The 57,671-nt window shown below is 40.1% G+C and carries 41 protein-coding genes and 4 pseudogenes (1 of these 45 running past the window's edge); 15 read left to right on the plus strand and 30 right to left on the minus strand.

Features of this window, described 5'->3' with window-relative positions:
* The 6 genes and pseudogenes from V7L12_RS23980 to V7L12_RS24005 form a co-directional block, all read right to left on the minus strand.
* On the minus strand, positions 1–692 hold a 692-nt coding region (locus V7L12_RS23980; protein ID WP_335088129.1), incomplete at its 3' end, for an integrin alpha.
* A 1,113-nt stretch (positions 693–1,805) separates the two neighbouring features.
* Positions 1,806–5,453, minus strand: a complete 3,648-nt coding sequence (gene nifJ / locus V7L12_RS23985; RefSeq protein WP_335088130.1) for a pyruvate:ferredoxin (flavodoxin) oxidoreductase — start codon at positions 5,451–5,453, stop codon at positions 1,806–1,808.
* 511 nt (positions 5,454–5,964) lie between these two features.
* Complete coding sequence (locus tag V7L12_RS23990; RefSeq protein ID WP_335088132.1) at positions 5,965–6,426, minus strand: hypothetical protein; 462 nt, start codon at positions 6,424–6,426, stop codon at positions 5,965–5,967.
* A 28-nt stretch (positions 6,427–6,454) separates the two neighbouring features.
* Positions 6,455–6,604, minus strand: coding sequence for a hypothetical protein (locus V7L12_RS23995; RefSeq protein WP_335088134.1), 150 nt, complete (start codon positions 6,602–6,604; stop codon positions 6,455–6,457).
* 55 nt (positions 6,605–6,659) lie between these two features.
* Positions 6,660–6,914: pseudogene (locus tag V7L12_RS24000) on the minus strand (ABC transporter ATP-binding protein); the annotation flags it as partial.
* 7 nt (positions 6,915–6,921) lie between these two features.
* Positions 6,922–7,071 (minus strand): annotated as a pseudogene (locus tag V7L12_RS24005) (ABC transporter); the annotation flags it as partial.
* A 237-nt stretch (positions 7,072–7,308) separates the two neighbouring features.
* Between V7L12_RS24005 and V7L12_RS24010 the strand changes: the two are divergent.
* Complete coding sequence (locus V7L12_RS24010) at positions 7,309–8,466, plus strand: endo-1,4-beta-xylanase (RefSeq protein WP_335088136.1); 1,158 nt, start codon at positions 7,309–7,311, stop codon at positions 8,464–8,466.
* A 256-nt stretch (positions 8,467–8,722) separates the two neighbouring features.
* Here V7L12_RS24010 and V7L12_RS24015 read toward each other — a convergent pair whose 3' ends face one another.
* The 10 genes from V7L12_RS24015 to V7L12_RS24060 all read right to left on the minus strand — a co-directional run bounded on the left by V7L12_RS24015 (position 8,723) and on the right by V7L12_RS24060 (position 21,226).
* The gene (locus V7L12_RS24015) at positions 8,723–9,574 is read right to left on the minus strand and encodes a WecB/TagA/CpsF family glycosyltransferase (protein ID WP_335088138.1); all 852 of its coding nucleotides are present in this window, start codon (positions 9,572–9,574) and stop codon (positions 8,723–8,725) included.
* Between the two features lie 145 nt (positions 9,575–9,719).
* Positions 9,720–10,871 carry a glycosyltransferase family 4 protein gene (locus tag V7L12_RS24020; RefSeq protein ID WP_335088139.1) on the minus strand — a complete coding sequence of 384 codons (1,152 nt, stop codon included), beginning with the start codon at positions 10,869–10,871 and terminating at the stop codon, positions 9,720–9,722.
* 113 nt (positions 10,872–10,984) lie between these two features.
* Positions 10,985–11,872, minus strand: coding sequence for a glycosyltransferase family 2 protein (locus tag V7L12_RS24025; protein ID WP_335088141.1), 888 nt, complete (start codon positions 11,870–11,872; stop codon positions 10,985–10,987).
* Positions 11,873–12,000: 128 nt separating this feature from the next.
* Positions 12,001–13,017 (minus strand): hypothetical protein, encoded by a 1,017-nt coding sequence (locus tag V7L12_RS24030; protein ID WP_335088143.1) that lies wholly within the window; start codon positions 13,015–13,017, stop codon positions 12,001–12,003.
* Between the two features lie 24 nt (positions 13,018–13,041).
* Positions 13,042–14,313: a glycosyltransferase family 4 protein gene (locus V7L12_RS24035; RefSeq protein ID WP_335088145.1), complete on the minus strand. Its 1,272-nt coding sequence runs from the start codon at positions 14,311–14,313 to the stop codon at positions 13,042–13,044.
* 48 nt (positions 14,314–14,361) lie between these two features.
* Complete coding sequence (locus V7L12_RS24040) at positions 14,362–15,591, minus strand: O-antigen ligase family protein (protein WP_335088147.1); 1,230 nt, start codon at positions 15,589–15,591, stop codon at positions 14,362–14,364.
* Positions 15,592–15,609: 18 nt separating this feature from the next.
* A complete protein-coding gene (locus V7L12_RS24045; protein WP_335088149.1) occupies positions 15,610–16,536 on the minus strand; it encodes a glycosyltransferase family 2 protein in 927 nt (308 codons plus the stop codon).
* Positions 16,537–16,564: 28 nt separating this feature from the next.
* The gene (locus V7L12_RS24050) at positions 16,565–17,887 is read right to left on the minus strand and encodes a flippase (protein ID WP_335088150.1); all 1,323 of its coding nucleotides are present in this window, start codon (positions 17,885–17,887) and stop codon (positions 16,565–16,567) included.
* Between the two features lie 116 nt (positions 17,888–18,003).
* Entirely contained in the window at positions 18,004–18,957 is a 954-nt protein-coding gene (locus tag V7L12_RS24055) for a glycosyltransferase family 2 protein (protein ID WP_335088152.1), read from the minus strand.
* A gap of 70 nt (positions 18,958–19,027) precedes the next feature.
* Positions 19,028–21,226: a GumC family protein gene (locus V7L12_RS24060; RefSeq protein ID WP_335088153.1), complete on the minus strand. Its 2,199-nt coding sequence runs from the start codon at positions 21,224–21,226 to the stop codon at positions 19,028–19,030.
* 1,478 nt (positions 21,227–22,704) lie between these two features.
* On the opposite strand from V7L12_RS24060, the gene V7L12_RS24065 reads away from it, so the two are divergent.
* The 6 genes from V7L12_RS24065 (at position 22,705) to V7L12_RS24090 (ending at position 27,334) form a co-directional block, all read left to right on the plus strand.
* Positions 22,705–23,088 carry a hypothetical protein gene (locus V7L12_RS24065; protein WP_335088154.1) on the plus strand — a complete coding sequence of 128 codons (384 nt, stop codon included), beginning with the start codon at positions 22,705–22,707 and terminating at the stop codon, positions 23,086–23,088.
* Between the two features lie 72 nt (positions 23,089–23,160).
* Complete coding sequence (locus V7L12_RS24070; RefSeq protein ID WP_335088155.1) at positions 23,161–23,589, plus strand: bifunctional diaminohydroxyphosphoribosylaminopyrimidine deaminase/5-amino-6-(5-phosphoribosylamino)uracil reductase RibD; 429 nt, start codon at positions 23,161–23,163, stop codon at positions 23,587–23,589.
* A gap of 1,248 nt (positions 23,590–24,837) precedes the next feature.
* Positions 24,838–25,857: an RNA polymerase sigma factor, RpoD/SigA family gene (locus V7L12_RS24075; RefSeq protein ID WP_335088157.1), complete on the plus strand. Its 1,020-nt coding sequence runs from the start codon at positions 24,838–24,840 to the stop codon at positions 25,855–25,857.
* Positions 25,858–25,973: 116 nt separating this feature from the next.
* Positions 25,974–26,468 (plus strand): ureidoglycolate lyase, encoded by a 495-nt coding sequence (locus tag V7L12_RS24080; RefSeq protein ID WP_335088159.1) that lies wholly within the window; start codon positions 25,974–25,976, stop codon positions 26,466–26,468.
* A 218-nt stretch (positions 26,469–26,686) separates the two neighbouring features.
* Complete coding sequence (locus V7L12_RS24085) at positions 26,687–27,034, plus strand: translation initiation factor (protein WP_094349804.1); 348 nt, start codon at positions 26,687–26,689, stop codon at positions 27,032–27,034.
* A 141-nt stretch (positions 27,035–27,175) separates the two neighbouring features.
* The gene (locus tag V7L12_RS24090) at positions 27,176–27,334 is read left to right on the plus strand and encodes a YqaE/Pmp3 family membrane protein (protein ID WP_334863801.1); all 159 of its coding nucleotides are present in this window, start codon (positions 27,176–27,178) and stop codon (positions 27,332–27,334) included.
* Positions 27,335–27,605: 271 nt separating this feature from the next.
* Here the strand turns inward: V7L12_RS24090 and V7L12_RS24095 are convergent, their stop codons facing one another.
* The 4 genes from V7L12_RS24095 to lpdA all read right to left on the minus strand — a co-directional run bounded on the left by V7L12_RS24095 (position 27,606) and on the right by lpdA (position 31,303).
* Positions 27,606–28,268 carry a carbonic anhydrase gene (locus tag V7L12_RS24095; protein ID WP_335088162.1) on the minus strand — a complete coding sequence of 221 codons (663 nt, stop codon included), beginning with the start codon at positions 28,266–28,268 and terminating at the stop codon, positions 27,606–27,608.
* A gap of 116 nt (positions 28,269–28,384) precedes the next feature.
* The gene (locus V7L12_RS24100) at positions 28,385–28,636 is read right to left on the minus strand and encodes a DUF5340 domain-containing protein (RefSeq protein ID WP_104907996.1); all 252 of its coding nucleotides are present in this window, start codon (positions 28,634–28,636) and stop codon (positions 28,385–28,387) included.
* 242 nt (positions 28,637–28,878) lie between these two features.
* Positions 28,879–29,769, minus strand: coding sequence for an indole-3-glycerol phosphate synthase TrpC (trpC, locus tag V7L12_RS24105; RefSeq protein ID WP_335088164.1), 891 nt, complete (start codon positions 29,767–29,769; stop codon positions 28,879–28,881).
* A gap of 103 nt (positions 29,770–29,872) precedes the next feature.
* Positions 29,873–31,303: a dihydrolipoyl dehydrogenase gene (gene lpdA, locus V7L12_RS24110; RefSeq protein WP_335088166.1), complete on the minus strand. Its 1,431-nt coding sequence runs from the start codon at positions 31,301–31,303 to the stop codon at positions 29,873–29,875.
* 472 nt (positions 31,304–31,775) lie between these two features.
* Here lpdA and V7L12_RS24115 point away from each other — a divergent pair, with 472 nt between their 5' ends.
* Both V7L12_RS24115 and V7L12_RS24120 read left to right on the plus strand, forming a co-directional pair.
* Positions 31,776–33,551: an SWIM zinc finger family protein gene (locus V7L12_RS24115; protein WP_335088244.1), complete on the plus strand. Its 1,776-nt coding sequence runs from the start codon at positions 31,776–31,778 to the stop codon at positions 33,549–33,551.
* A gap of 470 nt (positions 33,552–34,021) precedes the next feature.
* The gene (locus tag V7L12_RS24120; protein WP_442947917.1) at positions 34,022–35,767 is read left to right on the plus strand and encodes a ShlB/FhaC/HecB family hemolysin secretion/activation protein; all 1,746 of its coding nucleotides are present in this window, start codon (positions 34,022–34,024) and stop codon (positions 35,765–35,767) included.
* Positions 35,768–36,202: 435 nt separating this feature from the next.
* Here V7L12_RS24120 and V7L12_RS24125 read toward each other — a convergent pair whose 3' ends face one another.
* The 3 genes from V7L12_RS24125 to V7L12_RS24135 form a co-directional block, all read right to left on the minus strand.
* A complete protein-coding gene (locus V7L12_RS24125; RefSeq protein ID WP_335088169.1) occupies positions 36,203–37,327 on the minus strand; it encodes a hybrid sensor histidine kinase/response regulator in 1,125 nt (374 codons plus the stop codon).
* A gap of 16 nt (positions 37,328–37,343) precedes the next feature.
* Positions 37,344–38,693 (minus strand): ATP-binding response regulator, encoded by a 1,350-nt coding sequence (locus V7L12_RS24130; RefSeq protein WP_335088171.1) that lies wholly within the window; start codon positions 38,691–38,693, stop codon positions 37,344–37,346.
* 811 nt (positions 38,694–39,504) lie between these two features.
* Positions 39,505–39,633: a hypothetical protein gene (locus tag V7L12_RS24135; RefSeq protein ID WP_335088173.1), complete on the minus strand. Its 129-nt coding sequence runs from the start codon at positions 39,631–39,633 to the stop codon at positions 39,505–39,507.
* Positions 39,634–39,961: 328 nt separating this feature from the next.
* Between V7L12_RS24135 and V7L12_RS24140 the strand changes: the two genes are divergently transcribed.
* Positions 39,962–40,684 (plus strand): response regulator transcription factor, encoded by a 723-nt coding sequence (locus V7L12_RS24140; protein ID WP_104908003.1) that lies wholly within the window; start codon positions 39,962–39,964, stop codon positions 40,682–40,684.
* Positions 40,685–40,764: 80 nt separating this feature from the next.
* Here the strand turns inward: V7L12_RS24140 and V7L12_RS24145 are convergent, their stop codons facing one another.
* The gene (locus V7L12_RS24145) at positions 40,765–42,129 is read right to left on the minus strand and encodes a lipid-A-disaccharide synthase-related protein (RefSeq protein WP_335088175.1); all 1,365 of its coding nucleotides are present in this window, start codon (positions 42,127–42,129) and stop codon (positions 40,765–40,767) included.
* Between the two features lie 140 nt (positions 42,130–42,269).
* Here V7L12_RS24145 and V7L12_RS24150 point away from each other — a divergent pair.
* The 3 genes and pseudogenes from V7L12_RS24150 (at position 42,270) to V7L12_RS24160 (ending at position 49,198) form a co-directional block, all read left to right on the plus strand.
* Positions 42,270–44,349 (plus strand): annotated as a pseudogene (locus V7L12_RS24150) (BamA/TamA family outer membrane protein).
* Positions 44,350–44,640: 291 nt separating this feature from the next.
* Positions 44,641–46,875 carry a hypothetical protein gene (locus V7L12_RS24155; RefSeq protein WP_335088176.1) on the plus strand — a complete coding sequence of 745 codons (2,235 nt, stop codon included), beginning with the start codon at positions 44,641–44,643 and terminating at the stop codon, positions 46,873–46,875.
* Positions 46,876–46,888: 13 nt separating this feature from the next.
* Positions 46,889–49,198, plus strand: coding sequence for a COG1470 family protein (locus tag V7L12_RS24160; protein WP_335088178.1), 2,310 nt, complete (start codon positions 46,889–46,891; stop codon positions 49,196–49,198).
* Positions 49,199–49,394: 196 nt separating this feature from the next.
* Here V7L12_RS24160 and V7L12_RS24165 read toward each other — a convergent pair whose 3' ends face one another.
* Positions 49,395–50,597, minus strand: a complete 1,203-nt coding sequence (locus V7L12_RS24165) for an FtsW/RodA/SpoVE family cell cycle protein (protein WP_334823163.1) — start codon at positions 50,595–50,597, stop codon at positions 49,395–49,397.
* A 334-nt stretch (positions 50,598–50,931) separates the two neighbouring features.
* On the opposite strand from V7L12_RS24165, the gene V7L12_RS24170 reads away from it, so the two are divergent.
* Entirely contained in the window at positions 50,932–51,279 is a 348-nt protein-coding gene (locus V7L12_RS24170; protein ID WP_335088180.1) for a hypothetical protein, read from the plus strand.
* Positions 51,280–51,359: 80 nt separating this feature from the next.
* On the opposite strand, the gene V7L12_RS24175 is transcribed toward V7L12_RS24170, so the two are convergent.
* From V7L12_RS24175 to V7L12_RS24190, 4 genes and pseudogenes are all read right to left on the minus strand, one after another.
* The gene (locus V7L12_RS24175) at positions 51,360–51,566 is read right to left on the minus strand and encodes a phycobilisome linker polypeptide (RefSeq protein ID WP_094349821.1); all 207 of its coding nucleotides are present in this window, start codon (positions 51,564–51,566) and stop codon (positions 51,360–51,362) included.
* Positions 51,567–51,788: 222 nt separating this feature from the next.
* On the minus strand, positions 51,789–52,277 hold the full coding sequence (gene apcB / locus V7L12_RS24180) for an allophycocyanin subunit beta (RefSeq protein ID WP_104908010.1): 489 nt from the start codon (positions 52,275–52,277) through the stop codon (positions 51,789–51,791).
* 65 nt (positions 52,278–52,342) lie between these two features.
* Complete coding sequence (gene apcA, locus V7L12_RS24185; protein ID WP_334823156.1) at positions 52,343–52,831, minus strand: allophycocyanin subunit alpha; 489 nt, start codon at positions 52,829–52,831, stop codon at positions 52,343–52,345.
* 397 nt (positions 52,832–53,228) lie between these two features.
* Positions 53,229–56,522: pseudogene (locus V7L12_RS24190) on the minus strand (phycobilisome rod-core linker polypeptide); the annotation flags it as partial.
* 550 nt (positions 56,523–57,072) lie between these two features.
* Here V7L12_RS24190 and V7L12_RS24195 point away from each other — a divergent pair.
* Entirely contained in the window at positions 57,073–57,291 is a 219-nt protein-coding gene (locus V7L12_RS24195; RefSeq protein ID WP_335088184.1) for a hypothetical protein, read from the plus strand.
* On the opposite strand, the gene V7L12_RS24200 is transcribed toward V7L12_RS24195, so the two are convergent.
* Positions 57,280–57,671: the 3' portion of a 2-phosphosulfolactate phosphatase gene (locus V7L12_RS24200; protein WP_335088186.1), read on the minus strand. 343 nt of this gene lie beyond the right edge of the window; 392 of the gene's 735 nt are visible here — the last part of the coding sequence; the start codon falls outside the window, past its right edge; the stop codon is at positions 57,280–57,282. The genes V7L12_RS24195 and V7L12_RS24200 overlap by 12 nt on opposite strands.

Below are 57,671 nucleotides of genomic sequence, written 5' to 3' on the forward strand. Positions count from 1 at the left end.
TAGTCACCTTCCTTGATGCCGTTGATAGCGAAGCCGTTAGCGCCGTTGAGGTTAGAGAGGTTGAGAGTGGCGCTCCATCCTGTGCTCTTGCCAAATACCACGTAGCTCTGCTCTGACCCGATACCGGAGCCATCAGGTGCCCCGATAATCAGGTCGTCGATGCCATCTGAGTTGACATCTCCGGCACTGCTGACAGAAAAGCCTGAGTAGTCATACGCCCCGATGCCGTTGATAGTGAAGCCGTTAGTGCCGTTGAGGTTAGAGAGGTTGAGAGTGGCGTTAAAGCCTGTGCTCTTGCCAAACACCACGTAGCTCTGCCCAGAATAGTCGTTGGGGGAGGGACCGGGTGCCCCAATAATCAGGTCGTCGATGCCATCTGAGTTGACATCTCCGGCACTGCTGACAGAGGAGCCTAAGTAGTCACCCGAGTTGATGCTGTTGATAGCGAAGCCGTTAGCGCCGTTGAGGTTAGAGACGTTGAGAGTGGCGCTCCATCCTGTGCTCTTGCCAAACACCACGTAGCTGTCGGAGGCATCGTCTGCCCCGATAATCAGGTCGTCGATGCCGTCTGAGTTAACATCTCCGGCACTGCTGACAGAGGAGCCTAATTGGTCAAGCTCCTTGATGCCGTTGATAGCGAAGCCGTTAGCGCCGTTGAGATCCGAAAGGTTAAAAATTGAATTTGCCATCATTTCTCCAGTGTTAGTTTTTATGAGTATTTGTCGTTAGTCATTAGCAAAGACACTTATACCGCAAGGCGTAATTCGTAATTTGTAGTTTGTAATTATGATTGCATAAAGATTTTAGACATTTCCAAGGGATCGCTTATTCCCGCTAATCTGTACTAAGAAGCTGAGTACCTAGCTGCTCAGTCAGAATTTTCACAAAAATCTTAATACAATTCGCTCTTTTAGCCTTTCTCCCACTGCCATTAGATTGGTAATCTCTTGTTGCGTTGTAGATTGGGCGATGTCTACGATGGGCTACGCCTACGCACCTGCTCTCTTTTAAAATTGATTTCTTCTAAAATTGATTTGCATATCTATTAATATTTCTTTGCTTACCCTCTGTGATACCTTTCTACTGCCACATCTGAGCGATAGCGATAATTGAATAATTTGTCAGCTTGTAATTTGTAATTAGAAAATTTAATCGCGAATTACAAGCAGTCTTTTGGTGTCAGGTAGTAACCTATTTGATTTTGTAAGCAAAAATTACTTTAATAACCGTTAAATCACTTAAATACTCTTATAACTATCTAAGCATTGTCAAGAGGCTGGGTATGATTCTGATAAAGTTAGAGTGAATTTTAGGAAGTGCTATATTAAGTTTTTGTGTCAGCGATAGTGTGTTCTTACGTCTAAGCAAGCTAGGCGCAGCCTCTTGTTGAGAAGCGTTAGTGAATCTTCTCTGCAACCCGCTCTCGCGTTCGAGCGTCACAGTCTGTCGTAGACATTGCACTCTTTTTTACAGATTGGGTTGAGAAATCAAACCCCACATTTGCGCGTTTGTTGACTAACACTGTGGTTCAATACAACTTAAATCACAGTGTTAGTAACTAAAATGGTGATTTTGTAACGAAAATTTCCATGTTTGTAACGAAAATAACAATTCTACTAACCAAAATGGTTTTTTTATCACAAAATTTATAATGTTTGTAACGAAAATAACAATTCTACTAACCAAAATGGTTTGTTGTAACGAAAATTCTGATGTTTGTAACAAAAAAAATGGGTTTTTATAACGAAAATTGCGACTTGAGTTAGTTAAGTCGCAATTTTTATAACTAAAATTAGGGTTAATGTTCAGAGAATGTCGCGTTTTGCCAAATATTGGTACATTTGCCAACGTGTATTTACTTCAGCTTGGGCTTGTTCTAATAAATGCTTGGCAACGTCGGGTTTGCTCTTAGTAAGCATCTTGAAGCGATTTTCTTGATACATGGAATCTTCTACAGATTGCTTCGGCGATCGCATATCCAGTTGCAATGGATTTTTACCCTGATTAAGCAACTCTGGATTATGCCGATACAGCAACCAACGTCCTGATTCTACCAGAGTTTTCTGATGATTCATCCCTGTGGTCATGTTGATGCCGTGGGCTATGCAATGGCTGTAAGCAATAATTAGTGATGGGCCATCATAAGCTTCTGCTTCCAGAAATGCTTTCAGGGTATGTTCATCTCTAGCACCAAGGGCTACACTCGCTACGTAGACATTTCCGTAGGTCATGGCAATCATCCCTAAGTCTTTCTTTGGTGCTGGCTTACCACTAGCGGCATATTTAGCAACTGCGGCTCGTGGTGTAGCTTTGGAAGATTGACCGCCTGTATTAGAATACACTTCTGTATCCATCACCAAGATGTTGACATTCCGACCACTAGCAATTACATGATCGATACCGCCAAAGTCAATATCATAAGCCCAACCGTCACCACCAACAATCCAGACGCTTTTTCTCACTAAGTAATTTGCAAGGGATTTGAGATTTTGGATTTTGGATTTGAGACTTCGGCTACGCTCAGTCGAACGATTAGGATCGAAAGTGACAATTTCATCTAACCTTTGCTGCAACAGTTCTATCCTTTCGCGCTGTTCCCAAATGTCAGCCTCAGATTTTTGTTCAGCTTTCAGGATTGAGTAGACAAGGTTTTCATCTATTTCACTCCCCAATTCTTGCAATAGTTCCGCCGCAAACTCAGCTTGTTTGTCGAGGGAAAGGCGGAAGCCAAAACCGAATTCGGCGTTATCTTCAAATAGATTATTAGACCACGCGGGGCCGCGTCCTTGGGCGTTGGTTGTCCAAGGTGTTGTGGGGAGATTCCCACCATATATTGAAGAACAACCTGTAGCATTGGCGATGACGGCGCGATCGCCAAACAATTGTGTTAATAATTTTAAGTAAGGTGTTTCACCACAACCTGCACAAGCACCAGAGAATTCAAATAATGGTTCTTGCAGTTGTTGTTGGCGAATCTGATTTAATTTTAGCGATCGCCTGTCAGGATTGGGCAAACTCAAAAAGAAATCCCAGTTTTTTCGCTCTTGCTCTTGCAATGGCAACTGCTGTGCCATGTTAATCGCTTTCAGCGATGGCTCAGATTTATTTTTAGCAGGGCAAATATTTACACAAATCGTGCATCCCGTGCAATCTTCAGGGGCAACTTGAATGGTAAATTGTTGATTGGCAAAGTCTTTATCTTTTGCACCAGTTGACTTGAAGGTTGCTGGTGCATTTACTAACTCATCTGCTTGATAAGCCTTTGCACGGATGGCACTGTGGGGACAAACCATCACACACTTACCACATTGTATGCAGACATCCGGCTCCCACACAGGTATCTCTTCGGCAACGTTACGTTTTTCCCACTTGGCAGTACCTACGGGAAAAGTGCCATCAACTGGTAGTGTGCTAACAGGTAAATCATCACCTTCCCAAATCATGATTTTGCCCAGAACTTCTCGCACAAATTCAGGCGCACTATCAAGCAATCTTGGATTGTTGATTGTTGATTGTTGATTGTTGATTGTTTGTGGTACATCTACCTTATGCAAGTTGTCTAAGGTGTTGTCTACAGCTTGCAAATTCATGCGGACAACTTCTGCACCTTTTTTACCATAAGTCTTGTCAATCGCTTGTTTGATTTTAGCGATCGCTTCTTCTTGTGGCAAGACACCCGCTAAAGCAAAGAAGCATACCTGCATAATCGTGTTAATTCTGCCACCCATGCCACTTTCGCGAGCAACCTGGCTAGCATTGATTACATATAACTTCAAATGCTTGGCGATAATTTGCTGCTGCACCTTCAACGGCAGATATTCCCAGATGGTATCTGCATTGTATGGACTGTTAAGCAGTAAAGTCGCTCCAGGAATAGCAGCCTTCAAAATATCTATGCGTTCTAGAAATCCCCAGTGATGACAACCAATAAAGTTAGCTTGGTCAATTAGGTAAGTGGAGCGAATTGGCTCTTTACCAAAGCGTAGGTGAGAGACAGTCATCGAGCCAGATTTCTTGGAATCGTAGACAAAGTAGCCTTGGGCGTAATTGTCAGTTTCTTCACCAATAATCTTGATGGAGTTTTTGTTAGCGCCAACAGTGCCATCAGCACCCAACCCATAGAACATTGCCCTGACAACATTATCCGATTCTGTAGAGAAATTAGGGTCAAAGCTTAGAGAAGTGTAAGTAACATCGTCATTAATACCGATAGTAAAATGCTTCTTCAGCTGGCTTTGCACGAGATTATCGAAGATACCTTTCACCATCGCCGGAGTAAATTCTTTGGAAGAAAGACCGTAACGACCACCAATAATTTTAGGGTATGAGAAAGTATTTTCTCCCCCTGCTTCCCCTGCTTCCCCTGCCTCCCATGCTTCCCCTGCTCTCTTATCTCCCCACGCTTCATGAATAGCAGCCACCACATCTAAATACAAAGGCTCACCGGCGCTACCTGCTTCTTTGGTGCGGTCAAGAACTGCGATCGCTTTTACACTAGTTGGTAATACTGCAACAAACCTTTGAACATCAAAGGGGCGGTAAAGTCGCACTTTCACTACACCAAGTTTTTCACCACGGGCGTTCAGGTAATCTACTGTTTCATGGACGGTTTCACAACCTGAACCCATAAGAACGATAACGCGATCGGCATCGTTAGCGCCGTAATATTCATAGATTTTATAATGCCTTCCCGTGCGTTCGCCAAATTCATCCATGATCCGCTGGACAATTTCTGGACAGGCGTTGTAGTAAAGGTTAGCGCCTTCACGTCCTTGGAAGTAGACATCGGGGTTTTGGGCAGTACCGCGCAATACTGGATGATCTGGGGTGAGGGCACGGCTGCGGTGGGCGAGTATTAAGTTATCGTGGATGAGCGATCGTAAATCATCATCTGAGAGCAATTTGACTTTCTGCACTTCATGGGAGGTGCGGAAGCCGTCAAAGAAATGCATAAAGGAGACTCGCGCCTCTAGGGTAGCAGCATGGGCGATGAGAGCAAAATCTTGACTTTCCTGCACTGAAGCGGAACACAGCAGGGCGAAACCAGTCGCCCGAGCTGCCATTACGTCGCTATGGTCGCCAAAAATTGATAAAGCATGAGTAGCCAAGGAACGGGCGGCAACGTGAACCACAGCGCTAGTCAACTCACCAGCAATTTTGTAGAAGTTGGGTATCATCAACAATAATCCCTGAGATGCCGTAAAGGTGGTACTCAGGGAACCTGTTTGCAAAGCCCCATGTACAGCACCAGCCGCTCCACCTTCGCTCTGCATCTGCACGACGCTAGGAATAGTACCCCAAAGGTTGGGACGACCTTCGGCTGACCAAGCATCTGCCCATTCACCCATCGCTGAAGAGGGGGTGATGGGATAAATGGCAATCACTTCATTTAATTTGTAAGCAACACGGGCGACAGCCTCATTCCCGTCGATGGTTGCAAAGGTTTTGTTCATAATATGATTTTTGTCCCCGCCTCTAAGCTGCATGATCAGAACACGTGAATATAAGAATCAGAAATAGCCAGTACTAGAAAGTGAGTGTATTATCTGCATTAAAGATTTCTCGGTAGGATTTACTCCGTGTTTAAAGGATAGCTTTAGGCTCTTAAATTAACTTTCCATCAATACTGCATCTATTAATATCTCATCTGCAATACTGCATCTATTAATATGCATTAATAATGTACTCAATAACCAAAGTCTTTATTTGATAACACTTTAAAACAATTTATTCTTTTTTCTGGGGTATAGGGTCGGGAACAATACTGCTCGGTTAAGAAAATTTGTAGGTTGGTTGAAGGTCATGAAACCCAACAAAGCCCTAAAAATGTTGCGTCTAAGTTACTCAATCAACTTACACTGAAGTTGTTTTTAAGCAAAACCTACGCAGGATTGGGACTATTTTGTACAATGGTCAAATATCACTTTCAATCGCATAGGAACAGAAATCAGATAGCAATAAAAATTACATCGCTAATCGCCGATTTCCATACCATTGACTCAAATCATCTTCAATCGCCTCAAGAATCGCGATCGCCTCAGTTATTGATTTTGCATCGGCAGCTAAAAGTGTAAACGCTCGCTCAACCCGTTGTTGATAGTCCTCCGGGCAAATAGCAAACCTATTAGCAAGTGCCATCGCCCCCTTTTCGTTCAACAGGTAATCTTCATTGAGCGCGAATAAAACCTGATTCATACACGCCACACTACGGAAACAACAACCTGCTCCGTAAACAACATCATCGCGTGCAATCGCCTTTTTTGCGACCAATAGCGAGAAACTTATTTCCCTGGCGAAAGTATCAATAGTTGCCTGTTTTAGCCCAACTGGATAAAGCTCTGTTTTTACCTTCAAAGCTTCTAAGACACCATCAGGGTCGTAAAGTGCCTGACAAAGAGCAATTTCACCCATATAAATAGAGGACACAAAGCCATGAGGGTGTCCTGGTTGATAATCAATAGTTAATGCGTCCTATATGGCAATCATCAATGACACGATTGACCTTCGCCAAATCGCGATAGAGGAAATCTACACCTACACCTTCTACTACAAGCCAACCGCCGCCGTTAATCCATTTTCCCCATTCATCAATCGCAGTAATCAAATTTACCCGATGGTTATCATCAAGCTCACAGGCAAGACGAACTCAAAAATTGATATTAATTGCTGACTGTGACAACATCTACACTATCAGTTTTCAGTTGACTATGTTCCATATAAATGATGCGATCGGCAATATCGAGGATGCGGTTGTCGTGAGTAACTAGCGAAATCGTACAGCCTTGTTCTTAAGCTACCTTCTGCATTATTTCTAAGACATCGCGCCCAGATTTTTTGTCGAGTGCAGCAGTGGGTTCATCTGCTAAGACAATCTTAGGATGGCTGACTAAAGCATGAGCCATAGCTACCCGTTGTCCACAATCGCACTTTTTCCGTATCGGTATCTGGTTTAAGCTTAATTAATCCAACTTCGATGCAATCGGGTTTACGTTCTGGGAATAACTGGAGAAAAGTAGAGTCACTGGCGATCGCATTACCATCGGCAGCAAAGGAAGCACGATCTGTAAACATCAGAATTTCGCCACTATCCGGTGCTGATGTAGACAGAATTAACTATTTATTATCGAATGAATCGTTATATATTAGGGTAGTATATGAAAGCACAGTTAATTGATGTAAATCAAACATGCGTTATGATTTAACAATTTTTATCTTATGTAATGACTGTGTGAATTATTACGAAACCTCAAAAAGTATCAAAATTTATTTTGTAATATAATCTTATATGTTTTTTATTAAATACAATTTATGCCTTATCGGAGAAATTTTTTAAGAAGAGCAGGATATACAACCCTTTCTGCCTTATTAACTATGGGGTTTTTACAAAAGGATAACCAAAAAGAAGATCAAGGCACGAATGCTATTGCAGGAAATTATACAAGTAAAAATTTAAATTCTCCTCTTCGGCAATTAGCTACCGCCAAAGGAAAGCGTTATGGCGCAGCAATTTCTAGTGAATTTTTGCAAACAGAGAAAGATTACGCTAACCTGATGGCTCGTGAATGTTCCATTGTGACACCGAATGGTGAATTAAAATGGGACGCTACTGAACCACAGCCAGGATTATTTACCTTTGAGTCAGCAGATGCGATCGCTGATTTCTGCCAAAAATATAATATAGAACTGCACGGGCATACCCTTTTCTGGCACATGGGAAAACCAGACTGGGTTCCTTATCCTCCCACACCTAAGATGATCGAACGCCATGTTAACGGAGTCATGGGGCATTATCGCAATAGTCCCGTTTTAAAGTCTTGGGATATTGCCAATGAAATTATCGCTGATAGTGAAAATGAAACTGATAACACTACTTATGGTTTGCGTAAAGGGGTAAAACCAGAATTGATTAGAGACTTGTTTTTAATTGCCGCTTCAGTTGATAGCAGCAAGAAATTTTACCTAAACGATTTTGGCATCGAAGGCACCACATGGAAATCAGAACGTTTCTTAAGAATGGTCGAATATCTGAAGAATAGTGGCGTTAAAATTGACGGGGCAGGTATCCAGTCACATCTATGGTTTTCTACTGCCTATGGTTTTGACGAGAAAGGATTTAATTCCGTTTTAAAACGGCTTAACGATCTTGAAGTTAAACCAATAATCACGGAATTAGATATTATCATTGATACCCCATTACCCAATAGTATCAAAAGCCTAGACCAAATGGTAGCCGACAGTTACAAGCGATATCTTGACCTGTGCTTTGGAGCTAAAGTCGATACTGTGATTACATGGGGACTTACCGACCGTCATACCTGGATACGTCATCCCGAGTGGATGCCAAGAAAAACCTTTAGAAACAATCCAAGTCTCTGGAAATTTCTGCGTCCGCTTCCCTTCGATGAGAACCTGCAATCTAAACCAGCCCGCAATGCTATAGCCCAGGCTTTTCAGGAATCAACTTAATACTCCACCCAGGCGTAAATATAGCATTTCCTCAGCAACTGAGGTACACCCAAATCTTGTTTACCAAGCTTAGTAACTTTGAAAATGTACCTCATTATGCCGGGAACTGCTATAGGACTTTTAAGTATTATTCTAAGCGAAATAGATGGAGATATTTTTCGCTATTCACGATTATGAAAGTTGAATAAGACTTACTGACTAATTAATCATTAAACCTTAGTACAACATTTCATAAATTCGTGACGAATTGAGCAACCTACTGGTAAGGCTTTGAGAAACTCGATAACGCTACGAACTTGTGAAATTTCGTACTTAGAAATACCAGCAGGTTATTTTTTTTTTGTTTACTTGAGATACTCCAAATTTCTCGTAAAAATAATGTGCCAACAAACCAAGGCTCAAATAAGTAACGTCTCCAAAGCCTTTTCGGTTCAGATAACAAGCGATACAACCATTCTAACCCCACCTTTCCCATCCAGCGAGGAGGAGTAGGTATTGCTCCTGCTATATAGTCCAAACAGGCTCCACTAGTCAAAATGGTGTTGGTATGAAGATGTTCAAGATTTTCATAAATCCAATACTCTTGGCGTGGCATACCCATTCCCACCATTAATATATGGGGTTTGTAAGTATTAATTGCAGCTACAGTGGCAAGATTTTCTTGACTATCTTTATCTATATCAATATAGCCATGAGCGCAAGCAATCTGTAAACCAGGAAATTTCTGGCATAAAATATTTGCTGCTTTTTCAGCAACTCCTGGCTTTGAACCTAAATAGAATACACGCCAACCTTTAGTAGCAGCTTCTGCCATCAGAGGCCATACCCAGTCAGCATAGGTTACTCTTTGTTCACGTTTAATTGGAAAACCCAACAGCTTTCCAATAAACACTAAAGGCATACTATCAATATGGGTATATTCTGCCTTGGAATAAAAAGCTTGCATTTTCAGATCGTTATGGAAGAGATAAAGACTATGTAAGTTGTGATTAGCAATAATCCATTTTTCATCCCGATCAATAGATTCTTCAATCAAGAAATTTAAGTCAAGGATAGAGAGTGCATCCACTTGAGCGCCAAAAATTTTATAAGAAAATCTCTTTTTCATATTTTATTTTTCTTTTGATAAATATGAGATGTTATCTCAATGTAAAGGTGAGTATTGTAAAATTAATTAGCAATATTTCAATACGGAAATACTGAAATATTGAAATAGCTAAGTTTTTTAGTTAAAAATTATTATCTAAATATAACTAAAAAGCACTTTTTTTTATGAGGATTTCCGCGATATTGTGTGCTCGTGCATTCCAGGAATACTTTTCTGTAATTAAAGTATGTGCTGTATCTACAAGTGATTGATATTTATCAATATTTGAAGCAGCATCAAGTATTGTGTTAGCGACTTCTTCGCAAGAGTATCCTGTTACTAACAGATGTTCTAAGTGGCGAAATTCTTCTAAACCTCGCAAGCCTTCTGGTGTTGATACAACTAATTTTCTACTAGCGAAATAATCTAATGCTTTATTACGAGCGCCACCTGCTACTGCTTGTTTTGAAAATGGCAATAAAGCAATATCTGCATATTTCAAATGGGCAACAAAATCTTCTCTTTTAGGTAAAAAGCCTATAAAAGAAATGTTAGAAGGTATTGGTTCTGAAATATCACTACTATCCCTACCAATCACAACAAAATGTACTTTTTCTTGATGACTTTCAAGGAATTTAGCAACCTCAATAGCCATTGATACAGACATATCATTAGTTGGAAATTGAAATGTTTTTGGAGCAATAATAACCACTATTTTAGCTGGTCTGAATGCTTGATAGGGGTCTTGATCTGGAAAAACTTCAGTATTAAGTAAGTCTTCAGTCACTCCATTCCCGATAGAATAAATTTGCTGTGGAGTTTTTCCATACCATTGGGAAATTAGTTTAGGAATTGATTCACCTGCTGCAATAATAGGACTACCAGAGAATATTAAAATTCCCTGAGCAATATATGTCTTAATACATTGTGCAAACTCTTTGAAAGGATTGGCAACTGAAAACAAGCGCATCCAGTATTCATAAGGCGAAAATGTATGAAAATCTAAGACAAGAGAGGAACTACTGTGTTTTCTAAGCTTTAGTGAAACTAAAGCAGCCAATCCAGGTAGTGTTTCTTGAGCATACACAATATCTGGACAAAACTCGTCGATACACTTTTCTATGGATTGAATATATGACTTCAAGCTTCTTGATCCAATAGAAAGAGAAGGTGCATAATTAACAGATGAACAATCTAAACCTAGCTGAAAAACATCAAAATGTTTAGTAAGATATTGTCCTAGATAAAAAGGTCTAGTAAATGCACCAAATGGCTGACTAGAATCGAGGGTTGAGACAATCAGTAAGCGTTTACCCATAAAATGATTGCTGATTATTATTTTAGAGTTTGAAACTACATTTGTCAAATTCTTAACAGAGTTATAACTTATCTAAATATCATCCACTCATGACTCTCGTACAAGTATTAAACTTATGAGTGAGTTTGATTGATATCCTCAGAAAATGTGGGGGAGGTTGCCAAATTTTTGTAACCAATAACTGCTCTGATATAAGGTAAGAACCAGTAAAGTATCCAGAATGGTCCAGAGTGTCTGCTACAAAATATAGTCCATGATTTTAATGGAAATCCTTTAATTTGTAGTACTTTTTTTAAGCGTTCCAATAGATTTAAATTGGTATCTGCCCAACTATTACGGATAGAGTTTTTGGTACAAGTACCAATATACCCAGGAGCCACCCATATTTTACAACCCAATTTACGCGCTCTCAGAGCATAATCTAAATCTCCTAAACTATGAACAAAAGCTGTATCAATATTGCCAACTTTGGCGGTAACACTTTTAGGAATTAGCACGCAGTTACCATACATAGCATCGCATTTTTGGATAACGGAACTTGGTTCTAAAAATTCAAACTTATTAGAATACCACTTTTTAGATTTTACTGCTCCTCCATAGGTTGCTTTTCCTGTAATTAAGTCTTTAGTTGAACCAACTACAATTGAGTCTGGATAACCAAGTTCCGTCAAATTTTGATGAACCTGCAATAGTCTACTCACAGCATTGGCTTCCAGAAATGTGTCATCATTCAACCATAGATAATAATCATATTGATATTTTATTGCCTCACTAAAAGCGAGATGCATTCCTCCGACCCAAAATAAATTGCCATTACCCTGAAGAATTTGTACTTCTGGATATTCTGCTTTAACAGCCTCTGTAGTACCATCAGAACTCCCATCATCAGTTAAATAAACATCACAATGATTTTTTTGCTGATATAAAGCATTTAAACAGGCAAGAGTTGTATTGCGTCTGTTATAACATGTCATAATTACAGCTAGATTTGCTTTTCTCATCTCATTTACCTCGATATAATATGTACAAAAATGATTAATTAAAACAATAAACTTATACGCAATTTTGACAGATTTTATTTATAATCTAAATTATCAAATTTTTGCTTTCCATATATTGTTATATCAGTTTAAAACTTAACCCTCTTTTCTATCCAACCACTGAAATTAATATCTAAATAAAAGCTTTTTAGTTTTTGTTCCATTCTTCTGACTCCCAACAGATATCGATGCAAAACTGATACACGAGGCATATTAAGTCTGACAACCTCTTCACACAACCATTGATATTTATCTGAATTGCTATTAATTTTTTTCAATCTTTTTATTTGTCCATTCCAATCGTTATAAAAAAATAAGTTGAAATAATGGATGGATATAATATCATCCCAATGTTTAATTTGTATTTCTTTTGATAAACGGTTATGTAAAGGTAATGGATAACTATAATTAGGAGGAAGATGTTCAACGTTTTCTTCCAAGGCACATAAAGTTACAGATAAAACAGACTGCTCAACAAAATAAATACCCTGGGGAGGAGTAATATCCAAGCGCATTACTTTTTCAAAGTTCTCTTTCCAAGTTGTAAATATACCCGCACTCCTTCTTACAGCAACCAAACCAGAATTCCAGTAGGCTCTGATTCTTTTATTGCCAATTGGTGTGTCAACAAATACCTCACGCTTTACTCCCAGTACTTCATATAGTTTTTGCCAATACCATTCTTGAGGATCTTGCAGACCTGTAGAACCAATTCCTTGACCATACTCAGGACGCATCCGTACGTTACAATCTACTGGCAATAAAAATTCTTTTGGTTCAGAAAAAAAGCATTTGTCACTGTCTAAAAAAACCAATATTTCTGCATCGACATTTTGTTCTGCATAGGCACAAACTAGGGGTTTATTAGCTAAATAATATTCCTGAAATTCTTGATTTATCGGGATTTGTTGATGAGTCACCTGCAATGCTTCAAAGGCTTGTTGGGTTTGCTTTAATATCGGTTCACCTACTCTAGGATGAAAACTATATATAGGTGTATTTTTCAATTCGCCGCAGAACTTACGAATACTTTCTGCAAGCATCAAAGATTGGCCTTCTAAACGGCCAGGTTCTGTACAAATTATAAAAGCTATAGGTATTGACATATTATGAAGTATTGATTTACTAAGTTAATTACTCAATGAAGATTTCTTTGCTATCATCAATATTTCCTGAAACAAGGCTGAATAACGACGTGCTTGAAGTTCTAGAGTGAATTCTTGCTCAGCTTTCTCACGAGCATAAAATGACAGTTTTTGCAACCTCTGTTCATTTTCAAGAACCCAGGTAATTCCTTTGCCAAAATCTTCAACTTCATAAGGTTTAGCCAAATAGCCGTTCTGCTGATGATCAACAATATCTTTTAAACCAGTAGAATTAAACGCCACAACTGGAGTACCACAAGCGAATGATTCCGAAGCTGTCTGTCCAAAAGATTCTTGAAGAGAGGGTACAAGCATCACATCAGCTGCCGAGTAAACAGTTGCTAAAGATATAGCATCATATAAGTGTCCCAAATAATGGGTTTTGAAGCCCAAATCAGGTGGATTTTCGGGTTGAGATGCTCCAAAAATCACAACTTCCAAGTTATCCTTCCAGCCAGATTTACTCAATTCTTGTAAAGCTGGTTGTAACAAATGAAATCCTTTATTTCTATCACTTGTTGCTTCTATCGCTCCAAAGAGTATTAGCTTTTTATCTTGAGGTAGATTGAGTGCTTGTCGTGCAAAATGTTGATTAATTGGTCGATATTTTTTAGTATCTAGTCCGTGGGGAATTATCTCAATTCGCAAATTCTGGAATAAAGAACTGGAACGAGCGCACTCTGCTAACCAAGAACTTGGTGAAACCAGAGTTAAATTTAAATTTTTCCAAGCTTTTACTTTGCGCTGCCATACCCAACGGGATAAATCCCATTCATTGCTACTGTTGAGTTGAGGACAAGCCCCGCAGAATACTTTGTAGCGATCGCATTCTCCAGTAACATGACACCCTCCAGTAAACCCCCACATATCATGGAGAGTCCAAACTAGAGGATACTTCAGTTTAGCAAAGGTTTCTATTTGCATAAAACCTCCGCTAATCCAATGCAGATTGATTATATCTGGATTAATCTGAGCAACTTTAGGAATGACTCTATCTGGCAGCCATTGAGTAAAAAATGGAGTATTTTTCTTTTGACGATAAAGCTTTAATGGCAAACTTTCAACTGTCAACTTTGCCTTAGCGATGCCTTGAAACAGTCTAATTTTAGGTGCAACTACTGTTTTATCATTACTAGATTTTTCCTGAACTAACATTTGTGACTGTAGTCCTATATCCTGTAAACCTGTGTGTAAACGATATGCAGCCCTCGCTGCACCGCCACTAATATCATGGGTACTAATATGTAAAATTTTCATTTTTATTCACTTAATAATCACTAAAACTATTTCTGACTGTCATAAAAACTAATTGACTAAAATATTTTTATAATTTCGTTGATATTCAACAGTCAAAGATAATGACGTGGTGACATACATTAACCAATTCCAGCTAGGAGTTAATAATCTGGCTTCTGAAAAATTAACTATGACTATGATAAGTAGCATCTGCATTGGCCAATAATCTTCCGGTTTTTTAGCGACAGAAATAACTCGAGTCAATGCCATTACAAAAAACCGGACAAACCCTGCTGCAAAAGTCAAAAAACCTAAGAATCCCAATTCTAACAATAATTCTAAAAACCCATTATGGGCATTACTTGCCCAATCATAAGTAGCTCTTAATTTAGATGCAGCATTACTAGTCCAAAATCCCGAAAATCCATAACCTAACCAAGGTCTTTCCAAAATCTTGGAAATCACTAGCTCCCAGAGGTCAGAACGTCCATTGAAGGTAAGGTCTTTACCAGAAGTACCAACTACAGTTTCGGCATTATTGAGAAGTAATATTGAAGAAATCATCAGGAACATCAAAGTTGAAGTAATCATAATAAATTGTAATTTATAATTAGTTTTCTTCAGGGATCTGTAGAAAGGTAAAAGTAATATCATTGTCAACAAAATCGTTAAAGATGTAGTTGAACGTGAGAAGATAATTAGACATATAGAGATCCCACATAATACCCACATCAACCAGCGATATCGATGGCCACTAAGAGCAAGGTGCAAAAAAACTCCTGCACTCCAAGCCATCATGTAACCTAATTCATTTTTATGACCATAAATTCCACTCCACATACCTAGTAATTCAGGTGATTCGTGAATATAACCTGGTACGAATGCAGAAAATAGCATAGATAATGATGCAGCTACGCCAAGTGCCCAAGCTATCAGCTTAATTTGTTCCTTAAGCGGATAACGCATTGCTAAATAGATGGCAAGAAAATATATTCGGATTAGACCTCTTAGATAAGTAAGACTAGAACTTAGGTCTTCTGACCATAAAAGAGAAAATATAACTATTGCTAGTAAAAAAAACTGTAATGGACTTCTAGTGATTACAAAAATAAAACCTTTCCAATATAAAATTAGGAAATGAAATAAGATTAAATATGAAACTATATTGAACAAAGTATCTAGCTTATCGCCTCCAAGCGTAGACATGGAAACTTCTTGTGCGGGGTGTATTGTTAATGCACCTACAGCAATCAGTAATAGCAAGATAGTTAATATTTTCTCTGTTAATTTTACTTTCATTTTTGAGATTTGATTTATCTATTTTTTTATTATTGAGTAATTCAATCTTTTCTTCACTTCTTCTTTAAAAATATCGAATGCAGTTGCTTTATAGACTGTTTTCTGTGTAAAATTATCTGCTTCTACATTCCTAACAATAAATGGTGGATGCTTTAAAGGAAATTCCATTGCCTGCATGGACATATTGATGAAGGAAAATCCTTGATTTGAAGTGAAATGAGTTGCGTCTGCACCAACACCAACATTAGAGATTAAATTGACATTGGGAATAATACTTAAGCTTCCCTGCATCCAACAAGCAAATGTCCATTGGTAATCCCAGGTTATACCTGTAGGATTGTCATAAACAGACTGAAATATTCGTTGCCAAGAATTTACTGCTTTTTGGTCTATAAGAATGTCATGTAAAAGGTTTTCTGCTTGCACCTCTTTCCAGAGTTTAATAGTCAAATCATAATGTTGCCAAGCACGCCTCCAACTTGCCCAACCCCAGCAGTGGTTGTAGCGAGAAAAATAGTAACTGTAATTTGTACGTTTTTGTCCAAGTTGAAGATTTTGAGCAGAGATTGTGGCGATTCTGGTATCATCTCTATATTTTTCCAGCAATTCTTGACTAAATCTAAAAAAAGTTGGGTGAGGGATACAATCATCTTCTAAAATAATTGTCTCCTCAACATTATTAAAGACCCAATCTAAACCACTTGATACCCGTTGTGCACAACCTAAGTTGTTCTCAGAATAATTCTTTATTACTTCACAATTCCAATCAACTCTCTCAATAATTGCCCTAGTTAATTTGCATTTTTCTGCCTCACCTTCGCGGTCAGTGCGGGGTCCATCTGCAATTACAAAAAGTTTTGTTGGCTGGGCTTGGCGAATAGCTTCAAAAACTTTCTCTGTTGTTTGTGGACGTTTAAAAATAATAAAAGTTACGGGTGTTTGCATAAAAATAATAAAAATTAAATAATAACGTTCAGTATTTGTAAAAATGAATAAGTGAGCGCACCTGAATTTTAAAGAGTTTTTGTGTTCTTGAATCAAATGCGTTGCATATAAAAGCAGCAGCAGCTTGAGATATTATTGTTGCGATCGCAGCTCCAAGTCCTGCATATTTAGGAATAAGCAATAAATTGAGAATAATGTTTAGTATTGCCCCAAATAAAGTCTTACCTAAAGAAACGTGGTTTAAACCTTCAGCAATAAACCAAGGTGATGTTGCAAGACCCATAAATACAAATAAAGAAGTCCAAATATGAACTGCTAATATTGCTCCTGCCTCTGCATATCCACTTCCAAACATCACTATAATTATCTTGTCAGATAAAAAGGACATTGGAAGAGCAATTGCTAAAGATATACATGTCATTAGACTGAGTAATTGTCCTATTCGCTGATAGTAAAGACTTTCTGATTTTTCCTTTGCTGCATAAATTGCCGGAGCAACAGACGAAACAATAGCGCCTGGAATAAAATACCAAATTTCAGAAATACGCACAGCAGCAGAATAAACTCCAACCTCACTATCTCCAATCATTTGACCTAACATTACCTGATCTATTCTCATAAAAATCATGATGGCGAACCCCGAAAAAATTAGAGGTAAACTCTCTTTCAAAAGAGTTTTGGCAGTTGCAACACTCCAGCGCCATAACCATAATGAAGACCCTTTGACTTGGTAAACAATCAGTAAGCCAATTGCACTCATTGCAAATTCTGCTAATGTTACCAAAGCAAAAGCTAGTAATGGTGCTTTTGTTAAAATTAGTGCGATTTTGATGACAGTATTTAGTAGAAACGCTGTGTTTTTAGCTATTACAGTGTATTTTGACTGTACCTGTGATTGAAACCACAGTTCAATAGTATCAGATGCCCTAAAAATTCCTACTACTCCTAAAATTGTAACTAGCCATATCTTTAGTGCTTCATGCTCACCTAAGAAAAACATTGTGCTAACTGCCAATAAAACAGAAGCAATTCCACCCAAAAATTTTAGCCAAAAAGTAGTTCCTAAAATTTCCTCTTTGTTTGATGATTGACGAACAAGATGGCGAACTACTACGTCGTCTAGTCCGAGAATAAAAATTGGGCTAAATAAGGCAACAAAAGCTAAAGCATAGTTAAATAGACCATACTGTTGTACTCCTAAATAACGTGCTACCCATACTCCTACAACTAAGCTTGCACCCATGCGTAGAATGCGGTCAGCAAATAACCAACCTGTATTAGCAATAATTGCACGCAGCCCAGAACGAGATTTAAATTTCGATAAGTTTATAAGTTTTAATTTACTTAACATTATTTTTATGAATTAATCATCTGACATTCTTTATACCTATCAATCTTGCTCGTGCAAATTTTTCATTTTATCAAATACAAAACAAAGTTTATTCAGTAACTCACATTATTTATCACCTATAAAGGTTTTAATTTCCCACTAATCAAGATTTTCAAAAAATAGCTAAGTATGAAAATAATGCCCTTGATTTTCCAATAAAAACTATGCTCGAATAAAAATATTATTTTCAAATAAGTAACAAAATCTTGATATTTTGGGCATGGTATTGTTTGTAGCTCATTGATAGATGTGAAAGCTAAGAATAATGGGGAGCTAAAATTGTTTTTTTGCAGAATGTAATTAAAGAGAGAATTGCGTTTCCAGAATCTTTTATATTCATAGTTTTGGTCTACATCTAAAAACTTCTTATTATGATACTGATTATTTTCATGTATTCTATACATCACTAAAGGTTTAGACATATAATACTTTTTAGCCCCCACCAAAGAAGCTCCCCATACCAAACAGTCATCAGCCCTTACACGCCAATCTTCTATATTTGGAATAGGTAAGAATTTTCTGACTATCTCTCTACGTATTGATAATGTTGAAGTTATGGAACCAATCCATTCCCCATTATATAAAGTTCTAATTACTGAATAACCCAAATCTAAATCAACTGTATCGTCTTGAAATGTCCCTTGTACTGCTCCAAATTTTTTATACGCACAAAATATAAAATCACATTCACTGCGTCTATTATAAAAATTTAAGGCATTTTCTAAATACTGAGGTTCATAAATATCATCAGCATCTAAAAAAAATATAATGTCACCTGTAGCAGCTAAAAAACCTTCATTAAAAGATGATAATTGTCCTTGATTTTTTTCTTTCAAGATAGATTTAACATTAGTTTCTTGAGTAAATTTATTGATAACTTCCGCAGAATTATCTGTGGATGCGTCATCAACAATGATAATCTCATCAAATTTAACTGTCTGATTTAAAACGCTATTAATTGCCTCACAGAGAAATTCAGCATAATTGTAATTATTAATTAAGCAGGAAGTTTTAATTTTAGTTTTATTCATTATTCCTATAGTCAAAAAATTTGGTTTAAATGGTTGTAGTGATAGTAGCTTTCACAATTTATAAAAGAACTTAACGCTCTTTGCGAAATTTAGTTAAGCTGCTAGATACCAAATCTTGTTCAATTTGTCGTTTTTTAGTGTCATAAAAATAATTATTAGGTTCATTTTTAGCATTCACACCATTGATGACTATCCCTAATACCTTCTGACCTGACTGAGTTAAAAACTCTTTAGCTGCATTTGCACTGTTCAAGTCAACCACTCCAGGACGAACGACTAATAAGATACCGTCAGTCAAGGTGCTTAAAACAGCAGCATCTGCTATTCCTGACAATGGAGGAGTATCAAAAATTACAAGATCGTACTCTCTCCCAAAGTTACTAATTAATGTTGCCATGCGTTGAGAATCTAGCATTGCCACTGGATTGGGAGGCAAAACTCCAGAAGTAAGAACTTCTAGATTAGGCATTACTTCCTGAACAACTGTATCTAAAGAAGCTTGGTTATTTATGACATTACTTAGTCCAATTGTATTTGTTAGCCCCCAGATATGATGCTGTATGGGATGACGCATATCTGCATCCACCAATAACACCCTACGCCCCGCCTGAGCCATAGTCACAGCTAAATTTGCAGATACGTCAGACTTTCCTTCTTTGGCAACGGAACTTGTAATTACAATGCTTTTGAGCGGTTTATCAGAACAGAGGAACTTTAAGTTCACTTGTAGTATTTGATATGCATTACCAACAGGGAAGTAAGGAATATCTCTGCCAATAATTTTGGGAATAGCTCTATCCAGTCCTGCTATAGAAGAATGATCTTTACCATTTCTACCTTGTGTAGGAATTACTCCCAAAACACTGTATCTCAAGACATCTTTGGCTTCTTTGACGGTCTTCACCGAGCGGTCTATCAAGTCTAGAGTAAAGGCAACAATGATACCTAAGAAGAAACCAACTCCTGCTCCACCAACAATAAACAGCATTTTCCGAGGCCCTTCTGCTTTATCAGGGATTAAAGCATAGGAAATGACACGAGCATTAGGAATTTTTTGGTTCTGTGCAATATCAATCTCTTGGCGTTTCTTTAAGAGTGTTTCATAAGTCGTTTGAGCTGCTTGCAGTTTCCGTTCTAGCTCTCGTTGACTCTGTTCTAACCTTGGCAAATTATTTGCTCGTTTGATGTAGGCATTTTGCTGTTGTTTGAGTCTGGCGATTTGTCTCTCCAGACCAACGCGTTCTGCCTGAGCACGAGTAATATCTGCAATTAGGCTTTGTCGCAGTTGTCCAACCTGTAAACTTCCCTGTGTTATCTGCGCTTTACCTGCTACTTGTCCTGTCCGCTCTTTTAGCAAGTTGTTAAGAGCTGCGACTTTTTCTTCTAAGCTAGTAATTGTAGGGTGTTCAGGTGAAAAACGGGTACGCTCTAGTGCAAGTTGGCTTTCTGTTTCTTGAAGTTGGGCTAGCACTTTCTGAACTCCAGGTGCTTGACTCAATTCAGATTCGATTACACCTTGCCGTGAATCTACCTGAGCTTCACTGCTTAACTGTTCTAGACGACCCTTCACATCATCTAGTTGAGCTAAAGCTTGAGAAATTTGGTTTCCTAACTTAGAAATTGTATCAACTGCTGCGGCTGCTTCTTGTTCCAGGACAACAACTTTATTCGTTTCTTTAAATAGCCGCAGTTTTGATTCGGCTCTTCTGACAACTTCCTCAGCTTTAGGTACTTCCGTTACGAGAACCTGTTTGGCTGTCCGCGCTTCATTCTGATTAGCTTTGATATTTAAATCGATATAACTGTCAATAACTTTATTGACGATTTTGGCAGCTAGTTCTGGATCGCCACCTTTATAAGAAAGTTGTACAACATCAGTGCCTTTAATTCCTTCTATTTTTAGTTGTTTTGCCAAGTCGGGAATCGAGAGCAGTTTGCCTTGACTATCTTTAAGGTTGAGGGAATTAATCGTTTTTTCAATTACTGGATTTGATCCAATAACTCTCACTTGAGTTTCCAAGGGATTGTCGTTAACATTCAAAGCTTCTAGGCGTCCTATATCATCCGATAAGCCCGTGAGTGAGGAAGAGCGATTTGTTTTAATCATCAAACTACCTTCTGCCTTGTATGAAGGTTTTAGTGAAAATGCATACAAGCATCCAAGGCTAACAGATATGGCGAAAATTCCAACTAGAGGTAGCCAACGCCGTTGAAGAACTTCTAAGTATTTCTGAATATTTACTTCTTCAAAGTTTGGTAAAGATTCCATCGTGATAATATTATGTAAAGTTTTATAAAAAAGACTATTTACTTACAGCAGATTCTTCTCAGAATTTTGGACTACAGTACTACAGTACTCTACTTTGCAATATTAATATTTGCGTTGATCGTTAGCTAATACCTTGTTGCTGAGGTTCTTCAATATCTGAGGTTAACTAATAGTTTTGGAAATCGCAACTTTAACTTAGATTGATATTATACTGACAGCAAAAACAGGATAACTCACAATTTTATCCTTGATTTAGTTGCTTTCCATTTTTGGGGCTTAATTTTGGTTAATTTCGTTTTGTGTTACTACTAATGCAAGTATTGATTTGTAAACTAACAATCACTATCATATTATGTGACAACACTGAATTCGAGAACTTTACAAAAAATTTATATAAAAGACTAATATGTTCGCTGTCGGTTTGATGATTTTAAAACGACGAAAGGAGTTAATTGCTTCAGGGTAAGGAATAGAACAATAATTGTGCCAGCCTATAAGCTATAAGCAATGGAAGCACTTCAGAGATAGACTTTGTACAATGAAAAGAGAGACCTATAAAGACTCGATGGATGTTTACTTAAGCTGCTTCCAAACTTTTAGTAACAATTAATTCTGACTCTGAAAATGGTCAATTTTAGTAATAATACGGAACTGGCAATCATAAAATTGTATGATTTTAGTATTGAGTCTGTAATAACTCGCAATCAGTTTAATTTGCCCAGTCTGGTGAAAGACTTTTTTATGTGGCTTGAGGTATGAAAATTACAACGTGCTTGTCCTTGGGTTTTTTATATGCCAGTATTTTAGATTTACCCGTAAATTTTCAATCACCTTAGTTGTATTCTCTAATCGAGGCAAAATACCCCTTTCAATATCTATGTAAAAATATGTTATTTATTGTCTTATGCATGTAACTCTATAGTAACACGTGTTAAAGATAAACGGCTAGTAAGTAAATTGGCATACTAAAACTAAACCTATGTCAAGAAAGATAAACTAGGCTAAAACCCTCTTTCCTGCTCCCTCCTGTCCGATTGTTACAACAAATTTTTGCGCTGACCTACTTAGTACAGGTAAGTAAGTCGGCGCAAATAATTAGAAGACAAGTAGTAAGACAAAATTAATTTACACAAAATTGAAGCTGAAGCCCTATCCAGCTTCAATTTAATGTAGCCTAAGAGGAGAGTATCAAATGCCAACGTGATTAGAACAAGAAATTAGTCTACATCAGACTAGTACATGACAGCAGAAATCCAGCTACTATCTTAATTAACTAGACAAGTAGCTCAAGCTACTTGTTCAAGGTAGGCAAACTTCCGCCAGATTTTACTAGATTTCACCACATTTTAATGAAGTTTAGCTATATTTATTACTACCTGTGTTAATCTAAAGTACTTAAGCTAGGCTGCTATTTATTGGTTTCTGTATCTAGGCAATTGTAATTATTAAACTGACATTAAATGTTGAGAGATTGAATTATGAAATCCTCTTCTATTTTCTTAGTTATTATGATTAGGGCACTCACTCTCAGTCAGAGTGCCTATGCTAACCAAGAGAATGTTCGCATGACAATAAGCGATCGCGAGCAGGCTAGAGTTTTATTGACAGAACCAGCCACGATTAACACGACATGGACTAATTTTATCGGACAGACTAATAATCCAAAACCAACTGCTGAATCAATTTCGCTAATGCAGGAGCGAGGATGCCAAAAAATTAACCCGCTTGAATTCATCAATAACCCAAGCGCTTTTTTTAAGCAATGTCAGGAGCAAACCAAGACTCAAAGTACTGAACCAATTGAGTATCTCAAGGTTCCTAAGCTGGATTCTGGTATCAGTGTGACCGTTACTAAATTTTGATATAGGAACTTTTTTAACAATAGAGAGCTAATTCTTGGTAGTGTGATTTATCTAGATAATTTACGCTCAAACATGGATGAAATATTTATGCTGGCTGCTTTAGCTCAAAGCAGAAAAGCTTTGCCGGAATGTTTGCCGAACCCACCAGTAGGTTGTGCGATCGTAGATGGACAAGAGATAGTAGCTCAAGGATACACGCGGGCACCAGGAAAACACCATGCTGAAGCTGATGCACTTAAACAGATTCAAGGCAAAGCTTTCAACTTCTTGAAAATGTATGTAACTCTTGAACCTTGTTCTTTTCATGGACGCACACCTGCATGTGCTTTAGTGATCGCTGAAGATCGTCGGATACGTGAAATATATGTATCTATACTTGATCCAGACCCCCGCAATAATGGTAAAAGATTAGACATTCTTAGAAAAGCACGAAAGATAGTTAATGTCGGGTTATGCGCCAATGAGGTGAATGCTTTTCTTAACCAATATCTACTAAGGTGATGGTTGAAGAGTTAGATTAAAACTTTAATATAGTACGATTTTTCCAAAAATATTTGCAATAAGCCAATCATCTGTATAAATTCACAACTATGCTGTTGTGTCAACTTAAAGTTGAAACTAGTAAGCAAGAAAGCTGTGAGATGTTGCTTAATTAGGAGTTTTAGACTATTTTCGACTTATCCAAAAAGTGGGGATGTTGTTCTTCAAGCTATGGTGCATAACAATCAACTAAGCACCCTTACACAAAAATCTTTTCGCTTTAAGAGGATATTAGGGCGATCGCGGGTGTTGCTGTCTTGCCAAGTATTATCCTTGATGTTAGTGTTACCACTGTTAGTACTTTTAGTCCACAAAATGTCTCTTGGAGTAATCAAATTGATAATACAGCATCCAGTGCAGATGTCTGCGTGCAATTATGACACAAGTGCAATTGTCACAGATATCTGCGTCTTCTTGGTCATTCTAAATCCCAGGAAAGAGATATGAGTAAGAATGAATGTAGAGATGTAGCAGTGCTGCGTCTGTGCAAGTGTTCTGGATACCGCATAATTAATTTCACCAGACGCCTAATTACTAAGTATTTGACCATCTTCTTAAAGAAAGCTGTTATATAAAGAGAGGGAGCAGGAGAAGTTCTTTCTTTCATGTTTAACGAGCGCCCGCTATGTACCTGGCTTGATATGATTAGATTGTCTACAAAAAAATGAGGTGAAAAATGGAGATTTTATATTTAATGAGTTTTTATTTAATGAGATGACATCTAATGAAATCGTTGCTCAGTATTTTTTACTTTTTCCAGTAACCGCATTGGATAACTAGACTCAATTTAATTGTTAATTGTATTTTATAACATGCAAAAATCAATGATAAAAGAATGTAATTACTTCAAAGGATATGCGAATGATACTTTAGATAATTGATTTGTGACTAGTGATGATGTTATTATTAAGGGGTGGGTTGATTTTGGGTTTATTATCTCCAAGAATTAACTTGTAATGTATCATAGACCAGAATTCATCAGTGTTGCAAATTGATTAGACCTCTTGCATAAATTACAAATTAAGAACCCCCCACCGCCAAAGCGTAGCTTTGTATCCCCTCCTCGCAAGCGGGAAGGAAATTAAGGGATGGGGGGTATTAAGCATTTTTGCAAGATATCTATTCGATTAGCAGTGTGAAATGGCTGTGGGTCTGAATATCTAGACTTGATACCAATAAATTGATGAGGTTACAGAGGAGCAAATAACCATGAGCAACTTAACATCTCCACATACCGAAGTTCAAAAAACGAAGAAAAAAAGTTTAGCCGCAGATAAAAAGCCTCGAGCTACAGATGATATTGTGCGTAGTTATCTGCAAGAGATCGGGCGTGTAGATTTGTTGACTCGCGAACAAGAGGTTATTTTTGCCCAACAAGTGCAGCAGATGATGAATTTATTAGCTGCTAAGGAAGAATTGGCTGTGAAATTAAACCATGAACCCACACTTCAAGAATGGGCAGAGCGAGTGGAGTTAAGTGTGGAGGTGCTAGAGCAACAGCTAAATTTAGGACACCTGTCCAAGCAGAAAATGATTCAGGCTAATCTCCGGTTAGTAGTAGCTGTGGCAAAGAAATACCAGCACCGGAACTTAGAATTTATGGATTTAATTCAAGAAGGTACTTTAGGTTTAGAACGAGGAGTGGATAAATTTGATCCCGCTCTTGGTTACAAGTTTTCTACCTATGCTTACTGGTGGATTCGTCAAGGAATTACACGGGCGATCGCTCAACAAGGACGTACAATTCGTTTACCTATCCACGTCTTTGAGAAACTAAACAAAATTAAACGGGTGCAGCGAGAATTATCTCAACAGTTGGGTCGCGTTCCTACTACTGCTGAAATTGCCACTGCCTTATCTTTGACACCTAGCCAAGTTCGAGAGTGTTTGTACTTAGCCCGTCAACCCTTCTCTCTAGAGGCGCGAGTTGGTGAACAACAAGATACAGAATTGCAGGACATATTGGAGGATGATGGGCCTTCGCCTGAAGATTATGCCGTTGAAGAATCTCTCCACCAAGACTTACAAGACTTATTGGCAAAGCTGTCTCCCCAGCAGCGAGAAATATTAACCCTGCGCTTTGGTCTAACGGATGGGTATGAACTTTCCTTAGCACAGATTGGCGATCGCATGGGTATTAGTCGAGAACGGGTGCGTCAGATAGAACAAAAAGCTCTCAGTCTCCTCCGACGCCAAAAGGAACAAGTACGTAGTTATCTAGCTAGCTAAGGTTATTTTTTCATAATTTTAAGACATTGAAACTTAGGAAATCACCATAATGGCTGTATAAAATTCAGTCATTCTGGGGGAAAATAAACCTAAGTAATCTCTCTTAATGATTTGATATGAGTACACCAAAGACAGTGCAACAATTGCAGGTACAATGGGTGACTTCTGAAAACTTTCGGCGTTATGGACAGGTGATTTTTGCAAGTCTTGATGGCAAAACTTATGATGGTGAAGATGCCCAGTTAAACCTGCAAAACGGGATTCCACGATTTTATATTATGCGGTTGGAGAAGATAGGGCGAAAGTTCCACAAAATTACTCGCCATGTGCAATGCACTCAATGTCTGGGTTCTTTGGAAGGGAAGGATTGGTTAATTGCAGTTTGTCCTCCTCAGAATGATGTGAATGAACCAGCATTAGAAGAGATTGCTGCTTTCTGCATTCCGGGGAATTGTTTTATCAAGCTACATGAGGGTACTTGGCACGCTGGGCCCCATTTTGACCATGAAGCTGTGGATTTTTATAATTTGGAACTAGCTGATACAAATATGGTGGATCATTTCACCCATGATTTTCTCAAGAGTCATCAATTAGAGTTTGAGATGGTTTAGGTGAGATTATGTTTAATTATAGATATAGACAACCCACTTTTGTAAATCAGTTTAACCATTTGAATCTATATTTTCACATAAGCAAGGATTAGTTCAAGTATTACGTCAGTTTGGTTATGATCTATAGATGTCTAATGTTAGCCTAGAAATTGATATTCCAGCAGAATGGTTGCGTAGAAGTTTCCACTGCCTTTGAAATTTTCTTAAACATTCATTTTATGTCTTCTTCCAATTCTCAATCTTCTGACAAAAGCTTTGTCTACCGCGAATTCGGCAACGACAACTCCGCCGCCACAGAAAGACCAATTCCAGAACTGCCCCCACAACAACAAAATCTGAAAGTACAAGCTTCCCGCAAAGGACGCAAAGGTAAAACTGTCACAGTCGTTAGCGGTTTTCAAGCGAAACCGGAAACCTTAGCAGATTTGGTGAAGCAGTTGAAAACCCAGTGTGGGACAGGTGGGACACTTAAAGACAACGAAATTGAAATTCAGGGCGAACACAAACAGAAAATTGTCGAGATTTTGACCAAGCTAGGTTACAAAGCCAAAATTAGCGGTGGCTAATCTTAAGTGCGGTTTACCGTATCTTAACCGCTATCTAGATTAAGAGAGGGAATGTTATCTTTGAGAGGTACAAATATGCTTGAACAGTGGTAAATTAGTTTGCCAACAAGCTGTATTTTCTGAGATGAATAGGAGGTTTAAATGGATTTAGTTCGGATTCTGTGTGCCATTTTCCTGCCGCCTTTGGGAGTTTTTTTACAAGTAGGTTTTGGTATAGACTTTTGGATTAATATACTTTTGACGCTGTTTGGTTACATTCCTGGAATTATTCATGCAATATGGATAATTGCTAAGAAATAATTGTTTGTATAAGTAGGTTAAGCGTACCAATATCTGTGTTAGTGATTCTTATAGAGGCAATTAATGAATTGCCTCTATAAAAAGTTCATGAAATTAACTATTTTGTATTTATAACTTTAATTAAACAAAAATCTTTATGAATATTACTTTATTTTTTAAATATACATAGACATTGCCCAATCAAACCTGATATCTAAATAAAAGTTGTAAAAATAATATTTATCAAGTCATTAATGTAAGCTTTTGTGTGCCGGAAAATACCGAATAACCTCTAAGTTTTTAACATGGCATAGAGTTTAAACTCTAGAAGCAAGGGGCAGATATGCAATTGCCATTGCACAGTTGAAACGTTCAAATCTTTGATTAACCCAGTGCGTATATCTAGTACCCAGCCATGAACCATAGGCGCTTTTCGCTCATAGAGTACCTGACGCATGATGGGAGTTTGGTAAAGATTTTTTACTTGCGCCACAACATTGATTTCCGCCAAGCGATTCAGACGTTCTTCTCTTGTTGGCAAGGCATTGATTTCTTCTTGTTTGTCTAAATACAGTTCCCGAATCGGATTTACCCAGTTATCAAGAATTCCGATAGTTCTCCCTTCCAAAGCTGTCTTAATTCCTCCGCAATCGTAGTGACCACAAACGATAATGTGTTCCACTTTTAGGTGTAAAATTGCGTATTCTAAAATAGCTAAAAAGTTTATATCCGTTAGAGAAACTTGATTGGCAATATTACGATGTACAAATAACTCTCCTGGTTCTGTACGGGTAAACTTTGTTAATGCTAGACGACTATCAGAACACCCGATGTATAGAAAAGGTGGTGTTTGTCCACTAGATAATTCTTGAAAGTAAGTTGGATCTATAGCTAGCTTTTCGGCAACCCAAGCCTGATTATTTCTGAGGAGTTCATCAATGCTGTTGTATTTCATCTTTCGTCAAATTCGAGAGAGAATCTCATCAATATTTTATTTTAACCGATCTACAGTTTTGTTTAAATCAAGATGAACTCTCTCAAAACTAAAATATTATAAAGATGAGAATTTTTTCAATCGGGGGCAACAACTTTGCTACCGTTATGATGGTTGATTGACCAACGGTGATCGATAGTTACAGAGGAAAACTCGCAAATTTCTTCTAGTCGCTTTTGCTGTACAGCAGCTTTACGGAGAGTAATAATTAGCTGATTCACCTGATGCCGTAAATCTGGGTTATCATTTACTGCTAACATAGTTTGTCTTTCTAAGAGTTGAAGTATAAGTTCGTAGTGAATAGGCGAAGGTAGAGGAATTTGCTCCATGAAGTTAAATTTTGATTTCATATTTGGGATTTTGTATTAGTCACAGTTTGTTCTTGTGAATAAATTGTTACATACTAAATAACTAGTTACTTATGGTTTTGATTTGATTAGCAATGAAGATTTGGCAAAGATATTGATGATATTTGATGGCAAAGTGCTGCGTGTGTACGCATAGTGTGCCCAATTGTTCAACTCTTTTGTGCAGTTGCCCTGCACATTTTAGGGCAGGTGGGGTGTTTCTTTCAAAAATTACTCGGTAATATACGGGCGATCGCAGCGCCTGGATCTGGTTGTTTTACCAAAGATTCTCCAATCAATACAGCAGATGCACCTGCTGTCAACACCAAACTCAAATCCTCTGGGTTGTGTAGTCCTGATTCGCTGACAACTAGGATGTTTTTCTCCTGCAATTGGCTACCCCTTGCAGCCAAAAGTTGGCAAGTAGTTTGCAGATCAACAGAGAAATCTTCCAAATTGCGATTATTAATTCCTATCAAGGAGACTCCATCTAAGGCTAACACACGGTCAAGTTCTGCCAAGCTATGGACTTCAATTAAGGCTGCCATTTTCAGGTTGTTAGCAATTTTGAGAAAGTATTGCAAATCTTGATCGCCCAGGATAGCTGCAATCAACAAAATAGCATCTGCACCCTGAACCCGCGCTAAGTACATCTGGTAAGGATAGATGACAAACTCTTTACACAGTAGAGGTAAATCTACAGCAGCCCGAACTTTGGCTAAATTGTCAAAACTACCTTGAAAGAACTTGACATCTGTTAGTACAGAAAGACAACTAGCTTTGGCTTGCTGATAAGACAGGGCGATCGCTACTGGGTCAAAATCTGCTCGTAAAACGCCTTTACTCGGTGAAGCTTTTTTAACTTCGGCAATCAATGCTGGCTTTGTCTTACCTTGACGCAAAGCGGCAACAAAATCACGGGTTGGTGGCGCAGAGAGTGCCTGATGTTGCAATTCCCGTAAAGGCAGCCTTTCACGCATTTGGTCAACTTCTACTTCTTTCTGCCAGACAATTTCTTCCAAAATGTTGTTTGGCGCTGCATCAGGTACGGCAGCCTGATAACGTAATATGGACACGGAAATAGCTGGGTTAGGTGAACGGCGACGGATTTGCATAACTAGTCATTAGTCATTAATCATTGGTCATTGGTCATTAGTCATTGATCGGTGTCATTTGTCCTTGTTTTTCCGCAAAGGACAAATGACAAAGAACAAATGACTAAATTGCGATCGCTCGTTTATAAGCTTCGTCCAAGACTTCCGAAAGTGTCGGGTGGGCGTGAACTAGGTGTGCGAGACTTTGGACAGATTGACGGTTTGCGATCGCTGCTGACGCTTCATGAATTAAGTCTGAGGCGTGCAGTCCGAAAATGTGGACTCCTAAGACTTCTCCGGTGTCTTTGCGATATATCACCTTGGCAATACCGTCAGCTTCATTTTCTGCCAACGCTTTGGAATTTCCTTTGAAGTAACTCCTACTGGTGGCGATTTCAAACCCTTCGGTTTGTCCCAACTCCTTAGCTACTGTTTCAGTTAAGCCTACATAACTGACTTCTGGATGGGTAAATGCCGCTGCGGGGATGCTGCGATAGTCTGCTATTCTTTCCCTCCCAACTATATTTTCTACCGCGATGATGCCTTGAGCAGAAGCCGCATGTGCCAACATTATCTTCCCATTAGCGTCGCCAATTGCCCACAAATGCGGCACGACTTCACCTGCTGATAGCACTGCCATGCGATCGTCTACTGGGATAAAATTGCGCCGATCGAGTTCCACACCCACTGACTCTAAACCAAGATTTTTGGTCGCCGGGATGCGTCCCGTAGCCACCAAGCAAGCATCTACTTCGATGACATCTACATCTTCCTTGGTTTTGAAATCTGCTAACTCAATCACCACAGGTGAACCGGGAATGACTTTTTTGGCGTATATCCCGACTTTCGTTTCAATATCACGGGGAGTAATTAGCACCCGTTCGGCAAGTTTGGCAATATCGCGGTCAAATCCTGGCATTAACTGATCTAGGGCTTCAATCAAGGTGATTTCACAACCCAAAGCTGAGTAAATGTCAGAAAATTCCAAGCCGATGTAACCACTGCCAATAATTGCTACCCACTCTGGTAACGACTCTAATTTGACACCTTGATCGCTGGTAAAGACAGTTTTGCCGTCTACTTCAATTCCTGGAGGCACAAAAGGAATTGAACCTGGCGAAAGGATGATGTCTTTGGCTGTAATGGTTTTTTCACCACCGTCTCCGGTAAAAGAGACTTTTTGCGTCCCGGCGATTTTTCCCCAACCCCTGATGATATCGACTTTTAGACGTTTGAGGCTGTTGGTTAAGTCGCCTTGAATTTTGGAGACGAGATCATTAGCATGATTAGCGATCGCTTGGCGATCAAATTCCACGCTACCAATTTGAATTCCCAGTGACTTGAGGTGGTGGGCATTGCGTAACTCCCGCACACGTCCAGATGCTGCCAGCAGCGCTTTAGAAGGAATACAGCCCCGATTAACACAGGTTCCTCCCATATCAGCAGCTTCAATAATTGCTGTTTTCAAACCACAACTTACGGCGTGTAAGGCTGCGCCATGTCCGCCTACACCAGCGCCGATAATTACTAAATCGTAATCATATCCTTGACTCACGTTAGTTTCCCCGTGTGCTTCGCCTATTTATTCTCAACTTGACTCGACAATCAGCGCAACCCTTTTAACAGTTATCAGTTATCAGTTTTATCGCTGAACTTTAAATCCCTCACCTTACATTACCCTGACTGTTTAGTGTTAACTGTTCACTGATTTCAGGTTTGGGTATTGCTAACTCAAATTATGATTCACTCACTTCTGGCGAAAATATGGATATTTTCATTATATGGGTTGGTTTTCCCAGAAAAGCGACAAAAAATTAAGTGAGTATTTACAGGGTAATGAAGCTGATTTCAGTTCTGAGCTAGTTAATAAATAGAAATTGCAGTCTCATCTAGACTCCCCATTACCCCTTATCCCCAGAGGGGGCCCCACCTTCCCAACTCTCTACACCTTTTTCTTTACAGCGCGTTAGCGTAACACTAAGCTGGATTTAGGATTGATCCAGAAGATTTACGCAGGCGATCGCTCGATGTCTATTCCCCAAATTAGTGAATTTACTATCCGCCGTCATGCCAACGCCAAATCTTTCCAGCGGGGCGAGGCATATTATAACGCTGGTGCTGTTAATGCCGTTATCCAACGTGGTCATCTGCTTCAGGCAGATGTTGTAGGCACCGAAGCTAGACCTTATCATGTCAACCTGAATTTCGATAGCAGTGGCTTAACCTCAGTAAAATGTACCTGTGCCTACGACTATGAAGGGTGGTGCAAACACATTGTAGCGACGATGCTCGTTTGTGCGCGTAACTCAGAAAATATTGAGCAGCGCCCCACCCTTGAAGAACTACTAAATCGCCTGGATTATATCGAAACTCAAAGGCTGCTGCAAGAGTTGGTAGCAGAATACCCCCCCCTAATTGAGGCGATTGACCGTCATGTAAGTTGGATGACGAATCCTGCTGACAACCAAACAACCATAAAATTCGTGCGCCGCAATACTCTTGATCCGGCTCCGTTTCGGCGGCAAGTACGGCAGATTCTCAAGGATACTGTGCGCTACTTTGAGGAGGGATACGAAGAAGACCCGATTGGCGAAGATTTGCTGAGTGTAGTGCAAACTGCGGTTGATTTTAGCGAACGGGGAGAAGGTGAAAATGCGATCGCTATTTTGTCAGCGATTACCTCTACCTGTGCGGAAAATTGGGATGATGTTGCCGAATACGGCGCTGAAAACGATGAAATTGTCGGTGAATTAAATAATGCTTGGTGTGAAGCAATTCTAATCGCCGAACTTACTCCAGAAGAAAAAGTTGATATTCAAATAAATTTAGAAGCATGGCAGGATGAGTGGAATGCTGATTTTGGTTTAGTTATGGAGGCTTTACGCCAAGGTTGGGATTATCCGCCGCTGGTACAAGTTCTCCAAGGTAACATTACTGAAAGAGGAGCTTGGGAAGAAGATGTACCAGATTATGCTGATGATTTGGCATTAATTCGTCTGAAAATTCTCGAACGTCAAGAACGTTATCAAGAATACCTATATTTAGCAGAAGCGGAAGGGCAAACTCAGCAATATCTGACAATGTTGGGGCGTTTAGGCAGGGTGGAAGAAGCAATTGATGCTGCTCAAACCCAGATGAACTCAATGGAAGAAGCCTTTGCCCTAGCGAAAACACTCAGCGTTGGGGGGGCATTACAGCAAGCACTAGATATAGCCCAGAGTGGATTAAATTTACCGGGTAATTGTCAGTACGAATTGGGAATTTGGACAAGTGATTTAGCTCTTGAGTTGGGTAATAGTGAAGCTGCCTTATTAGCAATCAAGGCGGCTTTTCAAGTGAAGCCCTCCTTTGTGGACTACCAAAGGATGGCAGAATTGGCTGGGGAAAACTGGGGAAGTGTCAAAACAGACCTGCTGAGAATTGTCCGTACTTATAGTGGTTGGGGAACAGAATCAGCCAAGGTGGATATATTCTTGCATGAGGGGCTAATTGATGATGCAATTGCGATCGCTAGTGAACTAAGTTCTGAGCGTTCAGAGTTAATTCACCGAGTTATGGATGCTGCTATCCCTCATAATCCTAGTTGGGTGATTGCTAATGCTCGTCGCCGTGCCGAAAAGATTATGGATGCAGGTAAAGCCGAATACTACTACTACGCGGTTGAATGGTTGAAAAAGGCGCGTAATGCCTACTTGGAATCTGGAAAGAAAGCTGACTGGTTAAACTATCGGGAAAACTTGATGCAAACCCACGCTCGTAAACGTAAATTGATCGGAATGTTTAAGGAAAGCGGTATGGAGTGAAGAATGAGATATAGGACTGAAAATGACGTAGGCACAATACCCTTGTCTTAACAAAGACGCTACGCTAACGGGAAACCTTCGACTACATGAATTTTACCTACCAAGGATTTTGGGCAACGCATAATTGATTTCACAAGATACAAGAGTTTGCAAGTAACTGAGGTATAAAATGCAGGACTCACGCATCAGATATAAAGAGTTCCTACCTCCTGCCTCAAAATGCGTAGCTTTGTACTTCATGCAAAAGAAAACTGCTGTATCTCATTGATACTTTTAAGTCTGCAATAACCAGATGATTTAGCTTTTAAATTGAGATTTGCTCAAGATATCAACTTTAGCGACAAAAGATGAAGTAAGATTCACATCTGAAGCAGTCCCCTTATAATCCCATAGTTACTGACAAAAAATAGTCCAGTGCGATGATTGATAAATACCCTCAAAATCTTATAGTGTCCTGCTTACCGCTGAGTATGCTTCTATTACTCAGCAGTACATTTTTAAGTCCACTGAAAGCTCAGGCTGTTGATACTACACAATTACCAACTAGTAATTTCATCCTATCACAACGAATTCCACCACCACAGGATATCCAACCACCCACACCTTCACCACTTCCCTCACCTGAAGTGCCACAGCCACTCCCCCCACCAGCAGAACTATTTTCACCGTCTGCTCCAACTCCTATACCTGATGAATCACTCCCTAGCAACTTTCCTCAAACTATTGTTGTTGAACGGTTTGAAGTTGTTGGTAGCACAGTTTTCAGTGCCCAAGAATTAGCCAAAGCCACTGCTGAATTTACCAAACGACCGATCTCACTGACCGAAGTTTATCAAGCACGTTCTAAAATCACTGATTTATATGTCAAAAATGGTTACATTACTTCTGGTGCCTATATTCCACCTCAAACAATCCAATCCGGTGTTCTCAAAATTCAGGTGGTCGAAGGTAAATTAGAAGATATCCAGGTAACTGGTACTCGGCGGCTGAATCCGAATTATGTCCGTAGCCGACTAGCAATCGCGACATCACCGCCTCTCAATCGTCAGCGTCTATTAGAAGCCCTGCAACTTTTACAACTTAATCCTTTGATTCAAAACGTGACTGCTGAACTCTCAGCAGGATCGCGGACGGGTACGAGTCTTTTGGAAGTTAAAGTCAGTGAGGCAAAAACCTTTAGCGGCCAAATAGTTCTTGATAATGGGCGATCGCCCAGTGTTGGCAGTTTTCGACGCGGATTACGATTGAATGAAGCCAACTTACTCGGATTGGGAGATAATCTGAATCTAGGCTACACGAACACTGATGGTAGCAACTCCTTTGACGCGAGCTACACATTGCCTCTCAATCCCCGCAATGGAACTCTTAGCTTAAACTATGGTGTTACGTCGAGTAATGTTATTGAGCCTCCTTTCGACTTTCTAGATATCGAATCGGCTTCTCGCTACTACGAACTGACATTCCGCCAGCCAATAATCCAAACTCCTACACGAGAATTCACTCTTGGGTTAACAGCTTCCCGACGCGAAAGTGATATCTCGTCGAGACTACAGAGAGAATTTGGGGTTCCCGCCTCTGAACTTTCACCTGGTGCTGATGATGAGGGACGCACTAGGGTATCGGCGTTGCGATTTTTTCAAGAATGGACGAGTCGTAACAGTCGTGAAGTCATCGCCCTACGCTCTCAATTCAGTTTGGGCATAGATGTGTTGGATGCCACAGTTAATCAAGATGCTCCCGATAGCCGTTTTTTTGCTTGGCAAGGGCAAGCACAGTGGGCACGCCTTTTAGCTCCTGAAACCTTACTATTACTTCGTTTAAATACGCAACTTGCATCTAGAACACTTTTACCTATAGAGCAATTTGGCTTAGGTGGGCAGGATAGCATTCGCGGCTACCGTCAAGATTATCTGCTGACGGATAATGGTACTTTTGTTTCTGCGGAAGTTCAAGTACCAATTCTGCGCTTACCCCAGATAGATAGTACGTTACAGGTTGTCCCGTTTGTAGATTTTGGTGTTGGGTGGAATAGTTCTGGTAGAGAGAATCCTGACCCTAATACTCTAGCTGCTGTTGGTCTGGGGTTGCGTTGGTCACAGGGCGATCGCTTCACCGTTCGTCTTGACTGGGGTATTCCTTTAGTATCTGTTAACTCAAATGAGAGAACATTACAAGAAAACGGTCTGTATTTTAGTTTACTCTATAATCCTTTTTAACCGCTGTCCATGTCCACCCTATTAAGAGTTGAGGGTGGACATGGACAGTAGTCAATGATCAAAAAACGATGATTATCTAAGTTTTTATAAAAAAGACCCTGGGTTATGATTCCAGGGTGCATACACGTTTTTTAGGCATTAATAGGTTGAATAATAACTTTGTAAAATAGTTATTTCTACTATCTATAGAATGATACAAAAATAGATTTAGTTATCTCAGTCTATCAATACATCTGTCGTTGGGAGTATACAAATATTAGAATAGCCAAATTATCCGGCAATATTCTGATTGAATTAACCTTTAAATGGTACTGTAATTAATCCATATAATTTAAGCTAATTTAATTTTTGTTGGGGGCATAAAAACACATCAAAAATTAAATGTAATATTCTTGAGAGATATCCGCAAAATAATCGGTGGTGAAGGAGAATAACTTAAGTGCTTTTAGGTAGTTGCACAGTAAATAAACTACCTTTACCTAGTTCAGAAGCGACCTTGATAGTTCCTGCGTGCCCTTCTACAATGCGATGGGATAGATGTAGTCCTAAGCCACTACCTGAGCGTTTATTTCTGCCTTGGCGAAATCGCTCGAAAATTGTTGCCTGATCTTCTGGCGCAATCCCATATCCTGTATCTTGTACCTCAATTATTACCGAATCTGGATCTCCTGGATTAGATGATGTTTCATAAATGCGGATTGTTATGCCTCCTGTATCTGTAAATTTGATGGCGTTTGCAATCAGGTTGTTTAACACTCGCCGTAATTCTAAACGATCGCCCATGATCATACCAGCGTTTTCACCCAGTGGATCTAATTCACGGGTATCAATTTCCAGACTCAAGCCTTTTTCACTAGTTAGAGGACTTAGTTCGCTGACTACTTCTTGAGATATCTCACATAAATCGCATTCCTCCCAATTCAACGTTTTTTTACCTGCTTCGAAGCGATAGACTTCTAACAGGGTGTTCACCATTTCCGTCAAATTTTGGTTACTGCGAATCATTACTGCGATCGCCTGTTTCATTTCCGGCGAAATTTTGCAGAATGTTTCCATTTCAAACAAATTCAACATGCGATCGGCGGCTACTAGGGGAGTTCGCAAGTCATGAGTCAGACGGGAAACAAAATCTTCCCGTTGGCGGGCCATTTTTTGTTGTTCGTCCAGACTGTGCTTGAGACGTAATAGCGATCGCACTCTTGCCAGTAGTTCATCAGTATCAAATGGTTTACGAATAAAATCGTCAGCACCAGCATCCAAACCTTCGACAACGCTGGATTGGTGAAAGGCAGTAATCAACAGAATTGGAATATAAGAGATTGCAGGGTTCTTCCGAACCCGACGTGTGACTTCATAGCCATCTATCCCTGGCATCATTACATCTAACAGAATCAGATCGGGTGGAGATTGCTCAATTTGCCGTAAAGCCTTTATTCCATCTGAAGCCAAATCAATTTCATACCCCTCACTTTCTAAAATTGCTTGAACCAAAATGAGATTATCTTGAGTATCGTCAACTGCTAAGATACGATAAATTTTATTATTTTCAACTACAGACATTATTTATAAATTTTTATCAGTTTTTTTGGAAGTAATTTTTAAATTTAGGATATTCTATTGGTGCTTTCCTGGCTTGAGAAGATGACTGATGAGGATTTTTAGCAGGGCAAAACAAATTGTCGTTATCTAACTGTGAAGTTGGAGCATTGGCTGCTACAGTCGGTAATGTAATTTGACGTGGCAATTCAATTTTAAACTTTGAACCAACCTCCAATTTACTCTCAAGAAATATTTTACCGCCCATCATTCGCACTAGCGTATCTACAATTGCCAAACCCAGACCTGTACCTGGATATTTGCGAGTGATAGTTTGATCGACTTGCCTAAATGCTTCAAAAATATGTTTAAAATCTCTGGGGGCTATGCCAATACCTGTATCTTGAACGATAATTACTACTCGATTTGCCGATAGTTCCTTAACCTCAACCCAGATTTCACCAGACTCTGTGAATTTAATGGCGTTGGAAAGCAGGTTAATCAAAATCTGTTTGACACGAACCGGATCGTTAAATACCAAAGAATTTTGTAAATCAGTTTGTACTAACAATGAAAGATTTTTAGCCTCAGCTAGGGAACGCATTTCACTGACAACAAGATTGATTACCTTTGATACATCAAATATTTCTGCCTTTAAATCTAATCCTCCTCCCTCCAGCTTGGAAAAGTCGAGAACTTCATTGAGTAGCATCAGTAAATGCTTCCCATTATTAAAAATGCGCTCAACCATATCTGCTTGCTGGTGCGTTAGTTGACCGAACTTAGGACGCAGCAGTATTTGCGAAAAACCAATAATCGCATTCATCGGCGTTCTAAGTTCATGGGAAATAGTTGCCAAAAAAAGTGATTTTAGACGTGATGCCTCCAATAGCTTGAAGTTTTGCATTTGAATCTGTTGCTGTTGTCTCTCCAATTCTTGGTTCTGACAAATGAGTTGTTCATGAGTTTCTCTGAGCTGCTGGTTTGCCAAATCTACCTGCATTTCCGCCCGATAAATCCGAATCACATTTCGCAAAACCTGCGACAAAGTTTCTGGGGATATTCTAGACTTAGAGAGATAGTCTGTAGCACCAGCTTTTAATAATTGGAGAGTAATTTGTTCATCTCCTTGACCAGTTAAGACTACTAAAGGAACTTTAATTTCCGAAGAACGTAGCTGTTGAATCAAGGTTAGTGCATCCCGATCTGGTAAGCAATAGTCGAGGAAAACACAATCGTAAGCAGTAATGCTTAAGACAGAGAACGCATCATTACCATTGCCTACTTCAGACAGTTCCATCTGAACACCTGCTGTAGTTAGAGCAGAACGGATTGCTATCCGCTCTACTTCGTCATCGTCTACAACCAAAATTTTCAGCGTCTCTTCCATCGGTTTTTAATTTCGCCGCCAAACATAGGTTGAATGTATAGTATTTATCTTTTTCAGATTATCCAACTAAAGAATATAAGATTTTCGGATATCTAAAACCTGTAATTTGATTGATTAAGATATTTTGCATAATATCCACAATGCCTGCTTGACATTCATCACATCAACTTCGTTATCCTCCATTATTAGTATGTTGCTCGCTCTTTCTGGTCTTTCCTTGGGTTGAATTCAGTCTGTTGTATCTCCAATCTGGTTAATTTACCAGACTCTGATAACTAAACTTCTAGCAAATGACCAATGTCCGGCAAAAAATTAGTAATTAACAAGCAGATACAGCTGATATAAAGTAAAATAAAATACTTTAACAAGCTTAAAACAATTGTAGATGAGTGAACAAGCCACCGTCGTCAGTCATTGGTGAGAGTTGCATCCCATTATCGTGTACCATAAGCTTGAACAGTTTTACCTATCAGGTTAGTTAGACCAGGTAAATAAAAAAGTAATATCTATAGCTATTTGTGAATCTGAAGTAATCCTACCTCCTGAAATTTCAACAATTTTCTTAGCGATCGCCACATCTGTGTTAGTATTTATCCAGGTAAATCGAACTTATAGATGTTCGAAAAAGTACCAAACCTTAATGCCGAAGAAAGGTTCCTGACAAAATTTAGGCAAAAATTCAAAACCTAAAAAGGGAGAAGTTCGCACAGAGGGTTGGTATTATATCCTGTGAGAAGTCAGACGAACAAGTTCGCTACCAAGAACTACGAATTACTTTGCTGTTGGTGATTCCACCAAATTTTAACGCTACCTAATTCCCTTCCATGAGGATCTCTATTGGCTCTATCAATCGGATGAATCCCAAGGTTTGATTAAAAATCGCTCGAAACCATCGTTCACTTTTTCGTAAAGCAACTTTCACCCGCTGTAATTGTTTCATTTTCGTAAGCTTTTTTTTAAGTTTGATCCAAAATAATACTAATTAACGAATGGAAAATGGCAACTCAAAGCTGAATTATCAACAAAGAGCAGCAATTTGGCATTCGTTTCAATATTTCATACTTTTTGTGTAAGTATCTATATATCTCCAGCTAGATTTGTCCTCTATCTAAATATAAAAATTTGGGATACTTGTTATTTCTATCGGTGGATGCAGACAGGTTAAAATATCATCTATCTTTAGTTTGGGAAAATAAGAGATATAAGAGATAATAGTTACAAAAGGCGATACTTTGAAAGATGCAAACAGCGCAAGAGTGAGTGTAGCGATGAATGAAATTAGTATTATTTTAATTGAAGATCATGACTTAACGCGAATGGGGCTACGAGCAGCATTACAGTCTCATAGTGCATTGAAAGTAATTGGGGAAGCCGCAAATGCTACCCAAGGATTAAAACTTTTAGAAACGGCAAAGCCAGATGTAGCGGTAGTAGATATCGGCTTGCCTGACATGGATGGCATCGAACTCACTCGTAAATTTAAACGCTCCCAGGCTGAAAATGGGCAATCTACTACAAAGATTCTCATCTTGACAATGGATCATACAGAGGATGCTGTACTTGCAGCCTTCGCAGCTGGCGCTGATTCTTATTATATGAAAGAAACCAGCATCAGTAAATTAACTGAGGCAATTCAAGCAACTCACGGCGGTAACTCTTGGATTGATCCGGCAATTGCCAACGTGGTATTGCGGAAGATGCGCCAAGGTATTCCAGGAGAAAGTCAAGGTTCTGACAAGCCGAAGACTGTAAAAATTGAGGCACTGGCAACAGAATACGAGCAAGTTTTGGAAACATACCCTCTGACTCAACGGGAACTGGAAATCCTAGAGTTAATTGTAGCTGGGTGTAGTAATGGGCAAATTGCCGAGAAACTCTATATTACAGTTGGTACTGTAAAAACCCATGTTCGTAATATTCTAAATAAACTATGTGCTGATGACCGTACTCAAGCTGCTGTGAGGGCCTTACGTTCTGGGTTGGTAGCGTGAGGGACTAGGGACAAGGGAGATGAGGGGGACAAGGGGATAAGGAGAATAACCTGCCACAATGCCCCATACTCACTGCCCCATTATCCAAATTTTTCCCGCAAGCAATTAGCAATACGTAGTGCGGCTCCCGGTTTGCCCATGCGTCGCCCACCATTTTCAGCAATAATTTGCAAATTATCAGGGTTTTTAAATAGGGATTGTACAACCTTCGCTACTTCTGCTGGTTGATCGATTAAAATCAAAGACGATCCGAGAAGACGACTTTGAGATTCAGCAAAGCCAGGGTTGTATTGTGGTCCATTACCGGGAATCGCGATCGCAGGTTTGCCTAAACCGATAAACTGTTCTGTGGCTGTACCTGCCATTGCGATCGCTAAATCTCCCAAATGCAAGCAATCATTATAGGCTTGTTGTGTCAATAGCAGATAAGCATTTCTTTGTTTAAATGTCAAAACATTTGAATCGCGAAGTTTGATAGGAGATGCTGATTCAGCGCGCCAGCCTTGGGATTGCACACTTTGGGATAAAATATTAGAGTCTAAACCAGGAGCGATCGCACCTAAAAACACTACTTTGTTAGAACTATAAAAGATTGAATCTCGCTGTTGAAAACTTGCCATCAATGCAGATACGGCAATCATAATTGTTTCCCAGTTCGTGTATGCTTCTGGCGGACGAGAACCAGGAAGAAGAGTCACTACAAAAGGTCGAACTGTCTCTTGCTGTTGGATATTCTGACTATAAAATTGTTGGCGTGAAAACGTCGGTTCTAGACCATCCATCATGGGATTACCCAAAGAAAAAGCTGGAATTGGCCATTGTTTTAATATTTCCGCCGTTAGCGCATCTCTAAGGAACACTGCCTGACAACGGCGACGACTCATTAACCAACGTTCCCAAGGATGGTAAACTGAACCAGAAAAGTTTTCCCAAGCTGGGTGTTTAGATTTTCGTGGTAATAATCCAGCTTCATCTCGCACATAATATTCAGATTTTGCCGTACCGACAAAAGCATAGTTAGCGCCACTGAATGTTGCAAACAATAGCGGGACAATATCTCCCACTGCTAAAATTGCTCTTTTATTACCTAGTTTTTTTTGAGAACTTACCCAACGGCGGATAGCTTTAATTTGGCTGAGGGTAAGTTGCAATAAACCACCGCGTACATCCCGCGCCAATTGGCGGCCATCCATATAGATAAAGCCGCCAGAAGGCATAGTCAGGACTGAACCGATAAAGGGGATATCCAACTGTTCATAAGCACGTCCTTCACCCACCAGAGGTAAAGCAAATATCTCTGGTGGGTTTGGTTGTCGTTGGAGTTCTTGCAAAATCCGAACTGCAATCATATCTTCCCCATGACCATTACTTAATACAAGTAACTGCAAAGGAGAAGTTGCAGATTGGGAGTTAGAAGCTAGGGATGACCGAGATAGATTACTCATAAGAAACAAAATATCAAAATTAACTGTCTGTTTGGGTAAGAGGTATAAATAGGGAAATCGACGAGGAAGCTGGAAGTTAGTATTATCCCTATTCGCTAGCGTCTCTACAACTAACTCCCAGTTAATTAGGTTAAATATTTATGCGAGTTTCTGCTACTGCAATTTTTACTTTAGCTACTTTAGCTACTGGCAATTTTACTCAGCAAGCAACGGCTGCACCTGCTAAAACCGTTACTCCAACTGCAAAAGCTGGTAACTTGGTGGTGCCGATAATTGAAGACACTCCCGCACGAGTAGAGACAATTGCTTCCCCAGAAACTATAGTTGCACAACAATTTTCCCAAAATCCCGTCGCCGTGCAAACAGGTGCGAACAAAAATTCCTCAGTAGTCTTAAAATCAACAGACAAAGGAAATTCATCAGTAACGCTTCCTCCCACTCCCTCTTTTTCCCCTTCATCCCCCAAAACTTCTGCGACTGAAGGCGATTTGGTAGTCAGAGCTACAGATGTACAGGTGGTGGGAGCCAATCAAGAATTACAGCAAATCATTCGCCAGGTAATTAAAACCCAGGTGGGCGGAGAAACCAGTCAAAGCCAGCTACAAAGAGATGTAACAACAATTTTAAATACAGGTTTATTTAGCAGTGTTAGTGTGAATAGCTTTAGCACACAGGCTGGATTGAATGTAGTATACCAAGTCCAGCCTGTGATTGTGCAATCGCTGCAACTATCTGGTGCTAAAGTACTTACCTATCAACTCGCCCAACAACGTTTGCAATCTCAGATTGGAACCACTATTAGTCCCAGTGGACTGCAACAAGCAGTAGCACAAATTAACAAGTGGTACGCCGACAATGGTTATAACTTAGCACGGGTGCTATCAATTAAACCCAGTTCTCAAGGCATTCTCACTGTGAATGTCGCTGAAGGTTTGGTGAGTGATATCAAATTTCGCTTTGTCAACGATGAGGGTAAAACCGTTGATAGCAAGGGTAATCCCGTTGGAGGACGCACCAAAGTAGATTTCCTCCAACAACAACTCAAGTTGAAACCCGGTCAAATTTTCCAAGAAAATGTCGTTAAACAAGACATCCAACAGCTATATCGTACTGGTTTATTTGAGACTGTGAATGTTGCCTTAGAAGGAGATGCAACAAAACTTGATTTAGTCTATCAACTCAAAGAAACTGGGGCACGTGGTGTTAACTTGGGTGGTAGTTACAATGTCGATCAGGGATTGGTAGGTACAATCAACTATCAAGATCAGAATGTCGGCGGTATTAATGATACTTTCGGTGTGAATCTTGGTGTAAGTAGCCGAGACTTGCAGTTTAATACCAAATTTACCAGTCCCTATCGGACAACTAACCCCGATCGCTTGGGCTACACTGTAAATGGTTTTCGTAGTCAGGAACTTTCGGAAACTTTTGATGACAAGATTAAGTTAGCTAACGGCGACAAAGTGCGAGAAGGTCAAATTGGCGGTGGTGTCAGCTTGCAGCGACCAATCGACGACTGGAATACCTCATTAGGATTAAATTATACCCGAACTAGTATTCGCGATCGCCAAGGCAATATTACCCCAACCGACGCTCAGGGCAATCCCCTATCTGCGAGTGGAACTGGTATTGACGACCTAACTACCGTATCCTTCACCGCCACCAAAGACCAACGCGATAATCCCCTCAATCCAACTCAAGGTTCCGTTTTGAGTCTGAGTACAGAACAATCTGTGCCCATTGGTGAAGGTAATATTTCCCTCAATCGCCTCAAAGCTAACTACAGCCAATATTTACCAGTGCAGTTATTTAACAGCAAACAGCCACAAGTCTTTGCGATGAATGTGCAAGCTGGTACTGTCGTTGGGAATTTACCGCCTTACGAAAGCTTTAACTTGGGTGGTTCCAACTCAGTGCGCGGTTACGATTCTGGAGAAGTTGGCAGTGGTCGCAGTTATGTGTTGGCTTCCGCAGAATACCGTTTTCCCGTCTTACCAATTGTAGGCGGTGTATGTATTGTTTGCCGACTTCGCCTCAGATTTAGGCTCTGGTGATACTGTATTAGGAGATCCGGCAGGTGTACGAGATAAACCAGGTTATGGTTTTGGTTATGGGGCAGGAGTGCGATTAAATTCACCACTAGGCTTAATTCGGGCTGACTATGGCATTAACGACCAAGGAGAAAGCAAAGTGCATCTGGGAATTGGGCAGCGATTTTAATTTGAGTTAAGGCGTTGCTGAGAGGTCATATCCTGAAATTAAATATGCGTTATCCAGAACCCTTGTAGAGACGTAGCACTGCTACTGTCTCTACATTCTTTTTGGTCATATCTCTATTAGTGATCGCCTTTGAAAATGACTTTTATAAATTGGCCAATTTATTACACAATATTTAATAGTATATAAATTTCAATAATCAAAGGAAAAAAGTTATTGTCACGTTTTCACGAGACATTAATTTTTTAATAGTGCTAGTCATGCAGAATATAAAAAAATATTATAAGTAATAGCATGGAAAAAAGTGTTATTAATGCCAGCCTTTCTACTCAGAACCTAACCTTTCGTCCAGGTGATACTCCAGTATCATTTGAGGTAACTGTCAATAATGACAGCGATCGCTTCGTCAATTTTCAGATAGAAATTACCGCAGCTGGAGAAATCCGCAACACAGGATATCGCTGGTATAAACTCGAACCAGAGGTAGCGGCAGCCAAGCCACCGGGCAGTAGTACTATCTTCCAAGTTATCGTATTCAATACACCCATTCCAGGATTTGTTGGTACTGTCAACCTGATGGTAAATATTTTTTCACCGCAACTAGCACAACAGTGCAGACTTGTGCTACGCCTGAAAATCGAGCCAGACAACAGACCAACACATTTAAGTGTAGAATTGCCTGTACGAGAGTTCCAAGTTTATCCCCGCAATTCTGTCGATATACCAGTACGGGTACGGAACTTGGGACAACAACCAACTGAGGTAATGCTACGTTTTACAGGCGTTGATCCGTCTTGGCTAGCTGGCAGTGCAGAACGGCGATTATCCTTAGATTCAGGTGGTTTAGCAGAAGCTACATTCCAATGCCAACCTCCTTCTGTAGTGCAAGCGCCTAGTCAAAATTACCCTTTTACTATTGAAGCTGTTAGCAATAATGGTTATCCAACTAATGCTGAAGGCAACATTGAAGTTTTGCCAGTGGGTTTTATAGACTTTACTACCACCGAAAAACACCTGAAAATTCCCAGTAAATCGGCATGGTTGCCTGACTGGAAATCTGATACAGCTTCCTTTGAATTACTATTTAAAAACGCTAGCAACCTCAACCAGCAAATTAATGTACAGGTGCAGGGTAGAGACTGGCGAAAATGTAGTTTTAAAAAGCTTCCCGAAACCGCCAATCTCCATCTAGGAGAGACAAGTAAAGTCATCCTCGATGTTAAAACAAAACGTCCTTGGGTAGGAATCGGTAAAACTTTGTTGCTGGAGGCTAAATCAGAATTATCCGACCAACGTTTAGGGAGTACAGACCCAGCCACGCAGACATTAGAAGTAAAGACTCTGCCAATTATACCTTTATGGCTACAATTGGCTGCGATCGCACTATTAGCCGCACTCCTAGCATTAATCCTGCAACCAAGAGGTGTAATGCATACCCGTTCTGTCAACTCAGTGCGTTTTAGTGGCATTGGTTTATCTGTGGTCAGTGGCTCAGATGATTGCACCTTAAGACTTTGGAGAATTGGTGCTAATAGCTTAGACCCTGATGATACAGTAAAATACGCTGGGCAGCCCCTTGCTTGCGATCAACTGCAACAGCCCAAAGGCTTGATGGCGATTACCGATGACGCTGTAGAAGTCTTGCGCTTCATGCCGTTACAAAATAATCGTGTTGCTGTTGGTTTAGATAATGGTGTAATTGAACTCAGAGATGTCCCATCAGGTGCCAAGATTAGCCAACTTCAAGACCTTAAAGATCCTAAAGCAAAAGGCGATCGCGTTTTTGACCTAGTTTTCACCTCAAACTCACTTAACTTATTCAGTGGGTATGGCAGTGGTAAAGTCAGACTATGGTCAAGACCAGCGCCTAACAGCGATTTTCTCCCAGAACCGCAAGTTATTGACGTACAAAGTAGATTGAAACTCTCAGGTTTCCAAGTCCGGGCATTAAATCTCAGCCCAGATGCAAAAACTCTAGTAATTGCTGGAAACTTTAAGCGTTTTATATTGTGGCAGTGGAATCAAACTCAATCTGATAAACAATCCCCAAGTTTCTCAGTGCAAAATCTAGAAAAACTAGACCCATTAGTTGGGCCTGAAGACTATATTTGGGGATTAGCTTTTGTTCCTGACTCAACAGGAAAAATCCTCGCAACTTCTGATTCTGCGGGATTTATTACGATTTGGGATTTAAATCAGTGTCAAACTATCAAAAATCCGAATCCGCTAGAAAAAGTAAATGAACTTAATTGTTCACAACTAGACCGTTGGTCAGCAGCAAAAACATCTGTGCGGACTCTAGCATTTAGTGACGATGGTAGTCTCTTAGTAAGTGGTGGCGATGATGGACGAGTCGTAGTTTGGTACTTAACTCCCGAACATAAGCTTGACAAAACAAGAGCAGCAGAAGGTAAAACAATTTACCAAAGCTCTAAAAAAATCAATAGTATCGACTTGAAAACCAATCAAGGAACCATGATTGTGAGTGGTGGTGAGGATTTTCAGGTCAAATTACACCGCATCAAATAAGGGAATCAATGACATGCAAGCTAAATTCAATCCACTGCAAGTTATTATCAACCCACCTGGAATTCAATTTGGGATGCCAGGAGATACGATTGAACTCTATATTGTTGTAATCAATCAGGCAGATCAGAGTGCGGTTATCGACTTATATTTTGTTTTTGACGAAGTATTTCAAAATTTAACCGGTTGGTCTAGTTCTCCTAGAGAAAGTTTAGCATTAGCTCCAGGGCAAAATAGTGACGAAGTAAGATTTGAGTTTCAAATCGCCGCAAATGCTCTCCCAGGAACCTATGACTATACACTAGTCGTAGATTCTCCTCTACATTATCCACAAGATACTCCCATAACTTTCGCAAACCAAATTAAGGTTCTGCTAAAAGAACAGACCGCAATTCGGGTGAACGACCCGACATTTTCCATTAGACCTAACACCAACCCCAACAAACCGTTAATTTTCAATCCTAGTGAGCCTCTGCAAGTGGAGGTAATAGTTGACAATCGCTCTTATCTCGTAGACAGATTCCGCTTGAGTTGTCCAGATTTAGATGATGACTGGTTCACAATTAATTATCCTGCAACTGGATTTGAGGGGCCAGGATTAGTATCTGACGTGACTGCATTAGAACTCAATCCTGGTACTCAAGGTCAAATATTGTTGAAATTTCACCCACCTGGGGATACCCTTGCGGGAAGCTATTCGCCGACAATCCGCTTGTATTCAGAAAACTCTCCAGACTTAGTACTGCTGGATTTGGTGTATATCCAAATTCCAACAAATTATCGCTTAGATATAGAACTTAATACCATCTTGGGACAAGTTAGCCGTAGCCTTGGCAAGTACGAGTTATCACTAGCTAACCAAGGCAATATTGTCCGCGAACTGATATTAAACTTAAAAAGTCGAGACGAAGAAGAACTATATACTTACAAATTTGATCCCACTGAAGTAAGATTATTACCTAATAGAAGTGCTGTAGCCAATTTGACGGTCAAACCCAAACCTTGGTGGCGACGACCGTGGTTTGGTGCAGGGCTAGCGGTCAACTTTCAACTCAACATCAAAGACCAACAAAATTTACCCCTACCAAACACACTGCCTCAAGGAACTTTGGTATGGAAACCCCGTCCTTGGTGGCAATTTCTTCTGTTAATTTTGGCAATTTTGGGGTTATTGGGAGGGATAGGATTTATCATTTGGCGAATTTTAAACCCCGATCCTTTGAGATTAGAAAATTTTAGTGCAAATGACTCTCAAATTACTGAAGGTGATGAAGTAGCTTTAAACTGGGAAATTCACCACTATAAACAGTTAAAAAAGTTAGTTTTGACAGCTAAAGGTTCCCAACCTATTCAACCTATTACTTATGACTTTAGCAATGGCATTCCTGAAACACTGGGTAAAGGAAGCGCTAATGAAATACCTCCTTGTCAGGTGCAAGATAAACAAGAGCTAATTTGTAGCAACGTTAAAACTGGAGTGAAAACAAAAGGGAATTACACTTTTGAGTTACAAGCCTTTTATCGCAATGGTATACAAATATTTTCCCGAAATAACCAAGTAGCACCGCCGCAAACTACCCAGGTAAAAATTGCGGAAAAACCAATTGCATCAGTAATTGATTTTCAGCTAGATAAGCCACAGTATACAAAAGCTGAAAATATTCTTTTTAGTTGGACAATTGCACGTCCATTATTGCTATCACAACTTCAGGTTGCTGGCAATGCAGATGATGGTACATCTTATGGTGAACCAGTTACCTACAAATTTAATCAAGGCAATATTACAGACCCTAAACTTAAAAAACTATGTACACAACAAAATCAACAACTGCAATGTAAAAATATTCCTTTAGTAGCAAATAAAGTGGGAAACTTTGCATTTGAAATCAAAGCTGTTTCTAATAATGGAAGCGGCAAAATTAATTCTAAAAAAGCTGAATCAAAAATTCAAATATTACCCAAACCATTTAAGATTGTCTATTTTAAAATCAACGGTAGTGAGCAACCAAATTTGGTTCTCAATGAAGGGACATCTGCTATTCTGAGTTGGAGAGTAGAGGGAGAAAATATTCAGGTTAAACTTTTACCATACGGCAATGACGTTCCAGCAGTTGGTTCAACGAAGTTTCCAGTCAATCAAGCCTTCCCCCCTCAAATCGGACTGCTAGTCAATGATATATCTGGTAAGCAACAACCCCAGCAAAGAGGATTTGCAATCACAGTACTCAAAAAAGTAGAGCCTACTCCTATACCTGGCATTAACCCAATTCCATCTATTCTGCCACCTAGCAATAGCCCATTTAAGACTCCCTTTCCTCGGAGGTAACTTTTTGAGCGATGTCAAAAGCAGAGATATATGAAAGTTGCAGATTGCCTCCAAAATCATCTTCTATGCAACGCCTCAATCCCAAAAATAAAGACTCGTGCTAGAGTAGCTGATTATTGCTTGTTTTATAGTCTTCCATAATCTATTCAATTCCTGCAAAGAGCGTAAAACTTTGTCTATCGTAGCTTTTGCTAGCTCAATTCCTGGTTTTATGAAAAGCTCGGCGTCTGCTCCCATTTTCAAGCAGAGGTTTTCGCAACGGTACTACCTCAGCTTCACTACTCTCACGTGCTACCCGAATCAACAACCCAGCAGCTATTAAGCTGGCAATCATGGAATTACCACCATAACTAAACATGGGCAAAGGTAAGCCAGTAGTTGGTAGAGAACCTGTAGCAACACCGATGTGGAGCAATGATTGTCCTACCATCAAAGTCGTCACACCGATCGCTACTAATCTATGTACTATATTTTTAGCCTTCAGCGCCACAACTAATCCGAGAGTAGCGAATGTAGCTAAAAGTACCAACAACACCATACTGCCAACAAAGCCAAATTCTTCAGCGAACACCGCAAAAATAAAATCAGTATCCTGAATTGGTAAATAAAACAGCTTTTGTTGAGAAAGCCCATATCCAGCTCCCCAAGTTTTACCAGAACCGACAGCTAGTAGACTTTGCACCAACTGGTAGCCATCTCCTGTAGCATCCGCCCAAGGATTGAGGAATGACATCACCCGCTTACGCTGATACTCTTTAATACTAATACTGAGTAGTGCCAACATTACTCCACCAATTGCTGTTCCTCCCAGATACTTGTAAGGTAAGCCAGCTGCTAAAGCAATTAGCCAGATAGTCATGCCGCAAAGTCCTGTTGTACTCAAGTTAGGCTGGGCAAGAATCCCTAAAAGTACCAGACCAAAAACGCCCAACCAAGCCAAGCGAACCCGCCAACTAATTCGTTCCCACTGACCAAAAAGCCGCGCACTTTGCAACACCAAAAAGGGTTTAATTAGTTCTGAAGGTTGAATCGGAATTGGCCCGATCGCGATCCAACGCGCTGCATCAAAAGCCTTTTTTCCCAATCCTGGGATCAGTGTGACAAAAATTAACCCCAAAAACAGCAACAAAAACCAATGGGATAATCCCAAAATTTTCTGCAATGGCGAATTAACAATAATATTGAATCCAATTAAGGAAACTAAGACCCAAAGCAGTTGACGTTTAAAGTAGTACAACCCATCATTCTGACGGGCATCAGCGACAGGATATGATGCTGAAAATAGCATGATCAAGCCGACGAACAGCCAAATCAAGGTTAACCAGCGCAACAACCGCGCTTCTAATGCCCAGTTGGAGACTGAACTATCAAAAATTGGAATCAGGCGGCGTAGATTCACGATCGGTACAGGTAAAAAATTAGAAATTAGGAGTTAAAAATAAAACTCATAAATCATAACTTATAACTTATAAGTAGGCTTTACAACCATAAATCTTTAAGTTGTCAACTTCAATACACTGCTCGATTAATGTTTCTAACAAATTGAGTTAGCTACCATACCCGTATAATACCAGCAAGCTACGCGTAGCGTCTTGTAGAGAAGGCATCGCTAATCCACATTAAAAAAATTTTATACTCAGTAATTAACATCATCATGACTTAATTAAGTATTGGTAATTCCTCAATAGGATATGCAGGTGATGTCAGACTTCGATGAAGGCCTGGATATTCCGATGGTTGTCTGCTACATAGAAGCACAACTACAACACGGCACAATGTACTTTAATGATGCCCGTGGATTGCATCAAACAGTAAGAAGAAAAGCAGAAGGTCTAAGAATTTCAGTAGATTTCCGGTTCCGCAGGAAATTCAATGAAGCTTACCGGGCAATGGTAGCACCTAATATTGGTGGTATTGAAGAAGATATGAGTGTGCCATATCAAAACTGGCTGAAGGTTGGGAAAGAAACGCTAATTGTGTTTGATGAAACTGTTGAACAGGCTAAGAATAGACAGAATCCTAACGCTCCAGTTCCACTTTATACTAGAGGTTATCGTCTTTTAAATATGTTTAACTTTTGATTTGCAAAAATCTAAGCCATAAAAAAGAGGTCTTTCTCGACCTCTTACCAATTCCCTAAAATAATATTCTATTTACAAAATTACGACAAGCCAGTATTAGCGCCTTGCTTACCAGTTGCCAGTTCCACCTTAATGATTGTGCCACCTGCTTTTTGAATGCGTTGCTGTTCGCGGAACCAGTTTTCATAAGGAACTAGCTTAGTAAAGTAAGTATTTTGCAGTTCGCGTTGGGTACGAATTCGGGTTTGGCTGGGAACTAGAGCAGTAATTTTAAACAAACGGGACATATTTTGAAAATCTCCTGTATACCTTGTGAAAACTTTTTTATCTCAAAATCTTGAGTGCAAATCTTTTAATCATTCAAAGGCTGGAAATCAAACATCAATACTAGACCACCAACACTCATCACTGATAATTTACCAAGATAAGCAATATAACGTTCTAGTACTCACGGTTGATTTCCAGACCTTAATAAAGCCGCACCTAAATTCTTAAGCGCAAACTAGTTCTTAGCTTAAGCCAGAGGAGATATAGTCTAAATAAACGCCCATTTCCTTACCAGCATCAGAACCTACCAAACTGGCGGTTACTTCTTTGATTGCTTGGATAGCTTGTACGGTAGCACCGACGGGAACACCTAAGGAGTTATAGGTTTCTTTCAAGCCATTGAGCACACGCTCATCTAGGATGGAAGGATCGCCAGCCAACATAGCGTAGGTGGCATAGCGGAGATAATAGTCCAAATCACGGATGCAAGCAGCATAGCGGCGGGTGGTGTACATATTGCCGCCGGGACGGGTGATGTCAGAGTATAGCAAAGATTTTGCTACAGCTTCTTTAACGATCGCAGCAGCGTTAGCGCTGATGGTGCTAGCAGCACGTACCCGCAGTTCGCCAGTGGAGAAGTAGCCTTTTAGCTTCTCTAAAGCAGAAGAGTCTAGATATTTACCTTGAACGTCTGCGGAGTTAATGACAGCGGTAATTGCGTCTTGAGCCATGTTGTTAATTCCTTATTTCCAACCGTATTGCAATACTTCTGTTTAAGTAGGTAAACAGCTTTACCCTATCCTAGAAGGGCACCAACTAGGTAGTCGAAGTAGCCAGCAGCTTCACTAGCGTCATCACCAGAGAGCAGTGACGCAGAGCTATTCTTCAGCCCGCGGATACCTTCAGCAACACCATCGATAGGAGTTCCCAAGGACTTGTACAGTTCACGGGCACCAATAACACCAATTTCTTCGATGGGGGTGACATCACCAGCAACGATACCGTAGGTAACGAGGCGGAGGTAATAATCTAGGTCACGCAGGCAAGTAGCAGTCAATTCTTGACCGTAAGCGTTACCACCAGGAGACACAACATCAGGACGCTTTTGGAACAGTTGATCGCCAGCTTGCTTAACGAGCCGTTCGCGATTTTCTGACAAAACTTGAGCAATCCGCACACGGCGCTCGCCACTTGCAACAAAGGACTTGATCCGATCTAACTCACCAGGGCTGAGGTAGCGGGCTTCTGCATCAGCATTCACGATAGCTTTCGTGACGATACTCATTAATGGATTCCTCCAATACTAATGAAACCAGGATTTGATTAAACTGGTGCGACTTTGAGTTTGGTTTACTGAGTTTGTTTTCTCGTTCTTTTAGACACAACAGTTTTACAACTGCTACGGCTAATAAATTACGAGTTTGCTTGAGTCAACATAAGTACACAAGCTTTCAAACTCAGTTACCTTCCGCAAAACATTTTCCGGCATTCTGTTGAGCATTTATGACTGCTCTTAATACTTTGTAATATTGCTTTTCAGAATTTACTGTTTTAACTGCAATCTGAGAGCGGTATTACGAAAGGTTAAGAAGGAGACAGGGGAAAGGTTACAGGGGACAGGGAACAGTAAATAATCTGTACCCTATTCCCTATTCCCTACTCCCTACTCCTTAATCAACCGCGACACTACCGAGATAGTTATCTGCCAGCAGAGATGGGAAGCGGTTGTAAGGCACAACATCTTCACCGAAGTAGCGGCTATATTCTGGACTTTCGACTATTGCTTCTACAGTAGCTGACAAACCACTATTGGTTAGCAAGTTGTTGTATTGGCCAATTTCTTCCTGAGTTGCGGGTGTACGCCCCAACAGGTGACGGAAGAGGAACTCAATGACCTTGGTATGAGGATAAGGTGATAAGAAGCGCTGGCGATAGATTTGAGAACTAGCGAGTTCACGCACAAACTCCCGCACGGAAATTTCACCATTTTGGAGTTTGCTATCTAGGTCAGTGCGACGGAAATTATCAGGCACTTCACCGCTAAATACATCCAATACTTGACGATAAATGGCGTTGATTGCCTGTTGTTTTTCGGCTTGGTTGGCGTTTTCTGTTAGACGGTAAATGCGTGCATGTTTACGCACACCCTGTTCCACGGATAGTCCGCTACCATCGTTGTAGGAACGACCCAGTTCAGCAAAGGATGGCTGACCATTTGTTTGTGCTGCGATATCTGCGATCGCCTGTATCGAAAGCGGTGTATCGTTACTAATTCCGACACGGGCTTGTACTGGCTTAAAGCTTGGTACAACCACGTCATCGTTTTGCTTGGTAAGCTGGTTGTACAGCTTCTCTGTATTCGGGAAGTTTGCCGCTGGGAGGGTCGGGAAGCGACGGTAAGGCACTGTATCTTCACCAAACACCTGGTTATATTCCACACTATCTACCAAAGCACCAATAAAGGCACGAATACCTTGAGTAGCCAAAATCTGGTTATACTTGCGGATTTCTGCTTGGTCTAGTGGCGCACGTCCCAAAAAGTGTTTGGTTCCCAACTCAATCACTTTGGTATTGGGGTAAGGTGTGTAGAACTCTTTCAGGTAGAGGTTAGAGTAACCCAAACCTTCAATAAATTCCTTCACACTAATTTCGCCATTCCCCAGCTTGCTTTCCCATTTGGTAAATTCGTTTTTGGCGATGTAGGGTGCAATATCCCGCTCAAAAATCTGACGATACGCAGCACTAATCAAAGTTTTGACTGCAACTTTATCACTGGTATTGGCCACCAGCTTAAAGATTTTGGTTTGTTCTCGTTGCTTGCTGACACCTTGGTTAATGCGGAACTGAATATCTGGTTCTGACCGCTTTTCTGTCACTGTACCCAGTGTCACAAAGCTCGGTGTTACTTCCTTCTGGATTTTTGCCGCAATATCATCACGAATGCTACCAACGCGCAATTGTCGCCCTGATACACCACCAGGAGTCAGATACCGTTCGTAAGGAATTGTATCTTCACCAAAGGCTTCGCTGTATTCTACGCTGTTAATAATGGCATCAACCACTGCGTAAAAGCCCTGTTTAGCAGCGATATCAAAGTACTTGTTGATTTCTTGACGACCATAAGTCGGACGACCCAACAAGCGACGGTGAATATACTCGATCGCTTTACAAACATACAGCGATGACCAGTACAGGTTGCGGAATACATCCGACTTAGCCAAAGCACGGATAAATTCGCGCACCGAGATATCGCCGTTTTCCAGCTTGATTTCCAATACCTTCGGGCGCTGACCTTCGTAGAGATCGCGACCGAAAACTTGCAGGTAAGCAGCTTTAATCAGAGCTTGCGTGGAGCTTTCGGAGTATTTGATGCTAGAATTTTTGGCAGCCTTTTTACCTCTAGTACCAGGCAGTTGGTCTAATTTGAACACCTTGGGGCCAAGGGTACCAGGAGCTTCACCCCGCGCCCTGGGATTACTATTTTGGTTATTAATCCCTGCTCCTTGGTGAATCAGGATGCGTTTGGTATCCTTGCTAAAAGGAGCCGGACTGGTACTGGGGTTGCGAGTTTCTTTCGGGAAAATCGCCCCAAACTGAATTTCCAAGGGGTCATTACCAGAACCGTAGGGATGTTGATCTGGTAGCGGTTGCTCGTAAGCTGCAAATGTGGTGATGAACTGAGGTATCTTGCGGAAAGGCGCACTGTAGTTAAACAGGTCTTGCTGCGGCCCCCAGTTGCGACATTCTTGTGCTTCTTGACCCAGACCCCGCAGGTAGGGTACTGTTTCTTCACCAAAATAGTCGCTGTATTCAGCAGAATCTACTAAGGCATCTACTAAGGCTGGTAGACCACCGTCAGAAATAATCGAGAAGTATTTTTGTACTTCTTCGCGGCTACTTGGCCCCCGTCCCAGAATGTGACGGAAAGCTAGTTCGATGACTCGGCTGTTAATAAAAGGCTGGTAAAACTGTTTTTGGTAAAGGGGAGATTTAGCTAGACGACGGACAAACCCCTTCATGGAGATGTCGCCATTTTTTACCTTGGATTCTAGGTCAGATACGGACAAGCTATAAGCACGGGTAATGTCGCGCTCAAAGATTTGCCGATATGCGGCCTTGATTACCTCATTTTTTTCACTACTTGATAACCCAGTCTTCATCACAAACTTGGGACGCCGTTCTGCCGCATTAAAGTAAATTTGCGGTAGTTCCAACCCTTGCTGGTCGCTAGAGGGACGTTGGCGGACTTTGTTTGAAGGTGTGGCTGCTTTGAATTCTGTTAACAAAACATCCATGTACTGAGACACAATCTCTGTAGCCTCAGCATCGTTGCGGAAAAAGGAAAGTGACCCGGCTTTGATTTCCTGCAAAGCTACTAGCGTTGCTTCACCAGAGCAGGCATTTTCAATGATTTCCCGCAAACCCCTTGTATTCACCGCTATGATGTTGGGGTCGCCAGCAATGATCGCATAACTAGCGTAGCGCAAGAACCAGGATAAATCCCGCAAGCTCTTGGCCATGTTGCTTGGCCCATATCGAGCAATGTTAATTGGTCTGAAACCTGGAGGTGTCGGGCCACTGGGAGATGAGTTAAATATTGATCGTAAATTTTCTAGGAACCCACCACGACTTTCAACGTAGGTTACAGTTCCCAGTTGGATCCCTTGCTGAACGTTAGCACCAGCACTAACAGGTACTATTTCTATCGCTCTGGGCTTTTCTAAAAAAGCCATTGGCGAACCACCAACAAAAATCCGGTTGGCAGCCCGAGACACAATAATCTCGGCATTGTCCGTCAACGTCTGAGAAATTTCTAGACGCTTTGCACCAGACGCAAAATAGCTTGCCAGTTCATCTAGTTCACCGTTTCCCAAGAAGCGGTCTTGCTGCTCCGCTTGGGTAATTGTGGATACAGGTAGGGTTTGATATAGTTGCGGACGCGCAACCGAGGTTCCACCACTCGCCTTAACACTCATCGGATTTGTAAAACTCCCATCATAAGCGTTTATATGTTAAGTCTGGATTGTTTTGAGGCTTGACACATCGCTGTGTCTATGCTAAACGAGCTTGAGAGTATTGCCTGCAAAACTGCCAGTAAATTAACCCAGTAGCTTTTAGATTAAAACGTTTTGCGTTCTCAAGGCGGATTTATTAAGAAGTATGTACAACCTGTATCTTAAATATCTCCAGTCTTAAAAGTGCATACTACAATTTGTCTGAGATTAAGTCTAAGTTTTGTAACTGTAACTAAGTAGTAGGTCAGGAACTGTCTACTGATTTATTTTATTTATTTAAACCCATAGGCGCTTCGCCTTCCCGCAGGGTAGGGGTGCAGAGGTACGCAGAGAGTTTACTACGAATTAATAAATGTTGTACTTAGTCACTGGGCAGTGGTTATTAGTCGATGTTAAGTTGTTTTTGCGACTAAATAACTCATATTCGCAATTGACACCGCACGGGAAGTAATTCTTAAGTTGTGGAAGTTTAATCTGCAAATAGTCAGTATTTACATACAGGGAAAATACTATGAACAAAAGTTGTAAATTTAACTATTTATTCAATGCTACCCTATCTGCGATCGCAGTTATTTTGGCTGTCACTCCGGCAAATGCGCTTCCCGAGCAAAATATCAGCACCGTTGTGAAGTGGGCAAAGACTAGACCTCAACTACCAACTCTGAGATACAACAGCGAAGCCCACAGCTACGAGGGTAATTTTTTATTTGGAAGTCTCTTAAGCCTGTAGCATGTAATTTACATAAGCATTATCAGTAAACAAAGGCACACAATCACTAATATTGTAGGCGGCAGATAGTTCAACATCTGGCTCAAAGCCTTTTTCAATCAACTCTTTACCCGAACTACATTTTTTCAAATACCCCAGTAAATCCTGCTGGAAAGCCTGAAATGTTGTCACAGCAACTTCGGCTTCTAGTGATAGACTGCCATCTAAATAACTGAGAATTGCCCCAGCACCAATCAAATCTTCAAATGCAGGGCGTAAGCTACCATCATCTTTCCACCTCTCACCAGCAGGAATCACAGCGATTTTATCACCATACTTTTGAGCAAACTGCGCTACAGCTTGGCAATTTCGCAAGCAACCAGCCAAAGTTGGTGTATTCC

This window comes from Nostoc sp., from assembly GCF_036918245.1.
GTDB lineage: Bacteria > Cyanobacteriota > Cyanobacteriia > Cyanobacteriales > Nostocaceae > Nostoc.

What these genes read in the sequence shown, in the direction of transcription:
- apcB (WP_104908010.1), bottom strand. Translation starts at nt 52,277, where the DNA reads ATGGCTCAAGACGCAATTACCGCTGTCATTAACTCCGCAGACGTTCAA.
- V7L12_RS24045 (WP_335088149.1), bottom strand. Translation starts at nt 16,536, where the DNA reads ATGCAAACACCCGTAACTTTTATTATTTTTAAACGTCCACAAACAACA.
- V7L12_RS24055 (WP_335088152.1), bottom strand. Translation starts at nt 18,957, where the DNA reads ATGAATAAAACTAAAATTAAAACTTCCTGCTTAATTAATAATTACAAT.
- V7L12_RS24015 (WP_335088138.1), bottom strand. Translation starts at nt 9,574, where the DNA reads ATGAAAAAGAGATTTTCTTATAAAATTTTTGGCGCTCAAGTGGATGCA.
- V7L12_RS24050 (WP_335088150.1), bottom strand. Translation starts at nt 17,887, where the DNA reads ATGTTAAGTAAATTAAAACTTATAAACTTATCGAAATTTAAATCTCGT.
- V7L12_RS24160 (WP_335088178.1), top strand. Translation starts at nt 46,889, where the DNA reads ATGCAAGCTAAATTCAATCCACTGCAAGTTATTATCAACCCACCTGGA.
- nifJ (WP_335088130.1), bottom strand. Translation starts at nt 5,453, where the DNA reads ATGAACAAAACCTTTGCAACCATCGACGGGAATGAGGCTGTCGCCCGT.
- V7L12_RS24115 (WP_335088244.1), top strand. Translation starts at nt 31,776, where the DNA reads ATGTCTATTCCCCAAATTAGTGAATTTACTATCCGCCGTCATGCCAAC.
- V7L12_RS24070 (WP_335088155.1), top strand. Translation starts at nt 23,161, where the DNA reads ATGGATGAAATATTTATGCTGGCTGCTTTAGCTCAAAGCAGAAAAGCT.
- V7L12_RS24040 (WP_335088147.1), bottom strand. Translation starts at nt 15,591, where the DNA reads ATGAAAGTAAAATTAACAGAGAAAATATTAACTATCTTGCTATTACTG.
- V7L12_RS24125 (WP_335088169.1), bottom strand. Translation starts at nt 37,327, where the DNA reads ATGTCTGTAGTTGAAAATAATAAAATTTATCGTATCTTAGCAGTTGAC.
- V7L12_RS24075 (WP_335088157.1), top strand. Translation starts at nt 24,838, where the DNA reads ATGAGCAACTTAACATCTCCACATACCGAAGTTCAAAAAACGAAGAAA.
- V7L12_RS24010 (WP_335088136.1), top strand. Translation starts at nt 7,309, where the DNA reads ATGCCTTATCGGAGAAATTTTTTAAGAAGAGCAGGATATACAACCCTT.
- V7L12_RS24155 (WP_335088176.1), top strand. Translation starts at nt 44,641, where the DNA reads ATGGAAAAAAGTGTTATTAATGCCAGCCTTTCTACTCAGAACCTAACC.
- V7L12_RS24020 (WP_335088139.1), bottom strand. Translation starts at nt 10,871, where the DNA reads ATGGGTAAACGCTTACTGATTGTCTCAACCCTCGATTCTAGTCAGCCA.
- V7L12_RS24095 (WP_335088162.1), bottom strand. Translation starts at nt 28,268, where the DNA reads ATGAAATACAACAGCATTGATGAACTCCTCAGAAATAATCAGGCTTGG.
- V7L12_RS24085 (WP_094349804.1), top strand. Translation starts at nt 26,687, where the DNA reads ATGTCTTCTTCCAATTCTCAATCTTCTGACAAAAGCTTTGTCTACCGC.
- V7L12_RS24030 (WP_335088143.1), bottom strand. Translation starts at nt 13,017, where the DNA reads ATGTCAATACCTATAGCTTTTATAATTTGTACAGAACCTGGCCGTTTA.
- V7L12_RS24195 (WP_335088184.1), top strand. Translation starts at nt 57,073, where the DNA reads ATGAACAAAAGTTGTAAATTTAACTATTTATTCAATGCTACCCTATCT.
- V7L12_RS24135 (WP_335088173.1), bottom strand. Translation starts at nt 39,633, where the DNA reads ATGAAACAATTACAGCGGGTGAAAGTTGCTTTACGAAAAAGTGAACGA.
- V7L12_RS24130 (WP_335088171.1), bottom strand. Translation starts at nt 38,693, where the DNA reads ATGGAAGAGACGCTGAAAATTTTGGTTGTAGACGATGACGAAGTAGAG.
- V7L12_RS24065 (WP_335088154.1), top strand. Translation starts at nt 22,705, where the DNA reads ATGAAATCCTCTTCTATTTTCTTAGTTATTATGATTAGGGCACTCACT.
- V7L12_RS24145 (WP_335088175.1), bottom strand. Translation starts at nt 42,129, where the DNA reads ATGAGTAATCTATCTCGGTCATCCCTAGCTTCTAACTCCCAATCTGCA.
- V7L12_RS24090 (WP_334863801.1), top strand. Translation starts at nt 27,176, where the DNA reads ATGGATTTAGTTCGGATTCTGTGTGCCATTTTCCTGCCGCCTTTGGGA.
- V7L12_RS24120 (WP_442947917.1), top strand. Translation starts at nt 34,022, where the DNA reads ATGCTTCTATTACTCAGCAGTACATTTTTAAGTCCACTGAAAGCTCAG.
- apcA (WP_334823156.1), bottom strand. Translation starts at nt 52,831, where the DNA reads ATGAGTATCGTCACGAAAGCTATCGTGAATGCTGATGCAGAAGCCCGC.
- V7L12_RS24170 (WP_335088180.1), top strand. Translation starts at nt 50,932, where the DNA reads ATGGTTGTCTGCTACATAGAAGCACAACTACAACACGGCACAATGTAC.
- V7L12_RS24100 (WP_104907996.1), bottom strand. Translation starts at nt 28,636, where the DNA reads ATGGAGCAAATTCCTCTACCTTCGCCTATTCACTACGAACTTATACTT.
- V7L12_RS24025 (WP_335088141.1), bottom strand. Translation starts at nt 11,872, where the DNA reads ATGAGAAAAGCAAATCTAGCTGTAATTATGACATGTTATAACAGACGC.
- V7L12_RS24060 (WP_335088153.1), bottom strand. Translation starts at nt 21,226, where the DNA reads ATGGAATCTTTACCAAACTTTGAAGAAGTAAATATTCAGAAATACTTA.
- trpC (WP_335088164.1), bottom strand. Translation starts at nt 29,769, where the DNA reads ATGCAAATCCGTCGCCGTTCACCTAACCCAGCTATTTCCGTGTCCATA.
- V7L12_RS24080 (WP_335088159.1), top strand. Translation starts at nt 25,974, where the DNA reads ATGAGTACACCAAAGACAGTGCAACAATTGCAGGTACAATGGGTGACT.
- V7L12_RS24035 (WP_335088145.1), bottom strand. Translation starts at nt 14,313, where the DNA reads ATGAAAATTTTACATATTAGTACCCATGATATTAGTGGCGGTGCAGCG.
- V7L12_RS24140 (WP_104908003.1), top strand. Translation starts at nt 39,962, where the DNA reads ATGAATGAAATTAGTATTATTTTAATTGAAGATCATGACTTAACGCGA.
- V7L12_RS24175 (WP_094349821.1), bottom strand. Translation starts at nt 51,566, where the DNA reads ATGTCCCGTTTGTTTAAAATTACTGCTCTAGTTCCCAGCCAAACCCGA.